This window comes from Kushneria indalinina DSM 14324 (assembly GCF_003385845.1).
Taxonomy (GTDB): Bacteria; Pseudomonadota; Gammaproteobacteria; order Pseudomonadales; family Halomonadaceae; genus Kushneria; species Kushneria indalinina.
The window spans coordinates 1-55,610 of sequence record NZ_QRDJ01000012.1; the positions used below are offsets into that span (position 1 = coordinate 1).

At 54.2% G+C, this 55,610-nt stretch carries 63 protein-coding genes (1 of these 63 running past the window's edge); 57 read left to right on the forward strand and 6 right to left on the reverse strand.

Going from position 1 to position 55,610, the window contains the following annotated elements; genetic code table 11:
* The first annotated feature begins 220 nt into the window (after window positions 1-220).
* The 16 genes from C8D72_RS16700 to C8D72_RS16770 all read left to right on the forward strand — a co-directional run bounded on the left by C8D72_RS16700 (window position 221) and on the right by C8D72_RS16770 (window position 14,332).
* The gene (locus C8D72_RS16700; RefSeq protein WP_245955322.1) at window positions 221-670 is read left to right on the forward strand and encodes a DUF3158 family protein; all 450 of its coding nucleotides are present in this window, start codon (window positions 221-223) and stop codon (window positions 668-670) included.
* 71 nt (window positions 671-741) lie between these two features.
* Window positions 742-1,215: a single-stranded DNA-binding protein gene (locus C8D72_RS16705; RefSeq protein WP_115855600.1), complete on the forward strand. Its 474-nt coding sequence runs from the start codon at window positions 742-744 to the stop codon at window positions 1,213-1,215.
* 55 nt (window positions 1,216-1,270) lie between these two features.
* Window positions 1,271-1,846, forward strand: a complete 576-nt coding sequence (locus C8D72_RS16710; protein WP_115855601.1) for a hypothetical protein — start codon at window positions 1,271-1,273, stop codon at window positions 1,844-1,846.
* A gap of 126 nt (window positions 1,847-1,972) precedes the next feature.
* Entirely contained in the window at window positions 1,973-4,018 is a 2,046-nt protein-coding gene (locus tag C8D72_RS16715) for a DNA topoisomerase III (protein WP_115855602.1), read from the forward strand.
* 964 nt (window positions 4,019-4,982) lie between these two features.
* Window positions 4,983-5,525 (forward strand): STY4534 family ICE replication protein, encoded by a 543-nt coding sequence (locus tag C8D72_RS16720; protein ID WP_115855603.1) that lies wholly within the window; start codon window positions 4,983-4,985, stop codon window positions 5,523-5,525.
* Between the two features lie 111 nt (window positions 5,526-5,636).
* Window positions 5,637-5,879, forward strand: a complete 243-nt coding sequence (locus tag C8D72_RS16725; RefSeq protein ID WP_115855604.1) for a hypothetical protein — start codon at window positions 5,637-5,639, stop codon at window positions 5,877-5,879.
* Window positions 5,880-6,116: 237 nt separating this feature from the next.
* Window positions 6,117-6,701: a hypothetical protein gene (locus C8D72_RS17405; protein ID WP_147301559.1), complete on the forward strand. Its 585-nt coding sequence runs from the start codon at window positions 6,117-6,119 to the stop codon at window positions 6,699-6,701.
* A 74-nt stretch (window positions 6,702-6,775) separates the two neighbouring features.
* Window positions 6,776-7,324 carry a hypothetical protein gene (locus tag C8D72_RS16730; protein ID WP_147301560.1) on the forward strand — a complete coding sequence of 183 codons (549 nt, stop codon included), beginning with the start codon at window positions 6,776-6,778 and terminating at the stop codon, window positions 7,322-7,324.
* 158 nt (window positions 7,325-7,482) lie between these two features.
* Complete coding sequence (pilL2, locus tag C8D72_RS16735; RefSeq protein ID WP_115855606.1) at window positions 7,483-8,103, forward strand: PFGI-1 class ICE element type IV pilus protein PilL2; 621 nt, start codon at window positions 7,483-7,485, stop codon at window positions 8,101-8,103.
* Window positions 8,096-8,911, forward strand: a complete 816-nt coding sequence (locus C8D72_RS16740) for a hypothetical protein (RefSeq protein WP_115855607.1) — start codon at window positions 8,096-8,098, stop codon at window positions 8,909-8,911. Before pilL2 ends, C8D72_RS16740 begins: the two co-directional genes overlap by 8 nt.
* 10 nt (window positions 8,912-8,921) lie before the next feature.
* Entirely contained in the window at window positions 8,922-9,626 is a 705-nt protein-coding gene (locus C8D72_RS16745; RefSeq protein ID WP_115855608.1) for a TIGR03759 family integrating conjugative element protein, read from the forward strand.
* 3 nt (window positions 9,627-9,629) lie between these two features.
* The gene (locus C8D72_RS16750; RefSeq protein WP_115855609.1) at window positions 9,630-10,394 is read left to right on the forward strand and encodes a lysozyme family protein; all 765 of its coding nucleotides are present in this window, start codon (window positions 9,630-9,632) and stop codon (window positions 10,392-10,394) included.
* A gap of 15 nt (window positions 10,395-10,409) precedes the next feature.
* Window positions 10,410-10,982: an integrating conjugative element protein gene (locus C8D72_RS16755; protein ID WP_211308882.1), complete on the forward strand. Its 573-nt coding sequence runs from the start codon at window positions 10,410-10,412 to the stop codon at window positions 10,980-10,982.
* A 23-nt stretch (window positions 10,983-11,005) separates the two neighbouring features.
* Complete coding sequence (locus C8D72_RS16760; RefSeq protein ID WP_115855610.1) at window positions 11,006-11,464, forward strand: hypothetical protein; 459 nt, start codon at window positions 11,006-11,008, stop codon at window positions 11,462-11,464.
* A complete protein-coding gene (gene traD / locus C8D72_RS16765; RefSeq protein ID WP_115855611.1) occupies window positions 11,461-13,641 on the forward strand; it encodes a type IV conjugative transfer system coupling protein TraD in 2,181 nt (726 codons plus the stop codon). Before C8D72_RS16760 ends, traD begins: the two co-directional genes overlap by 4 nt.
* Window positions 13,628-14,332, forward strand: coding sequence for a TIGR03747 family integrating conjugative element membrane protein (locus tag C8D72_RS16770; protein WP_115855612.1), 705 nt, complete (start codon window positions 13,628-13,630; stop codon window positions 14,330-14,332). The genes traD and C8D72_RS16770 overlap by 14 nt, the downstream gene beginning before the upstream one ends.
* A gap of 32 nt (window positions 14,333-14,364) precedes the next feature.
* On the opposite strand, the gene C8D72_RS16775 is transcribed toward C8D72_RS16770, so the two are convergent.
* Window positions 14,365-14,814 (reverse strand): DUF6166 domain-containing protein, encoded by a 450-nt coding sequence (locus tag C8D72_RS16775; protein WP_211308883.1) that lies wholly within the window; start codon window positions 14,812-14,814, stop codon window positions 14,365-14,367.
* 144 nt (window positions 14,815-14,958) lie between these two features.
* Between C8D72_RS16775 and C8D72_RS16780 the strand changes: the two genes are divergently transcribed.
* The 18 genes from C8D72_RS16780 to C8D72_RS16865 all read left to right on the forward strand — a co-directional run bounded on the left by C8D72_RS16780 (window position 14,959) and on the right by C8D72_RS16865 (window position 29,773).
* Window positions 14,959-15,306 carry an integrative conjugative element protein, RAQPRD family gene (locus C8D72_RS16780; RefSeq protein ID WP_170140638.1) on the forward strand — a complete coding sequence of 116 codons (348 nt, stop codon included), beginning with the start codon at window positions 14,959-14,961 and terminating at the stop codon, window positions 15,304-15,306.
* A complete protein-coding gene (locus tag C8D72_RS17870) occupies window positions 15,306-15,524 on the forward strand; it encodes a TIGR03758 family integrating conjugative element protein (protein ID WP_115855614.1) in 219 nt (72 codons plus the stop codon). The genes C8D72_RS16780 and C8D72_RS17870 overlap by 1 nt, the downstream gene beginning before the upstream one ends.
* 92 nt (window positions 15,525-15,616) lie before the next feature.
* The gene (locus tag C8D72_RS16790) at window positions 15,617-15,991 is read left to right on the forward strand and encodes a TIGR03745 family integrating conjugative element membrane protein (RefSeq protein ID WP_245955319.1); all 375 of its coding nucleotides are present in this window, start codon (window positions 15,617-15,619) and stop codon (window positions 15,989-15,991) included.
* Between the two features lie 11 nt (window positions 15,992-16,002).
* Window positions 16,003-16,380, forward strand: coding sequence for a TIGR03750 family conjugal transfer protein (locus C8D72_RS16795; RefSeq protein ID WP_115855615.1), 378 nt, complete (start codon window positions 16,003-16,005; stop codon window positions 16,378-16,380).
* Window positions 16,377-17,030, forward strand: coding sequence for a PFL_4703 family integrating conjugative element protein (locus C8D72_RS16800; RefSeq protein ID WP_115855616.1), 654 nt, complete (start codon window positions 16,377-16,379; stop codon window positions 17,028-17,030). Before C8D72_RS16795 ends, C8D72_RS16800 begins: the two co-directional genes overlap by 4 nt.
* Entirely contained in the window at window positions 17,027-17,893 is an 867-nt protein-coding gene (locus C8D72_RS16805) for a TIGR03749 family integrating conjugative element protein (RefSeq protein WP_115855617.1), read from the forward strand. The genes C8D72_RS16800 and C8D72_RS16805 overlap by 4 nt, the downstream gene beginning before the upstream one ends.
* On the forward strand, window positions 17,890-19,395 hold the full coding sequence (locus tag C8D72_RS16810) for a TIGR03752 family integrating conjugative element protein (protein WP_115855618.1): 1,506 nt from the start codon (window positions 17,890-17,892) through the stop codon (window positions 19,393-19,395). Before C8D72_RS16805 ends, C8D72_RS16810 begins: the two co-directional genes overlap by 4 nt.
* A gap of 13 nt (window positions 19,396-19,408) precedes the next feature.
* On the forward strand, window positions 19,409-19,843 hold the full coding sequence (locus C8D72_RS16815; protein WP_425453304.1) for a TIGR03751 family conjugal transfer lipoprotein: 435 nt from the start codon (window positions 19,409-19,411) through the stop codon (window positions 19,841-19,843).
* On the forward strand, window positions 19,843-22,809 hold the full coding sequence (locus tag C8D72_RS16820; protein ID WP_115855620.1) for a conjugative transfer ATPase: 2,967 nt from the start codon (window positions 19,843-19,845) through the stop codon (window positions 22,807-22,809). Before C8D72_RS16815 ends, C8D72_RS16820 begins: the two co-directional genes overlap by 1 nt.
* Complete coding sequence (locus tag C8D72_RS16825) at window positions 22,799-23,347, forward strand: DUF2726 domain-containing protein (RefSeq protein ID WP_115855621.1); 549 nt, start codon at window positions 22,799-22,801, stop codon at window positions 23,345-23,347. Before C8D72_RS16820 ends, C8D72_RS16825 begins: the two co-directional genes overlap by 11 nt.
* Window position 23,348: 1 nt before the next feature.
* A complete protein-coding gene (locus tag C8D72_RS16830) occupies window positions 23,349-24,002 on the forward strand; it encodes a hypothetical protein (protein ID WP_115855622.1) in 654 nt (217 codons plus the stop codon).
* Window positions 23,999-24,766 (forward strand): DsbC family protein, encoded by a 768-nt coding sequence (locus C8D72_RS16835; RefSeq protein ID WP_115855623.1) that lies wholly within the window; start codon window positions 23,999-24,001, stop codon window positions 24,764-24,766. The genes C8D72_RS16830 and C8D72_RS16835 overlap by 4 nt, the downstream gene beginning before the upstream one ends.
* Window positions 24,763-24,942 (forward strand): hypothetical protein, encoded by a 180-nt coding sequence (locus C8D72_RS16840; RefSeq protein ID WP_115855624.1) that lies wholly within the window; start codon window positions 24,763-24,765, stop codon window positions 24,940-24,942. Before C8D72_RS16835 ends, C8D72_RS16840 begins: the two co-directional genes overlap by 4 nt.
* Window positions 24,943-25,057: 115 nt before the next feature.
* On the forward strand, window positions 25,058-25,495 hold the full coding sequence (locus C8D72_RS16845; RefSeq protein WP_245955320.1) for a TIGR03757 family integrating conjugative element protein: 438 nt from the start codon (window positions 25,058-25,060) through the stop codon (window positions 25,493-25,495).
* The gene (locus C8D72_RS16850; protein WP_115855625.1) at window positions 25,492-26,445 is read left to right on the forward strand and encodes a TIGR03756 family integrating conjugative element protein; all 954 of its coding nucleotides are present in this window, start codon (window positions 25,492-25,494) and stop codon (window positions 26,443-26,445) included. The genes C8D72_RS16845 and C8D72_RS16850 overlap by 4 nt, the downstream gene beginning before the upstream one ends.
* 3 nt (window positions 26,446-26,448) lie before the next feature.
* Window positions 26,449-27,879, forward strand: a complete 1,431-nt coding sequence (locus tag C8D72_RS16855; RefSeq protein ID WP_115855626.1) for a hypothetical protein — start codon at window positions 26,449-26,451, stop codon at window positions 27,877-27,879.
* Window positions 27,879-28,256 carry a hypothetical protein gene (locus tag C8D72_RS16860; RefSeq protein ID WP_115855627.1) on the forward strand — a complete coding sequence of 126 codons (378 nt, stop codon included), beginning with the start codon at window positions 27,879-27,881 and terminating at the stop codon, window positions 28,254-28,256. The genes C8D72_RS16855 and C8D72_RS16860 overlap by 1 nt, the downstream gene beginning before the upstream one ends.
* Window positions 28,253-29,773, forward strand: coding sequence for a conjugal transfer protein TraG N-terminal domain-containing protein (locus C8D72_RS16865; RefSeq protein WP_115855628.1), 1,521 nt, complete (start codon window positions 28,253-28,255; stop codon window positions 29,771-29,773). Before C8D72_RS16860 ends, C8D72_RS16865 begins: the two co-directional genes overlap by 4 nt.
* A 36-nt stretch (window positions 29,774-29,809) precedes the next feature.
* Here C8D72_RS16865 and C8D72_RS17410 read toward each other — a convergent pair whose 3' ends face one another.
* Window positions 29,810-30,046, reverse strand: a complete 237-nt coding sequence (locus C8D72_RS17410) for a hypothetical protein (protein WP_147301561.1) — start codon at window positions 30,044-30,046, stop codon at window positions 29,810-29,812.
* A gap of 480 nt (window positions 30,047-30,526) precedes the next feature.
* Here C8D72_RS17410 and C8D72_RS16870 point away from each other — a divergent pair, with 480 nt between their 5' ends.
* The 15 genes from C8D72_RS16870 (at window position 30,527) to C8D72_RS16940 (ending at window position 42,598) form a co-directional block, all read left to right on the forward strand.
* Window positions 30,527-31,045, forward strand: a complete 519-nt coding sequence (locus tag C8D72_RS16870) for a hypothetical protein (protein ID WP_147301562.1) — start codon at window positions 30,527-30,529, stop codon at window positions 31,043-31,045.
* 283 nt (window positions 31,046-31,328) lie between these two features.
* On the forward strand, window positions 31,329-31,898 hold the full coding sequence (locus C8D72_RS16875) for a hypothetical protein (RefSeq protein ID WP_115855630.1): 570 nt from the start codon (window positions 31,329-31,331) through the stop codon (window positions 31,896-31,898).
* Window positions 31,899-32,195: 297 nt separating this feature from the next.
* Window positions 32,196-32,723 carry a hypothetical protein gene (locus C8D72_RS16880; RefSeq protein WP_115855631.1) on the forward strand — a complete coding sequence of 176 codons (528 nt, stop codon included), beginning with the start codon at window positions 32,196-32,198 and terminating at the stop codon, window positions 32,721-32,723.
* Window positions 32,724-32,804: 81 nt separating this feature from the next.
* Complete coding sequence (locus C8D72_RS16885; protein WP_115855632.1) at window positions 32,805-33,203, forward strand: hypothetical protein; 399 nt, start codon at window positions 32,805-32,807, stop codon at window positions 33,201-33,203.
* A gap of 65 nt (window positions 33,204-33,268) precedes the next feature.
* Window positions 33,269-33,511, forward strand: coding sequence for a hypothetical protein (locus C8D72_RS16890; protein ID WP_115855633.1), 243 nt, complete (start codon window positions 33,269-33,271; stop codon window positions 33,509-33,511).
* A gap of 173 nt (window positions 33,512-33,684) precedes the next feature.
* Window positions 33,685-34,836, forward strand: a complete 1,152-nt coding sequence (locus C8D72_RS16895) for a DUF3275 family protein (RefSeq protein ID WP_115855634.1) — start codon at window positions 33,685-33,687, stop codon at window positions 34,834-34,836.
* A 21-nt stretch (window positions 34,837-34,857) separates the two neighbouring features.
* On the forward strand, window positions 34,858-35,085 hold the full coding sequence (locus C8D72_RS16900; RefSeq protein WP_115855635.1) for a hypothetical protein: 228 nt from the start codon (window positions 34,858-34,860) through the stop codon (window positions 35,083-35,085).
* A 15-nt stretch (window positions 35,086-35,100) separates the two neighbouring features.
* Complete coding sequence (locus tag C8D72_RS16905) at window positions 35,101-35,337, forward strand: hypothetical protein (protein WP_115855636.1); 237 nt, start codon at window positions 35,101-35,103, stop codon at window positions 35,335-35,337.
* 105 nt (window positions 35,338-35,442) lie between these two features.
* The gene (locus C8D72_RS16910; RefSeq protein ID WP_245955321.1) at window positions 35,443-35,724 is read left to right on the forward strand and encodes a hypothetical protein; all 282 of its coding nucleotides are present in this window, start codon (window positions 35,443-35,445) and stop codon (window positions 35,722-35,724) included.
* A 73-nt stretch (window positions 35,725-35,797) separates the two neighbouring features.
* Window positions 35,798-36,394, forward strand: coding sequence for a hypothetical protein (locus C8D72_RS16915; protein ID WP_115855637.1), 597 nt, complete (start codon window positions 35,798-35,800; stop codon window positions 36,392-36,394).
* A 15-nt stretch (window positions 36,395-36,409) separates the two neighbouring features.
* Window positions 36,410-37,588 carry a DUF6094 domain-containing protein gene (locus tag C8D72_RS16920; protein ID WP_115855638.1) on the forward strand — a complete coding sequence of 393 codons (1,179 nt, stop codon included), beginning with the start codon at window positions 36,410-36,412 and terminating at the stop codon, window positions 37,586-37,588.
* A 92-nt stretch (window positions 37,589-37,680) separates the two neighbouring features.
* Entirely contained in the window at window positions 37,681-39,909 is a 2,229-nt protein-coding gene (locus C8D72_RS16925; RefSeq protein WP_342768082.1) for a DEAD/DEAH box helicase, read from the forward strand.
* 108 nt (window positions 39,910-40,017) lie between these two features.
* Window positions 40,018-40,545, forward strand: coding sequence for a TIR domain-containing protein (locus C8D72_RS16930; RefSeq protein WP_115855640.1), 528 nt, complete (start codon window positions 40,018-40,020; stop codon window positions 40,543-40,545).
* Complete coding sequence (locus C8D72_RS16935; protein WP_115855641.1) at window positions 40,542-41,720, forward strand: toll/interleukin-1 receptor domain-containing protein; 1,179 nt, start codon at window positions 40,542-40,544, stop codon at window positions 41,718-41,720. Before C8D72_RS16930 ends, C8D72_RS16935 begins: the two co-directional genes overlap by 4 nt.
* Window positions 41,717-42,598: a hypothetical protein gene (locus tag C8D72_RS16940; RefSeq protein ID WP_115855642.1), complete on the forward strand. Its 882-nt coding sequence runs from the start codon at window positions 41,717-41,719 to the stop codon at window positions 42,596-42,598. The genes C8D72_RS16935 and C8D72_RS16940 overlap by 4 nt, the downstream gene beginning before the upstream one ends.
* A gap of 931 nt (window positions 42,599-43,529) precedes the next feature.
* Here C8D72_RS16940 and C8D72_RS16950 read toward each other — a convergent pair.
* Together C8D72_RS16950 and C8D72_RS17415 are read right to left on the reverse strand one after the other, a co-directional pair.
* Complete coding sequence (locus C8D72_RS16950; protein ID WP_115855644.1) at window positions 43,530-43,862, reverse strand: hypothetical protein; 333 nt, start codon at window positions 43,860-43,862, stop codon at window positions 43,530-43,532.
* A 44-nt stretch (window positions 43,863-43,906) separates the two neighbouring features.
* Window positions 43,907-44,611 carry a hypothetical protein gene (locus C8D72_RS17415; RefSeq protein WP_147301563.1) on the reverse strand — a complete coding sequence of 235 codons (705 nt, stop codon included), beginning with the start codon at window positions 44,609-44,611 and terminating at the stop codon, window positions 43,907-43,909.
* A gap of 617 nt (window positions 44,612-45,228) precedes the next feature.
* On the opposite strand from C8D72_RS17415, the gene C8D72_RS16965 reads away from it, so the two are divergent.
* A complete protein-coding gene (locus tag C8D72_RS16965; RefSeq protein WP_115855647.1) occupies window positions 45,229-45,867 on the forward strand; it encodes a recombinase family protein in 639 nt (212 codons plus the stop codon).
* Between the two features lie 348 nt (window positions 45,868-46,215).
* Here the strand turns inward: C8D72_RS16965 and C8D72_RS16970 are convergent, their stop codons facing one another.
* Entirely contained in the window at window positions 46,216-47,493 is a 1,278-nt protein-coding gene (locus C8D72_RS16970; protein ID WP_115855648.1) for a Y-family DNA polymerase, read from the reverse strand.
* Entirely contained in the window at window positions 47,490-47,933 is a 444-nt protein-coding gene (locus tag C8D72_RS16975; RefSeq protein ID WP_115855649.1) for a LexA family protein, read from the reverse strand. The genes C8D72_RS16970 and C8D72_RS16975 overlap by 4 nt, the downstream gene beginning before the upstream one ends.
* 178 nt (window positions 47,934-48,111) lie before the next feature.
* Between C8D72_RS16975 and mobH the strand changes: the two genes are divergently transcribed.
* From mobH to C8D72_RS17010, 7 genes are all read left to right on the forward strand, one after another.
* Window positions 48,112-49,965: a MobH family relaxase gene (gene mobH, locus C8D72_RS16980; RefSeq protein ID WP_115855650.1), complete on the forward strand. Its 1,854-nt coding sequence runs from the start codon at window positions 48,112-48,114 to the stop codon at window positions 49,963-49,965.
* Between the two features lie 55 nt (window positions 49,966-50,020).
* A complete protein-coding gene (locus tag C8D72_RS17420; protein ID WP_147301564.1) occupies window positions 50,021-50,230 on the forward strand; it encodes a hypothetical protein in 210 nt (69 codons plus the stop codon).
* A 68-nt stretch (window positions 50,231-50,298) separates the two neighbouring features.
* Window positions 50,299-51,177 carry a ParA family protein gene (locus C8D72_RS16985; protein WP_115855651.1) on the forward strand — a complete coding sequence of 293 codons (879 nt, stop codon included), beginning with the start codon at window positions 50,299-50,301 and terminating at the stop codon, window positions 51,175-51,177.
* A 3-nt stretch (window positions 51,178-51,180) separates the two neighbouring features.
* Entirely contained in the window at window positions 51,181-52,596 is a 1,416-nt protein-coding gene (dnaB, locus tag C8D72_RS16990; RefSeq protein ID WP_115855652.1) for a replicative DNA helicase, read from the forward strand.
* Window positions 52,597-52,815: 219 nt separating this feature from the next.
* The gene (locus tag C8D72_RS17000; RefSeq protein WP_115855654.1) at window positions 52,816-53,505 is read left to right on the forward strand and encodes a DUF2786 domain-containing protein; all 690 of its coding nucleotides are present in this window, start codon (window positions 52,816-52,818) and stop codon (window positions 53,503-53,505) included.
* Window positions 53,498-53,998, forward strand: a complete 501-nt coding sequence (locus tag C8D72_RS17005; RefSeq protein WP_115855655.1) for a hypothetical protein — start codon at window positions 53,498-53,500, stop codon at window positions 53,996-53,998. Before C8D72_RS17000 ends, C8D72_RS17005 begins: the two co-directional genes overlap by 8 nt.
* Window positions 53,995-55,610, forward strand: the 5' portion of a protein-coding gene (locus C8D72_RS17010) for a ParB family protein (RefSeq protein WP_115855656.1). It continues 400 nt past the right edge of the window; 1,616 of the gene's 2,016 nt are visible here — the first part of the coding sequence; it begins with the start codon at window positions 53,995-53,997; the stop codon falls past the right edge of the window. Before C8D72_RS17005 ends, C8D72_RS17010 begins: the two co-directional genes overlap by 4 nt.

A 55,610-nucleotide genomic window follows, 5' to 3' on the forward strand; every position in this document is an offset into this window, starting at 1 on the left:
CTGTTGCCACTGGCAACACTCCGGGAGGGATGAGGTTACTGTTGCCACTGGCAACACCCCGGGAGGGATGAGGTCACTGTTGCCACTGGCAACACTCCGGGAGGCTCGGGGTACTGGCAATATGAGAAGGTTTGAATAGTAGGCAGCCTTTAGCGACAAGTATTGGAATGCTGGCACAACCAAATTTAAGAAGTATCTACAGGATTAAACTGTGAACACCATGCCTGCACTGGAACAGCGTCATAGCTCTGCACTGAATCAGTACGCAAAGGGCCTTTTAAAACCCTTTAAGGGTAAGGGGGAGATTCTGCGGTTTAGAGATGAACTCGAAGATGAATGCCGTCGGATGTGGCAGGAGGCAGCTGACTTTGCCAATCAATATAACCGTATCGTTGTGCAAGCTGATCTCTGGCTCAAACCACACAATAATAGCGGCGGCCGAGTCAGAGCCGTGCAGTGGCGAGATAAAGCACAAAAGCAGATGGGAAGAAGGCTGCTTGAAGATGCTTTGAAATCTGACGCAGTGCCCACTGGTTTAAAAAAGCAGCTGGTAGAAATCGAAACCGAGCGAGCAATCTTCAATGCAAAAATTGCAGCAGCTACCCGCCAAGTGGATCGGCTAAGCCGGCTGCTCAATGATCTGGAAGAAATCGAAACACTGTCACCTTAATATTTTCCGCTGACTTCGATTGCCATGTGCGGCCACTGTAGACGGGTATTCATTCCGGTCAGGAGCTACAGATGAGCACGCGTTTTTTTGGCGAAGGCAATATTGGGTCAGACCCGGAAGTGAAAATGTTCCCTTCCAACGGTAATCAACCACCGCGCGGTGTAATGCGGTTGAATGTTCGTTTCGACAATCCAGTGCCTAGCGACAATGGCAATGTCGATAAAGGTGGTTTCTGGGCAAACGTTGAGATATGGCATCGCGACGTTGAGCAATGGGCTCAGCTGTACCAGAAAGGGATGCGGGTGTTAGTGCCTGGAAGAATGGTGTTTTCCGAGTGGCAGGATAGTGAGCGCAACAACCGCTCAGAGTACAAGGTTCAGGCAGATCGTATCGGGATCCTCCCTTTCAGGATCTCGCAGGTCATTCAAGAGTCGGCACAGAACAGTCAGCAGAACCAACAGAGCCAACAGCGTGGTGCTCCCCCGAAGTCAGCGGGACCGGATGGTGAATGGAGCAACCCAGTAGGCTCGAATACTTACCAATAATGACTTATCCCGACGAGTATTTTCGTCGGGAATTTTTTAGGAGAGGGATAGAGTGATGGGATGGAAAACAGTCATTGCCGGAGTTGGGTCGCTGATCGCGCTTTCGGGATGTGCAGGACAACAGTATTACCATGGTGACACGTGCGTCACTTGTTTTGATAACCCGGTTACAGGTGAGCCGCTGAATTACGATCCCGAGGAAACACCACAGAAGGTGGCCACCAATGCTCAGGGCGAGTCGGTCGATTCGAGAAATATAGGAAGCCAGAGCGGGTCGATAGATATCAGCTCAAATGTCGACGTTGATACAGCCTATGCTCGGATCAAGTCCTCAATGGGTTTCCGAGCCCCGAACGATTTCGAGGAAGGAAATACCATGTCGGATTGGCAGAAAGGCGATTCAGCTTGGAAACATCAAGTGACTCCTGGCGCCCATTACGACCTTGGTGACTATGGTCGGCAAACTGTAGGAGGGAAGCAGTATCATCTAGTACAGCGGGTTCAAATCGAAAAGAGTGGCGCGGGATCCCGCATCCACTATAGCTGGGCGCCGGCTGATCAACGCATTGCCTACGACGGTAAGGCAATGGAATCTGCACTGACACAGCGTCTTGAATCGGCTCTAAGGTGATCAGGCGTACAATAATTTCGAAGGCAATGCCGAATTTCCACCCGGCACAACCTATTAACATTTTCAGCTGACTCTCCCTCTCTCCCCCGTCACGCTGGGCCTAAATCATCTGGAAGGCCCAGTGTCATGTCTCGATTATTCATTTGTGAAAAACCCTCCCAAGCAAAAGACATCGGGAAAGTGCTTGGTGCTACACGTAAAGGTGAAGGGTGCATGCATGGTGATGGCGTTGTCGTCACTTGGGCCTTTGGTCATCTGCTCCAGCAAGCTCCACCCGATGCCTATGATCCAGAACTTAAGCGTTGGTCTTTGGAAACGTTACCGATCCGCCCGACTCAGTGGAAAAACACAGTACGCAAGGATGCGAGTAAACAGTTCAAAGTGATCAAGGGATTGCTGAAGCAGTGCAGTGAGGTTGTGGTCTCTACCGACGCCGATCGCGAAGGGGAAACCATCGGGCGTGAAATTCTTGACGCTTGTAACTATCGGGGACCTGTGTCGCGACTTTGGCTATCGGCCCTCGATGAGGCATCAATTCGCAAGGCATTGGACAATATCCGGCCCGGGGAAACGACATACCCGCTATATCAGGCAGGGTTGGGGCGATCACGAGCGGATTGGCTTGTCGGCATGAATCTGACACGCGCCTTTTCGGTGCTTGCCAAACAGCAAGGATACGATGGCGTGTTGTCGGTAGGCCGGGTCCAGACACCGACACTGGCTCTGGTGGTCAGACGCGACCAAGAGATCGCGAACTTCGTGCCCAAATCATTCTGGGATGTGGTGGCGAATTTTCAGGCTCAGGGCGGTACGCTACAAGCGAAGTGGTTGCCGGCAAAAGACGAGTGGCTCGACGAAGAAGGCCGGTGCGTCAATCAGGAGGCGGCCCAAGCTATCGCCGGTAAGTGTCAGGGGGAATCGGCCAAGGTGGCGTCCGTCGAGACGGTTAGCAAGCGTGAAGGAGCCCCGCTGGTGATGGACCTCGGGACGTTGCAGCAGGAGTGTTCAAAGCGCTTCGGTTTCGGTGCTCAGCAGGTGCTCGACATTGCTCAGTCACTCTACGAGACCCACAAGGCCACAAGCTATCCGCGTACGGACTGCCGGTATCTGCCGACATCGATGCTGGCAGAGGTCAAGTTAGTCGTGACGGCGCTCCTGCATTCAGATGAGAAGATTTCCTCAGTCATCGATCGTCTGGATCAGAATCTCAAAAGCCGCGTCTGGAACGATAGCAAGATCACGGCTCACCACGGGATCATTCCCACTACGGTTCCCTGCCGCATCGATCGTATGAGCGAAGAAGAGTTTCGGGTCTACGATCTCATTCGTCGACACTATCTGGCGCAGTTCCTGCCCGCCCACGAATACGATCAGACCGATGCGCATCTGGATCTCGCCGGCGAGACGTTTGTGGCCTCGGGTCGCCAGGTCAGAATCGAGGGATGGAAAGTGCTATTCCCCCGAGGGAAGGGCAAAGGGCAGAACGGTGACGATGATGAACAAGAAGCCTCTAGCGTGCAGGCGCTCCCGCCTTTGCATCAGGGGGAAAAATGCACGGTTCTGGAACTCGCGGTGAAGGATCGCCAGACCCAGCCACCGAAGTCGTTTGCCGAAGGCACATTGATTTCGGCAATGAAAAACGCTGCACGGTTTGTTACCGACGAGCGGTTGCGGGCGCGGCTGCGAGAGAGCGCCGGCATCGGTACCGAGGCGACTCGCGCCGGCATCATCGAGACACTGCTCGCGCGAGGTTTCATCTGCAAGAAAGGGCGCACTATCGTTTCGACCCCGGTGGGGCAGGGATTGATTGAGGCACTCCCCCCACAGATCAGCAACCCAGGCATGACTGCACTGTGGGAACAGGCGCTGGATCAAGTGGCCGAAGGCTCAATGACGCTTGATGACTTCATGGAGCGCCAAGGTGTACTGCTGGACAAGCTGGTCGGAATCGCGCTTCAGCGCCCTCATTTGAACCTCCCTGAATCACCCAGCGAAACCTGTCCAAAGTGCCAATCCAAGATGCGCAAGCGCAATGGGTCAAACGGCCAGTTCTGGTCATGCACACGCTATCCCGATTGCGATGGCACCAAGCAGATCGGGAAGAGCACCAGCCGCAAGAGTAGCGGCAAAACTGGCAAATCAAATTCTGCGAAGGCAAGGCAACAAGGCTAAGGGGTCGGTCATTCAGGGATAGTCGTAAGACGGCTATGGGGGTAGTGCTGCATCAGTAATTAAGGCTATAGATCACATTTATCTGGTATTAAATTTCATGATCCTCTGAAATTAGTATTAATGGATGATTGCGGTTCTGTACGATCCTTGCCAGACAAGCTGCCTTACTTGATAATTGCAAGCACACCCCGTTTCCAACTGACGGTTATCAGTTGGTCCCTTTGGACTCTCCTAGAGTCCGATCCCTAAGCGCAAACACCTGGCGAGAATGCGTACCCACCGCAAAGTTATCTTTGCACTGCATTGGCATGCTTGGGTTCCAGGTATCCTGTTTTTCAGGTCGACCGGTCGTCGACCACCCTCCAAACCCATCACGACCGGCCAGCCAGTCACCCCATGGGATGACTGGCTGGCCGGTTGGACTTACCTTTTCCGTGGCGGCGCCTACCGCCTGAATCCCAGGCTCCCTTTGTGCGGGGATCCGCGCACAATCATATTGGTCCATTGCCATGATTTACGGGACCGAGTGCAACGACTGAATCGAACGCATGACTACGAGGGGCATGACGATCGATGGTCTGCATAGTGGCAACCTTATCGCGCTATCCGTTACCGGTATTGATAGCTGGCTGGACTCGCAATATTGGTCCTCAATCCCAAGGCGAGGCAGCGGGGTAACTCGCAGCCCCGGCTTGAGATTGGTGATCACTGTTTCAGGGTTGACGAAGCAGTGCAGTAGAGTAATTCTAAAGGTGTGAGACGTCTGCTGTTGACGACACAACAGCGCCCTTTGCCTTCGGGCAACTCCCAAAGCCGTAACGCATCCCGAAAGACGGTGCTCATTGTGAGCTGGATGCAGTTTTCAAATTTCGGTCTCGAGCCGAACCACCCATCCGGGGGAACACTTTCCTCGGTTGGGGAGGGTGTATCTCCTGGAGTCATTTGACTATCAAGGAGCAACACCATGTCCAACTCGACTGATAACCAGTTCTTCGATCTTCATGTCACTGGCGTTGGCTACGTCAACCGTATCCGCAAGGTCACGCCCAAGCGTGGCGAAGCCTTCTGGGCTTGCGACATATCTGCGTTGAATGGACCTGCCAATGATGTTGAATATCGCCGTTTCGATTGCCGCGTCAGTGGCGCCGATGCGGAGAGGCTGGTCAAGAAGTTCGCTGCGACAGTGTCAGATCGTAAGAATAGAGGCGTCGCTGAGCCGAAAATCCTGATTGGGTTCAAGCTCGGCGATCTTTATCCCGATCTGTACACGAAAACGAGAGGTGAAAAAGCTGGTGAAACAGCTGTAAGCCTCAAGGCGCGTCTACTGTTCATTAATTGGGCCAAGGTGGATGGCGACAAGGTTTATGAAACGCCTCGGCGTGATGAAACCCCGTCAACCGCTGATGATGCCCAGGCTGATGATTCAGGGTCACAGGCGCAAGCCTCCGTTCCTAAATCAGCGTACGTCGGCGGATCAGCCTCAGCTGCTGAAGCCGCTACAGCTTAACCTCACCATGCTGCCGAGAAATTTTTTCTCGGTAGTGGTGTTTTGAACCTATTTGACCCGCAGGGGAGACGACCCTGTGGGGCGTCTCCATGCGGATAAACCGGAGACGTCATGTCAGATAAAATTGGGCTACGTATAGTACGTTCGTTTGCAGATTCGTCGGAGCGCCTTGGAAATAGCGTTGGCGCAGGCTGCATCATTGCGGCTTTGCTAGGTACTGCGCTCGAAAATGCTGCTTTGGGAGATGCCTATAGGGGGGCTATTGCCTTCTTGGGAATGTCTTTTGCAGCTAATGCCTTCAAAACTATACTGGATACACTAATTGCGAATGCCGATGAGGCAAAGGAGCAATGATGGAACCGATTACGCTCTTGCTTGGAGGGTTGTTCTCGTTCTGTACAGCGGGGCTCGTCGCATCAGGGATTTATGCTTACAACGTTCACCGTCGTCAGGTGAAACGTAAGCAGAATCAGTCGTAACAGAGCACCCATGATTGCCTCTCGAATGAGAGGCAATCTTTTTAATACCCCACCGGGAGAAACCTCCCGGCAGGGGGGCGTTTCTCCCGATCCTTCGACAAGGAGAAACGCCATGGGATGGAGCCTTCCCTACCATACTCACACACGCGATCAACTTGTGAGCTGGTTGCTTGAAAATCAGAGCGAACCAGGCCGCTGTGAGATCATTGATCATTCGTGCCGAGGCAATGTGCTGTACACCGTGTTCCACAACATATCGAAGCAGTATCGCTTCATTGTTGTGTTCCTGCTTGAAGGCCCGACGTCGAGTCAGCGCAAGGCAGGTGAGCAGTCGTGGGCTTACAAGGATATCGCCGAGTCGCAGGGTCCAAGAGTCTACGGGTGCCCTGAGCGTTTGTTGCGACAGTCTGATACCCAGTACACCAATGCTGTTGAGTGGCGCGAAGAATGCCGAAGAAGGCGTCGTGAAAGTTCGCAACGTCGTAAGCAGGCACTGACTTGCCAGTATGGAGATCGACTTGAAGTCGTTACTCGGATCGGCTGGAACGGTGAATTCGATGAGACGAAAACCGTTGTATTTCAGCGAGCATATACGGCGACTTTTTTTATTGGCAGGGATACTGATGGAAAGGATTGGCGCTGTCGTTGGGACAGAGTAGTTATCCGAGATATCTCTACTGATACAGCTATAGCTTAATACACAACAGTTCATTCCACCCATCGGGGCCACTCCCGATGGGAATGGCTCCGATAAATTTTTTGGAGTCCACCATGGAACACTATTCAACTGCCCATCGATTGAACGATCACGAGATCGATGTCGTACTGGCTGCACTTCGGCTGCTACAGCAAATGCCTCACGATCAAATACCAGCAGGCATACTGGATATCGCCGGCGAAAGCCTCGGGCATATCGATATATCGGAGCTTTGCGAGCGTCTAAATATGGGCTGCGTGGATGATCAGGAGAACGATCACCTCATGCTGCTGCGGCGCATACGTGCAGAAATGTCACGGCCTGACTGGAATTCCGATCTGCTGGATCGAGTTGAGACAGCGCTGGAGCAAGGCGGCTGGCCAATCTTTGTTACTGATCATGAGGGTTGGTATTTGGACGAGCATGATGGCAGGTATACCGTTACCTCTGAAGATGGCGGCCCTTACGCGAGCAATGATGAAGCCATCGCTGCTATTGGTAAGCGGTTTGCGGCTGGTAGCCATTGGCATGGGGAAGTGTTGGATGCCATCGGCATGACTGCCTGTGGCTATGTTCTTGCAATGCCTGACGCCCCTGTGCCTCTGGCAGGTTCTTATAGCTAGTTGATTATTCACTTCAAAAGACGCTCCTTCGGGAGCGTTTTTTCGTTTTGCCAAATGCGGGCAGGGTGCATTTAACATTTCCCGTCGCAGCACGCCCCAGCCTTCGGCACGGTGAGCCCGATCAAGATCATTCAGGTTCCCGCGCGAGGCCACTCTCGATGTCCCCATTCCAGTGCCAGAAAAATTATATTGTTCCCTTAGCATTCCTCGTTGCCCTTACTGCCGGGTGTGCCCAGCAGCAACAGAAGGGGGCAAGCGAAAGTGAACGGCTTGCTGCCGAGTATCCGGATTCCGGAAAAATGACGGTAGGCCATGCCAATCAGCCAACTACCAAAATTATTGCAACCGGGATGGATCAGCCCACCCATGACGTTGGTCCGGACATTTACCGAACTCATGACGAGGAAAGCGTCGAGGTCGTGAGAGGCGGGCGTTACTCACTGGTTGCGGCAGATGCCACGAAACAGCAGCGCAACCTTCTTGAGCAAACGATCAATGTATCGATCCCTGCTTCCATGAACCCATCCGTTGAAGATGGACTTCGCTATACGCTTCAACACACCGGTTACAGCCTATGCGCTCCGCAAGGGAGGCCACAGGAACTCCTTTACAGTCGCTCCCTGCCGGCAGCTCATTTTCAACTAGGCCCCATGCCTCTGCGCGAGGCGCTTCAGGTACTTGCCGGCAGCGCTTTCGAACTGCAAGCCGATCCCATAGCTCGCACCATTTGCTATCAGGTGCGCGATCAGCGTGTGGTTAAGGGGGCAGACCATGGCTGATGAAAAGGATCAGGACCAAAGCTCTGAATATCATGATCCAGTCGTCTCTCATCATGACGAAGGCGCTGAGGAAGCATCGAGTGCCAAACCTTACACGATCAAGAAAATAACTTGGAGCAAGCCTCGACTTATCCTGGTTGGTGTCGTAACGGCTGTGGTTTTGCTCGTCCTTTTTATTGCCATCAGAGCGTTGAGCGGACCAGACGGCCCCACACTGGAATCTCGTGTTCAAGACCAGCATCAGGTAATAAATCAACTTTTAAAGCAGGTCAATGAGTTAAAGAGCGATCTGGATGAGCGCAACAGTCAGGCTCAAGGCACGAGCAACCGATTGGGTGAGTTGACGTCTCGTATAGACGATCTGGAACAAAACCACATCACCCCCGAGCTTGAAAAATTGCCTGCTCAAGTTGGCTCCTTATCCGATCGTCTGGATGAACTGTCGAGCTCTGTTGATGTGCGCTTCAACGCTGCGCAAGAGAAACAACAGTCGATCGAATCCTCGATTGAGGGCCTGCGCCAGCAGCAAGCCAGCCAGAAGAAGTCCGCGGCCCAAGTGAGCCAACCAAAGACCCAGCCCCAAAAGCAGCATGAGCCAGAACCTCCGACACCTCCGTTTTCGGTGTCGGGTATCGAAATGCGTGGGGGACGAAGTTATCTCGCGATCGATTCTGGTACCGGGCGATTGAGTGGTCTGCGTCTGGTCAGCGAGGGACAAAACATTGGTCAGTGGCATCTGACGTCGATAGATGGTCGCTCTGCAAAATTTACCGTCAACGATCAGGCCGTGACCGTTCCGGTTCCGTAAGGAGAGAGTCATGACAATGAATCGTACCCCGGGGCTGGGAATCATGGTGACACTGCTTTTGGCAGCGCCGGCATGGGGACAGGAAAGCCAGACAACGAGAGTCGATCAAACACAAGTCGAGCAAAGCAGTCAGCGGGCTGCTGAGGCATGGGGGCTGAATCGGCAGGAATACGATCGCTATGAGTCGATCATGGAAGGACCGCGCGGTAAATGGTCCCCCAATCTCGACCCTTTAACAGCCCTTGGCCTGGAAGCGCGCTCTGATGCCGAACGCCAGAAATACGCCGAGAAACTGGTAGAGACTGAACGTGCTCGAGTTGAAGGTGAGCTCGCATTTCAGCGGGCCTATGATGCCGCGTGGAAGCGCCTTTATCCCAACGACATGCCGGTTGAATCGTTCAGTACCAAAGGCGGGGAGGATGCGACGCAATCCGTTTTTGGCAGTAACCCAGCAGCTTCAGACCAGCGTCTGACAGTGGTCGTGGCTACTGAGGGGTGTGACCAGTGTGTGGCCAGAGTGAAACAGCTGATGAATAACGGTGCGTCGATGGACATCTTTGTTATGGATGCCGAAGGCAACGACGATCTTATTCGCCGCTGGGCGACAAAGGTTGGCATCCCACCATCGAAGGTTCGTGATCGCGTTATCACGCTCAATCATGGCGGTTCGCGGGATCTGCCGCGCACTGACCTTCCGCGCGTTGTGAGGAATTGATCAATGCAGCGAGCGATGGTGGCAATAGCTGCGGTGGGAACAGCTCTTACGGCTGCCATGGCCCATGGTGGTCAGCCCGATATCCCGTCAGCCTACGTATCCATTGCGAAGGATCATGGAGTACCTCCCAAGGTGCTTTATGCGGTGGCAAGTCAGGAATCGAAGCAGGCCATTAATAACGGGCACAGGCCATGGCCGTGGACACTGAATGTAGCCGGGAAGTCGATGTACTTTGGCGATCGGGAATCAGCATGCTTGGCGCTGACCGACGCGCTCAATAAGACACAAATCGTCGATGTTGGAATAACTCAGCTTAATGTGCGTTGGCAGCCACAACTTTTCGGCGCTGGCCGGCGTTTCAGTGATCCCTGCTCCGCTCTTGATCCTTACGCCAACCTCGAAGAAGCCGCTGTTCTGATACGTGGCCATTATGACGCCGCCGGTGACTGGCTCATCGCCGTTGGTCGTTATCATCGTCCAGCCGGCGGCAAGCCCGCGGAGCGATACCGCGCCTCAGTGAGTCGTGAGTTGGCAAAGCTCGGTGCTACGCCGTCGATGGGCACAGCGTCCCCAACGATGATGGCCGCACGTGACACATCTACTCAGGCATCGAGCTCAAAAACAATCCCAACGAAGTTGCCTACCGAAAGCGCACCTGCCGAAGACCAGCTGACTTGGGTTACGCCTGCCCCTCGACCCCATGAGTCCGACATCGCCTGGGTGACGCCAGAACAGCGTCGCTGGATGGCCGAAGTCGCAAGTCGCTGATACAGGAGAATACCCATGACCTCAAATTACTGCTTCAGCATGACTGTGGGGTGTCTCATGGCAGTCATGACATCGACTGCTCAAGCTCAGGCTCCTGCCGAGAGACCTCCAGGGCTGCCGCAGCTAACTGTTGTTGAAGATCACGGTGGCGAGTCCGCGCGCCCTTATTTCGTGGCAATCAAGGGTGCCGGAGTTGATGAGAACGAAGGCTACTCCTCTCAGCCGGGAAGAATGTCACGTTCGTCTCAACCTTATGGCGAGCACGACATGCTGCCGCTTGAGAGCGAGAGCCTCACGCCCGGTACTGTGACCTCGCGGCAGTTGGATCTGCCAGGGGGGTTCACGCCGATATTCCTGATTGGAGATGACGATCTTTCCCGGCAGTGGCTGGCTCAGCGTGGCGATATTCTGCGTGACATGAATGCGGTTGGTCTGGTCGTTCAAGTCGAGGATGAGGCTTCCTTGGAAGCGCTTCGTACCACCGCGCATGGGCTTGAATTGCGGCCTGTATCTGGCGACGGCCTCGCTAAACGGCTGGGACTCAAACATTACCCCGCTCTGATCAGCCCTCGCGGTGTGGAGCAATGAAAAAACCAAAAGAGGAGCGATCAATGCCGACCGCCCACTGTTTTGTCTGGGATCGTTGGAAAGAGGTCGAGTCGAGTGATTTGCGCGCGGGGGATCTGATACACCGCGCCGGTGAGCTTTTTGAAGTCATCGCACCGGCTTACATGAAGGATGGCAAGCCACACCTGCCAGCCAATCGCGTTGAACAGGGACCGATAAAGCTGATGGTAGGTGAGTTTGCCGAAGGGCTTGATCATGTCTGTATAGCGATGGATCTGACCGGCGCCGAACTCAGGGAATACGACGATGGTGATGCTCAGCTGGTCGATCTCGAGGCTGGCCCGGGCCACATTTTTTCCCCTCGGCTACCCAGAGCTGAGCTTGAAGATTTTTGCAGGACCAATATCGAGCGTTATCAGGTCTTTTTTGACCAGCATGAGGCTCGACTGGACCGAGGCCAACAGATCCAGCTGGAGCCATGGTGGGAGGGGCAGGAGTCATGAGCAGTAATCATCCCCTTGAGTCTCTTCTTCGCCCCGCCGTCGAGCTTTATACCGTCTGGGTCTGTGCCGGCTGCGTGGTGCTTTGCATCTGGGCGCCCTGGTCGCTGGCTCTCGCGCCAAGTGTCGGATATACCACGGCGGCTGGTTTTGCAGCCTTTGGCATATGGCGTTTTCGCCAGGCATGGGTGGTGCTTCGGTATCGTCGCAATATGAGGCGATTGCCACGCTTTGCTCTGCCGGCGCGCAAGGTTCCTGTCAGTAATCGCAGTCTGTGGCTGGGTAAGGGCTTCAAGTGGGACGCTCAGCACACGCAGCGATTACATGAATCGGGTCAGCCCGGGGCCAAAATTTATGTGCAGCCGAACGTCTGGTACCAGCGAGCACGACGTCTTGAACAGTCACTTGAGAGAGGAGGTCTGGGGCAACACATTGCGTCTCTATTGCGCACGGATTCGTTCCTTAACCCGGTACGGCCGCTGCCACCAGTGGGAGGGCGTCCAGCCCTGCACGCTGTTGAGTGGAAAGAGCACGACGTCTGGATGCCCCTTGGAGAGCGCGTGGGTCACACGCTCGTCGAAGGTACAACGCGTGTTGGTAAGACACGCTTGGCCGAAATCCTTATCACACAGGACATTCGCCGCGGCGATATCACCATCTGTTTTGATCCCAAGGGTGATGCAGACCTGATGATGCGCATGTACGCGGAAGCGCAGAAGGCCGGGCGTGGTGATGAATTTTACATTTTTCATCTGGGCTGGCCGGATGTGTCTTGCCGATACAACGCCGTAGGCCGTTTCTCGCGGCTCTCCGAGGTTTCGACTCGAGTTACGGGACAACTTTCAGGAGAGGGTAACAGCGCTGCATTCCGTCAATTCGCATGGCGCTTCGTCAACATTGTGGCACGTGCCCGTCATGCTCTTGGTGAGCGGCCCAGCTATAACCAGATTTTGAACGATGTGGTGAACATTGATGCGCTTCTGATGCAGTACGTCCAGCAGATGCTGGAACAGCAGTTGCCAGGATCGAATCAGCAGATCACCGATATCGAGGGGAAAATCACCGACAAGAACACGCCTCGTAATCTTCAAGGACGTCATAAGCGGGTGGTGGCAATCGTTCAGTATCTGCAACAGCCCGAAGTCATCGAATCGCTGAGCGATCCCGTGCTGGATGGCCTGCTATCTGCGGTGCGTTACGACAAAACCTATTTCGACAAGATCGTGGCAAGCCTTTTGCCGCTGCTCGAGAAGCTGACCAGTGGCAAGATCGCAGAGTTGCTTTCACCAGACTATGACGACATCGAGGATGATCGCCCGATCATCGACTGGCAGCAGATCTTCCGTAAGAAAGGCATCGTTTACGTGGGACTGGATGCGCTTTCTGATTTTGAGGTTGCGCAGGCCGTGGGTAATTCCATGTTCGCGGACATCGTGTCGGTGGCCGGTCATATCTACAAATTTGGTTCCGAAGATGGCCTGCCCGGGCAGGGCGGCAGCCAGAAGCTGCCTATCAATCTCCACTGCGATGAGTTCAACGAACTCATGGGTGATGAGTTCATCCCGCTGATCAACAAGGGCGGTGGTGCCGGCATTCAGGTAACGGCGTATACCCAGACGCTTTCAGATATCGAGGCTCGCATCGGCTCGACGGCGAAGGCAGGTCAGGTCGTGGGCAACTTCAACAACCTGATCATGCTGCGAGTCAGGGAAGAGCGTACGGCTCGTTTGTTGACCGATCAGCTGGCCAAGGTCAACGTTTCGACACGTCTTATGGTGTCCATGGCCAGTGACAGCGCAGATGTCCAAAACGATCAGGATTTCAGTTCGTCGGCGGGTGATCGTATCGGAACCGAGTCGGTAGAAATGTTGACGCCGAACGATGTGATCAATCTTCCCAAGGGGCAGGCATTTGCGCTTCTTGAAGGTGGCCAGCTCTGGAAGCTTCGTATGCCGCTACCCCTATCAGATAAAACCGAGGACGTACCGAAGGATGTGGCAGACATCGCGCAACGAATGCGTTCTCAATACAGCACTGGGGAGCAGTGGTGGCAAGGGGTGATGCCGGCGCCGATCCATATGGACTTCAGCAATCCCCCAAATGCACATGAGCAGGCCATCCCCGCGGATAATAACCATGCTGGCGATTCAGGCGTGGAGGTGAACCATGGCCAGGGATGAAGCGCCGGCACAACGTGCCGAGAAAAAACGCGGCGGCCTTGTTGGCACTCTGTTCAAACTGCCATTTACTCTGATGTGGATTGTTATTATCTCGATCTTTTGCAGTGTTCTGATCGAGTGGGTGGGGATCTATTTCGACTGGTTCAGTCAGACAGGTTCAGATCATGCCCATCAGACCATGCTGTCCGAGATGGGATATCTCGACAGTCAGTTCACACAATCGCTATTGGTGTCCTCTCCGGTCGAGTTCGCGACGATGATCGTTGATACTTGTTATGAATGGCTTTTCGCGAAATCAGGCATTGCGGGCTGGGTCGAGCAGGGAGCGGGTGCCGTGGGCTGGGCCGGCACGCTTAAGACCTATCTTCAGGCAGCCATGTTCGTAACGCTGATGACGCTTACACGCTGTGTCATCCTGGTATTGACGTCTCCGCTTTTCATTCTGGCCGCAATCGTTGGATTTACGGATGGTCTGGTGAGTCGAGACCTTAGACGCTTCGGTGCAGGGCGAGAATCGGCGTTTATCTATCACCATGCGAAGCGCATGGTTACGCCGATCTTTCTCACCGGCTGGTTGATCTATTTGTCACTACCCTTTTCGATCCATCCGAACCTGTTCCTGTTGCCTTGCGCGTTGTTGTTCGGACTGATGATCGCGATCGCGACGGCTAGCTTCAAAAAGTACCTATAAATCACACGGGCAATGCCCGGGTTGATGCGATATCACTCTATCAGCTCGGGTTCACCGCAGGACTTGTAAATCTGATCCACCGCAAGATCCATTTCGACGCCACGGGGAAGTCGAGAGACAACCTCATCCAGAATTAGCTGTGCCTTTTCGGCCTGCGCTCCAGGAACAAATACAGCCGGATAAACCAAGGCAGCAATTGCATGACTGAGGCTCTGCGGCCCGGTTCCTCCATATCCCCACTCGAAGCCGCCCTCATATTGAAACCGATCATAGCGGGGGATGAGCAGTTCGGCACTGCCATTCTCGTCGTGGCGATAAAGCGCAACCGGAGCACCCTCCACGATACGCAGCAGGATGGTGCCCTTCACCCCATGTTCGGGCCTGTCGAGCGCTTCATGTGTGACGTCTCTTACGTTTCTGAAATCGTAATCTTCCAGTTTCTTTCTGGTTTCCATCTGGTTCACCTGCTTTGTTGCTTTCAAGTGTTTGTGTCCGGGCCAGTTTCTCATGGCGGGTATTCATCGCAAAGAATACCCGGCTGTTTCGCTTAACGTTTACGGCTGATACGAGCTGGCGTTGCCATGACCATGGGGCCATGTCGTTACCACTCACGACGGGACTCAATCATGAAGGTGCGCAAGTACATTTCCTCTTTATTTCTGCTTTCGAGCGCCTCGCTGATCAGTGCTCTGTCGCCCAGCGCACAGGCAGACAACATCGATGAAATACAGCGTCGCGATCTTGCGCTGATACAGACGCAGATCGAGCAGATTCGGGTCGTGGTAGATCGCATCGATGCTCGCCAGCAGCAGGCTGATCCCGCGACCACGCGGGTTTTCTTCGACATTCCTCGTCTCCGTGGCGATCTCCAGTCCATCACCCAAGGTATCGATACCTATCTCGAACCAGATCGTCTGTTGCCCCGTCAGCCGAGGCCACTGGATGGCGACTATCTCGATGATCGGGGGCAGTAGTGGAAGCGTTCAAAGCTGGTTCTGGCATGGAAGGTTCGGAGCTTTCTTTGCTCGTTGCCGGGGCAGGATGTGTGGCCATCCTTCTTTGTGCGGCTTGGGTGCTGACGTCGGCATATCGGGGTTGGGCAAAGGGACGCGTGGGCGGAGACACCCTTTCTATCGTCGCCATAAAAGTAGTGCTGCTGATAGTGCTTTTTTTCTGGGTATTTCTGTCATGACAGAAACCGCCCGAAGGTTCCCATCAGGGAAAACGGAAGTTTCAGGAACTTCCAGATGTAACGAGCAACATTCAATCCAAGAGGACGTAACAATGTCGATGCAATCACTGTTTCAACGTATCTCGAGCGGCTTCACTCGCTCCTGCCAGAAGCTGGTTGTCTTGGCCAGCGCGGCTGTTCCGGGGTTGGCGTTGGCTGATCTTCCCGAGCTCGAGGAGCCGACACAGGGCAGTGACGGAATTCGCTCTCAGGCCCAGGGCTATCTCTACGACTTCGGTGTTCTCGGTGGTTTGATCATTTGTGTCGTGGCTTTTCTGTTTGTGGCCATGTCTGCCATCTCGTCTTTCCGGGAAGCTCAGGCTCGGGGTGAGTGGAGCAAGTTCGGGATCACATTTGTGGCCGGCGTCATTCTGGTCTTGGCCGTTATCTGGCTGGCGACCGAAGCCGCGCCCATCTTGGCTCAATAAAGGGCGGGATCATGGCAAGCATCGACTTTCTCCCGAAGAGACTTAACGATCCCCCGGTAGTGTTCCGGGGGATGACGACTCGCGAAGTCGGGATGATGGCTGGAGCGGGATTTGTGGCATTCCTTTTGCCAGGTATCGTTGCTGCGTTCGTCTTCGGAATGCCTGCCATGGCACCCACCATCGCCTTTATGGGTATGGGGGGCTTTCTCGTAGCCGGTGGCAACATCATGCGACGCCTCCGCCGAGGTCGCCCCTCCTCCATGTTGTACCGTCAGCTTAACTATAAGCTCGCTGCCGCAGGGATCAGCGTCGGCGACGAGCGCCTCATTACCCACTCCAGTGTCTATCGCATCGGCCGCGAGACTCATGGACAAGGAGATTTGCGATGAGCCGTACGCGTAATGCACTTGGGGCGCGAGATTCGCACATCACCACACTCAGGATTCTCATTGCCGTTCTGGTTATCGGGTGCATCGGGTTGGGATATGGCTGGTACAGCGCTCCGAAGGATTTGACGATTTCCATCCCCCCAGACCTGCGATCCGGGTCGACTCAAAAGTGGTGGGAGAAACCACCCTCCGCTGTTTATGCCTTTACCACCTATGTCTGGCAGCAGATCAATCGCTGGCCTGCCAATGGTGAAGAAGATTACAAGCGCAATCTCTATGCCTACTCACCGTTTCTCACCCAGTCCTGCCAGGCCGAGCTGGAAGAAGACTATCGCTACCGCAAGAAGCGGAACGAGTTGAGTCAGCGTGAGCGAAGCGTATTTGAAATTCCTGGGCGGGGATTCAGCAATGATCAGTCAGGCCCGGGTTCAGTAGAAGTCGTGTCACGTGATCAGTGGGTCGTCAATCTTGATCTTGCCGTGAAAGAAACCTACTCCGGCACGCCTATTCGTGATGTCTTCATGCGCTTCCCGATTCGAGTTGTACGCGCTGAGGGCGATCCGCAGAACAATAAATGGGGCATGCAAATCGACTGTCTGGCACGGCCTGCTCAGCGATTGGAAGTTCCGCGACTGGAGGAAGACTCATGAATCGCCTCAAGACGTCATTGGTGAAAGGCGGGCTGTGTGTCTCGCTACTGGGAGCTGCACTCCAGGCGCATGCCGTGGAAATTCTTCATTGGGATCGCCGGCCGCTCGACATTGATCTACCGGTAGGTACCGAACGGGTCATCATGCTCGATCGTAATGTACGCGTAGGCTTGCCACGTGAAATTGCGGATTCGGGTGTTCTTCGAGTGCAAAGCGCCGGTGGCGCAATCTACCTGAAGGCCGATCAGCCTTTCGATACTCAGCGGGTTCGTATTCAGGACGTCGAGACCAACGAGGTTGTCCTTTTCGATCTGACCGCCAAGGAAAACGGTGCAAGCGACGAGGAGATCAAGGTAGTGATCTCGGAGGAAGACGGGAAAAAATCCTCGGATAGCACCTCACAGGATGGCCAGAGCGATAAGGGCCGAGACACTGGCAATCAGGAAAGCAAAAAGTCATCAGTAGGAACGCCTGTACCGGTGGTCCTGACACGATTTGCAGCACAGTCACTGTATGCGCCCAGTCGAACAATAGAGCCGGTTCAGGGACTCAGTCGGGTGGCGATGCGTTTGCCTGACACTATGCCATCGCTGCTGCCTTCATTGCCGGTAGCGGCAACGCCGGTGGCCGCCTGGAAGCTCGATGGTTGGACTGTCACAGCGGTAAAGCTCTCCAACCGGGATCCGTCACGCACGTTCGAACTCGATCCGCGCTGGCTTCAGGGTGATCTCTACAGCGCCACTTTCATGCATTCCACGCTTGGACGGCGCGGTAGCGTTGAGGACACCACCACCGTTTTTATCGTCACAAATGGTCAGTCTCTTGCCAAGGCACTTCCGCTGTCGCAGGGAGATAACTCATGAAACTCCAAGGGAACGCACTACTCAAGTTCGGGGTGCCTGTACTGGTGCTCATCATGATTATGATCGTGGTCAAGGGTTGCAGTGGTGGTAGCGACGATGACGCCGACCAGAGCCGTCAACAACAGGAAGAACAGGACGAAACCCGGTCGCTGTCGCAGGAAGAGATGGATGCTCTCGGTATCCAGGGTGATTCCTCACAGGACACCGTTGCCACTCTGGTAGGCCAGATAAACTCCTGGGATCGTAAGCGTGACCGAGATCTGGAACGCATGGAGGAATTGCTTGAGGAGAACAGGCGCCTCTCCGACCGCGTATCCAATGTGGATCGTGCTGTCGACCAGGCAATAGAGCAGGAACGCGAGCGCCAACAAGAAGCTCGCGAGGAGAGTGAAGAGTCTCTGATATCAAACTTTGAGCAGCGTCTGAACCGTCTAACAGGAAGCAAAAAAGACGAGGGCGACGGATCTCAGAGTGATGACGATATGCCAGTTGGGTTGGGACTCGAGGGAGGCGGTGGCGCTTCGGGCAATGGCTCGAGCGGTGGCAATCTCGCATGGGTCGAACCCATGGATCAGCGTCAGGGAGAAGATCGCTCAAGTGGTAGCCAGGGCGACGGAGGCTCAGCCTTTCCAACCTCATTCAAGGCAGCTGCCGATACGGCAGGTGATATGGCCTCTCAGACCTCCAGTGCCGTAGAGTCAAAAGTGACGGGTGAGCCGGATGCTTCCAAGGTCGATCCGGTTTATACCATTCCCGAAAATTCGACCCTCATGGGGTCGTTGGCGATGACCGCACTACTGGGTCGGGTGCCTGTCGACGGCACAGTGAATGACCCATATCCCTTCAAGGTGATGATCGGAAAAGACAACCTTACCGCGAACGGAATTGAGTTGCCGGAGGTAAAAGCGGCGGTGGCCAGCGGTACCGCGACCGGTGACTGGACGCTTTCATGTGTGCGCGGAAACATTACCAGCCTCACATTCGTTTTTGAGGACGGCACGATCCGCACCGTTCCCACACCCGATGACGTCAATAAGGGCAACAGCAATAGCAACGACAATAACCGCAATCAGACCATCGGTGGGGGCGATTCCATCGGCTGGCTCAGTGATCAGTCCGGTATCCCCTGCATCAGTGGTGTACGGCGCAGCAATGCCCAGCAATACCTCGGCACTCAGAGCCTGCTGACTGCCGCTGGCGCTGGTGCAGCCACCATGCTCTCTGACGATGACTCTACCTCGATCACCTCAATGAATGGCAATGGGTCCATCTCGCAGGCCATGACTGGTAATCAGGCCGTTGGACAGATTCTGAGTCAGGGCGTCAACGACATGAGTGAGTGGGTCAACAAGCTCTATGGGGAAGCGTTCGCAGCCATCTATGTACCACCGGGAAAAAACGTGGCCATCCATATCAACAAGCAGCTGCCGATCGATTACGAGAACGAGGGGAGGAAGGTGCGCTATGACACGTCACACGCAACCACAGTCGGGCTCGACTGATCGGCGGGCACCAGTGTTTGCCACTCTCGCATTGATTGGACTGGGGCTTCTATCGGGCTGCGCAACTTCGAAGGATGAGTTGATGCCGACCAATGGCATGACCATGCAGGAACTCTGGGAGCAGGGATCCAGCGAAGACAGTGGCAAGGCGTCAATGGGTAGTACAGGCCAGCAGGCGGTAAAAGCGGCGCGAGGCTCCTTGCGCCGGCCGATCAGCGCCAGCGAGATGGTTGACGAACGAACCCGTTATACCCGTGACGCTGCGAACGAGATTCAAAGTCAATTCTCGCGCCTGCCCAATCCGGATCTGGTGATCTACATCTATCCCCATATGGCTGGTGATCAAAGCGTCCCAGTGCCGGGGTACTCGACAGTGTTCCCGCTTTACCAGAAGCCGCAATATGCGATGCCGGGAGAAGGTGCACGTCCAGTAGGGAGGACACGTTAATGTCGGCATTCAATGCGTTCATGAATCGAATGTTTGCTCCCAAGAGTGTACAGGCTCAGAGCGGTGCTGAAGAGCAGATCAGTCAGGAGAATGAGCGACAGGAAGCGCTGAATGAGCGAGAACTCCTGACTGATGAAACCGGACGTCCACTGTCATTGCCTCGCGGCAAAAAGCCGACCGTCAGCGATATCAAGCGCGAATATCAGCGAGCGCCCTCATTTGCCAGTCGCTTGCCATGGACCGAGTATCTCCCTGAGTCCGGCTGTTTTCTGCTTGAGGATGGTGTGTCGCTGGGTGTCGTGGCCGAGATTACGCCGGCTCCCTCTGAGGGACGTTCTCTTGAGGCGCTTGAGGCAGTGCGCGATCAAATTGAAGCGGCACTTCAGGACAGTCTGCCTGAACTGGATGCCAACCAGTGGGTCGTTCAGCTTTACACCAAGGACGACACTGATCCTCGAGAGGATATCGAGCGTATCCGTGAGTCGATCCCGGAACATTTGAGAGAGACGAAATATACAAAGGCATGGCTAGCCAGTATGGAGGCGCATTTCAAAGCGATCTCCCGACCAGATGGCATGTTTGAGGATGACGCCATCACCCAAACCACCTGGAGGGGCCAGACCCGGCGTACACGCTTGGTGATTTATCGCTGGGCGGGGCAGAAAAACAAGTCAAAGCTCGGGGAGCGGCGCTCGCGCTTATCTCCCGAGGCGCTGTTGAACCACGTTTTCGGTAAGCTGGAAGCCAAGCTCGCAAGCGCTGGCCTTCCGGTACGTCGTTATGATGGGCGTGATTTCCATCGCTGGATGATGCCTCGCTTCAACCCCCGTCCGAAGTTTTCACCAGACGATCCGCAGCGTTTCTACGATATCTTCGACTATCCGGGCGATGATCCGGACGTCAGGCTCTGGTCATACGATCTAGCCGAGGGAATGCTGGCCAGCTCGCCACGAGCGGATGCGGAGTCCGGACTATGGTACTTCGACGGCGAGCCACAACGAGTTATCCCTGTCGAAGAGTTTCGAAAGGTGCCCCAGGTAGGGCATTTGACTGCCGAGATTTCACGTGGCCAGACGTCAGTGCGTAATGCAACTTTCGATGTTCTTCCGCTCGGGGTTGAAGCCTGCCTGACAATTGTCGCTATCCCCCAAGAACCGCTTGAAAGCCACATTGATCAGTTGAGCAAGAAGGCCGTAGGTGACAGCGTCCTCGCCGGCAACGTTCGGCGTGACTGTGCTCAGGCCAGAGAGTTTCTGGGCAAAGATCACAAGATGTACCAGTCTGCGCTGGCCTTTTTCGTCAGCGGCCGCGATGAGGCCGAACTCGATCGTCGTGTCATGGACCTTACGACGCAACTCAGCACCGCCGATCTCAAGCCGGTTGAACCGGAAAATGAGGTGGCGGCACTGAATACCTATTTGCGCTGGCTGCCGATGAATTTCGATCCAGAGATTGATCGCAGCAATCGCTGGTATACCCGTTTCAATTTCGTTCAGCATCTGGCCAATCTGGCTCCCGTTTACGGACGGGCTCGAGGTACTGGCCACCCCGGTATCAGTTTCTTCAATCGAGGCGGTGAGTCGCTGACCTTTGATCCACTCAACAAGCATGACCGCAAACAGAACGCCCACATGTTCGTGTTTGGTCCTACCGGTGCGGGTAAGTCAGCCACACTCAACTCGATGCTGGCACAGATGGTGGCCATGCGCCGGCCGCGTCTATTCATCATCGAAAAGGGCAACTCCTTCGGACTATTGGCTGATTATTTCGAGCGTATGGGGCTATCCGTCAACAAGGTAAAACTCGCCCCGGGGGCAAAAGCCAAGCTGCCACCTTTTGCTGACGCTCACCGCCTGATGGACCCCGAAGTACGTGAGCGCCGCGTGGTGCGCGATCGGCAGGACTACAGCGAGTCACCTGATGATCTCGCAGCCTCACCAGAGGACTTGCTCGAAGCGATCGGTACAGATGACACCGATGATGAAGATGTTGAGCGTGATCTGCTCGGCGAGATGGAAATGATGGCTCGCCTGATGATCACCGGCGGTGATCCCAAGGAGGAAGGCGATTATCGACGAGCCGACAATCGCATGGTACGCGATGCGGTAATGATTGCTGCCGAGAGTTCACACGCTGAGGACCGGCAGTGTCTGACAGGGGACGTGCGTCAGGCGTTCTATACCCTGTCACGTGATGAAAACCTTCCCGAAAGCCGTCGAAATCGTGCGTACATGATGGGCGAGGCTATTGGCATGTTCTGCGATGGCTTCGATGGACAGGTATTCAACCAGCCAGGTGAAGCCTGGAAAGAGTGCGACGTTACCATTATCGATCTAGCGCACTATGCCAATCCTGGCTACGAGGCTCAGCTGGCGCTGTCGGTGATGTCGATCACCAACATGATTACCACCATGGCCGAGCGTGATCAGTACAGTGGACGGCCGATTATTCAGGTCATTGATGAGTGCCACCTTTTGACGGCCAACCCACTCCTCGCACCGTTCATGGTCGGAGTGGCCAAAATGGGCCGTAAGCTCAATCACTGGCTGTGGCTGGCGACCCAGAACGTCAAGGATTTTCCTGACGTTTCGGCCAAGATGCTCAACATGATGGAGTGGTGGCTGTTGCTCAACATGCCACCAAACGAGATTGCCGAGGTCAGCCGTTTCAAAACGTTGACTGAAGACCAGCGGTTGCTGGTTGAATCCGCGACCAAGGCTTCAGGCAAGTACACCGAGGGTGTGGTTCTGGGTGGCCGACTGCAATCGCTCTTTCGTGTTGTCCCGCCAAGTCTTTACCTGTCGCTTGCTGGAACCGAGCCGGAGGAAAAAGCCGAGCGAGCTGAAATCATGCGTGAGCTGGGCTGCTCTGAACTTGATGCGGCCATCAAGGTAGCCGAAAAACTGGATCAGCTGCGTGGGCTGAAAATCGAAGCGGCAGGTGCGGAGTCAGATCATGAGCGTTGACCCCTTAATTTTGAAAGTCGCCATCCTGATTCTTGTTGCGGCGCTGGCTCTGGTTGTCATCGGCATCTTGTTTCGACTGGTCAAGGGCTTTCGTTCTGGCAAAGGACAACTTCCCTATGCCGCGCAAAAGCAACTCAACACCCCTGCCGAACAGGCTTTTTTCGCTGCCGTGGATCGCGCCGTAGAAGGTCGGGCGATGATCGCCTGCAAGGTGCGGATTGCCGATGTACTTCAGGTGAGCTTTCGCAAACGCAATAACCAAGACCAGCGTTGGTGGCGATTTTTTCGCCTTATCAGTTCCAAACACGTGGATCTGGTTATCTGTGAATCGCGTGGGGGGCGCTTTCTTGCAGCGATCGAGCTCGATGATCGTAGCCACAATCGCAGTGACCGCAAGCGACGTGATCGCTTTGTGGACCAGGCGTTTGCTTCGGCAGGATTACCACTTCTGAGATTTGCGGCCAGTGGCAGCTATGATGTCCGGGAAATACAGCAGAGACTTGAACCTCATCTCTCTACTCCGGGAAAGGATCACTAGCATGTCACCGCTCCATATCAACAACACAATGAGCCTCAACGTAAGCCGGCATCTATTTCATCTGCTACCAGTTTTGCAGGTAGACCCCTTTGATCGGGTCGCACCAGAAAACATCAAGCTGACCGTAACAGTCAGCTGGCGCAATCAGCCTGTCGAGCCTGATGAGGGATGGATCATCCATCAGCCGTATCCCAACAAGCTCTATTTTGTTGCAGGCTCGCAACTCTGTTCGCTGGGCCGCTTTATACAGTTACCGGATGACCAGCATAGCGGCACGATCACGTTTCAATGGCTTGTCGAAGCTCCTGAAGTTCCTCCTGGATACTTTCGTGTCGATCATCAGCTGGATATCGCGTTCGCCGAGGGCCGGGGAAATACCTGGTCTATGGACGTTGCCAATTGGTGGGCCTTGAGCGAATACGCAACAGAGGGCCACTCCAAACCCGAGATCGGCCGTAACCGTTTTTCCCGGATCAAGCGTCAGGGGATCTCACCATCACGGCGAGCGAGCGTTTCTGAGGCAACGCAGAATGGCTGCCGTCATATCTCCATTCATGAATCCCTGACATTGCCGGCAATCGCGCTGAGCAGCTGCTGGACCGTCGCAACATATGGCGGCGAAGACATATCGAATTGCCTGGAGACTATACCGTGAAGAAATTGTCCATCGGCCTCGCTGTTGCAGCTGCCTCGATGTTTTCCTCACTCGCGTGTGCTGACACTGATGATGTTGGTTTGAATGGCTCATCTCCGGAAGCGCTCAAAGACCTCACCATCAATGGTCAGGAAGTGACGCCGGAATCGGTCCGTCGAGTGAAACTGGAAGGGCCAATATACGAAGTACGGCTGCGCAATGGTGATACGTTTTACAGCGATGCCCAAGGCCGTTACATGGTAGTGGGCAATCTGTATGACAACTCGCCCGATGGACTCATCGATGTCACCGAGCAAAACAACCGACAAAAACGGCTGGACCAGCTGAATGCTCTTCCAGCTGGGGAGACAGTCGATTATCCGGCTCAGGGTGAAGAAATCGGGCAAATTACGGTATTTACCGACACAACCTGCCCCTATTGCAAAAAGCTGCATCAGGAAATCGATCAACTGACACAAGCGGGCGTCACCGTGCGCTACGTTCCATTCCCTCGCGCGGGCAGCAACTCCTCCTCAGCGCATCAATTGTCCAGGGTCATGTGCTCAAAGAAGCCAGAGGATGCGATGACAAAAGCGTTCGCTGGCCAGCGCCTCGACATTACTCCAGTCGATAGCTGTGACGATGCCGTACATAAAGGATTTCAGCTGGGACAGCGTTTTGGGGTGCAGGGTACGCCATCCATTGTGCTTCCCGATGGAGAGATGGGAGAAGGCTATGTGCCATCCCAAGAGCTGATTCAGGCGATCAAAAGGAGCGATGTATGAGCCCGCTGCGACAGCGACAAATCTTTAGCGAGGCCATCCAGTTCGCAATCAACGATGACGAGCCGTCTACATTCCTGCGTTTGTGGCTCGAGGGCGACTGGCTCGCCCTCGAGCGTGAGTGGCCAAACTATGTGGTTCCTGAAGAGCTGAAACGCCACGAGCCAGTAGATGGCTGAGCGTTTCAACGCTCGTAACATGAAACATCGCGAACGTATTTAACGTTCTCCGGCGCGTCCTGCCGGCCTGCCTGTCAGTCTGTCCCCTCGATCGATTCATACATGGGAGCCGCTCATGTCCCCCGCTTGTCTATTGCGGCCGCGCGCCGCAACGCTTTTCTTGTGTCTCCTTGCCACGGCCACGATGAGCCACTGTGTTCTTGCTGGCGTCGAGGTTTTCACTGTTGCTGGCCAGCCGGTCATCAACGTTCCTGATTCAGCAGCCGTGGTGGAGCTGGACGCCCCTGGGCGACTGGATGCACGTATTTCGCAGGATCTGCCGTCCGATCCCGCACGGGCCAAGCAGGTATTGCAATCACGCATGAACGGTCCCGAATGGCAGCAGACCCTCCAGCGGTACGGCCAGCTTTATCAGGGTGTGGCCAGAGCTTGGATGCTGGGTGTAGAGAAAGTGCCAGCAGTTGTCGTTGACAGTAGCTACGTGGTGTATGGCGAACCTGACGTTGCCCGGGCTCTCGATGCGATTGAGCAAGCCAAGGGGAGCAACCCATGAATCGGCTCTTTGTTCAGTTGCCGATGGCTCTTGCTTTTGCGGTGCTTTTTGGCTTAGCCAGTATGGTCAGTTCCCCAAGAGCGTATGCCATTACAACGCCTGAGATTCTGCAATCGTCGTTGAGCCCTCAATGCCTCGACTATCAAGTCATTGGCGTTTGTGCCTGGCTCTATTGCACGCCGTGGGGCTGCACCGTACGCACCTCGATTCGAGTAAAACACTATATACCTGAGCTGGTTGTAAGTGCCTACGAGAACACAGGTGATAATCCCTGGACTGAAATCGCGATGCTCTCGCCTCCTACTGGCGATGCCATCGGAGGTGGCTCGTCCCGCGAATCCGTTCCTGAGCAGCACACAAACACGCATTTCAAGAATGTAGATGCGATCGGGCATCCCTCTGAATTGTTCTATAACTTCGCCGGTGGTTTTGGCTGGTTCTGCGAAAGCAATTCAAAGCCTTTCAATCCGTATTTTATTTCTACGCTCGATGCTTTGGCCTGGCGCTCCGGCGTCCCGGAGATGGCGTATCCCGAAGCCCTGACACCCGGTATGCGAGAGATGGGCGAAGTGGGCGATCTATGGAGCCCGATCTATCCCCGCAGTGGTTTCGTTTCACAAACGCATGACTACAAGGTCGCCGCGACGGCAGCGCAGCGCGCGGCCGACGTAGTGACACGCCGCGGCGAACCTCACGTCTACCAGCCCCTGATTGCTCGCAACTCATCAAGCAGCGGCATCTGGGGTCCGGATCCTGTCGAGGAAGGGGATTCCGAGACCCACGAATGGCAGCAGCTGGCCCCCAACATGCGCATGTCCTGCTCCACATTCCCCGATGGTGGCGAAAACGACCAGTTACAGGATCCCGGTGATTATGCCTGGACGCTGTGGCGTCCCTATCGCTGCTGCAAAAAACGGGGCCAAGAATTGCTGTATTTCACCGGAGAGTAAGCCATGAAACGAATCCTTTTTCCTCTGACCCTCTCGGTGGCGTTGGCAACACCGTTACTGGCTCAGGCTGGATCAGCAGACACGCTCTATTACGATATCGGGGGCGCTTCCCCTTTCGGCGCTTCGGCAAGTCTCGGTCATGGGCCACGCGCGCAGCGGCTGGGTGTCAGCTGGGACGTCAATGCGACTTGCGGTAATTTTGATGTGGGCTCAACCGTGAGCAACCAGCTTAACGGCGTTACCAACGGCTTCCAGAACATGATGGGCAATGTGGTCTCAAATGCCACTGGAGCGGTGGCCAGCCTTCCCGCCATGATCATTCAACGCTCAAACCCGGCGCTATATGACCTGATCACCAACGGTGTCATGCAGGGGCGTCTCGATTTCGATAAATCCAAGCTTAGTTGCCAGCGTATGTCCGAGCAGCTGGCCGACGCCACGCTGGGCGGCAAGATGCAACAGGGAGCCATGGCCGAAAATTGGCAGGACATCGCGTCCAGCAATCCTGACGCCGTATCTGCTCAAAAAACTGCCGAGGCGCAGGCAGGGAATGGCGGTCGTACCTGGGTTGGTGGCCAGAAACGCGGTGGCCGTGGCCAGCAGCCTATACGTGTGGTCGAGGATACTGCCAAGGCAGGCTACAACCTGCTGCATGGTCGCAATGATCCCACTACCGATGAATCGGTTTCCGGCGGCGGCGGCGGCTGGGGGTCAGTAGCTACTTCAAATGGTGATTGGGTTGGTGGGGGTGGTATCGCCGGCGGAAACGGCAGCAACAACGGCAGTGGTAGCAACGACTGCATGGGTGGCATGTGTACGGTCTGGGGCTCGCCCGAAGACGCAGCCGAGTGGACCAAAAAGGTTGTTGGTGATACCGAGCTACAAACCTGCGATGGCTGCGAGAAGGCGCAGAGCATTGCGGGCACTGGACTGATCCGCGAGCTTGAGGAGGAACAAGACACTATTCATGACAATCTGATTGGAATGCTCAACGGCGGCGAGATCACCCAGTCCAAATTGAATGATGTCTCCGCAGGTAATGGTTTGGCCGTCTCGCGCGCCGTTATTGAATCCATGCGGTCGGACCCCCAGGGCCAGCTGCTTGCCCAGCGATTGGCGAGTGAAATGGCGCTGGCCAGAACGCTTACTAAAGCCATGTGGGCACGCCGTGCACTGGTGGCTGGTACAAGCGACCCCGGGGTCGAGAACAATCAGGAAGGCATGTCAGCTCTGGATCGCAAGATCGAGGCGTTCAACCGTGATATTCAGCTGCTTCAGAGTGAGATGGATATTCGTCGCTCACTGTCGAGCAATGCGGCATCACAAGCCCTTCGTCGAGCATCCAATCGTGCTGCTGCTTCCAGCCAGAATGAAACCACGCTGCCGAAGCCGGTGCTGGATGAGCGCGGCCGTCCGATCCAGGGAGGTGACTGATGTTCATCAAACGTCTGCTCAATCCCAAACGGTGGCCATCTATCGTGGTGTTCGGGATGGTTTTGATTGGTGTGTTTTTTCTGAGCGGAGTGATTGTGTCGCTGGTTACCCATCTCATGGGTAGCCGCGAGGTTTTCGCTGCTGCAAAGCAGGCAGCTCTGCCATGGCTATTTCTTTGGCGTTGGGCCTGCTATGCAGGGCTAATTGTTGCCTGGTTGCGTGTCTGGAAGCCACGTGTGCTCAAGCATCTCGCAAAAGACCGGGACGGTGGTGAGGCAGCACGAGGCAGGCTCAAGCGCCTCGAAATCCTGACGCTGATCGCCATGGCCGGCATCGAGCTATTCAATACAATTGACTGGCTCGGGGGTGATACATGAATGCTGACCTGAATGTTACTGATTACTTTGAGCAGGTCATGCTGATGGTCGGCTGGGTAGTGAACAATGGTATCTGGTCAGCTCTGATGCAGTCAGGGCTTGCGCTGGTGCCCTTCGTTGCCTTGATCATTTCGGAGTGGTTCAAAGTCCGACAAGAAGGCGAGGACGAGGGCAACAAAGGGGTGCTGTTGATCGCCCGTTTAGAGGCGAAGCTCTATGCCATGGTGATCTGTTATGCGTTCACCTGTGTGCCGATGATGAGCCTATCCTTTAACCCGGTGAATACCATCGAACGCACAAATGCCGATGGACAACAGTGCAGCGTGGCCGTTATCGGACAGGGGGAGTGGGGCAGCAGCACCCTCAACTCGATCGATGGCCAGACTGCTCAAATTCCGCTTTGGTGGGCGATGGTGCATGCCGTTTCCAAGGGGATGACCAATGTGGCTGTTTCCAGTATTCCGTGCACTACAGACTTCCAGGCCATCACTTCGGAAATTGATGCCCAGTCGATCACTGATCCGGGGCTCAAGCGTGAGGTAGGAGAGTTTCAGCGTCAATGCTATGGGGCAGCCCGTAATCGCCTGTTCCAGCAGGGTGGAACCATAGATGCACTGGAAGCGCAGGACGTTGACTGGCTTGGCAGCGACTTCTTCGTGACCACGCCTGGCTACTACGATTCTTTCTACGCCGGCAGACCAATCGAAGGATTCTCCTATCGCGAAAGTCGGGATCAGGCCCGCCCCAACACTGGCGCCGGTCGCCCCGGCTATCCCAGCTGTCGAGAGTGGTGGACTGATAGCGAAAACGGACTGTATTCACGACTGCACGACGAGGTTCAACCGGGCTTCTGGGACAACTTCCGGTCGGTTTTCGCCATGGAAAGTGCTGAAGACCAGGTTGTTCGGCGCCTGATCAGTCAGCGAACCGGTTCAGCGAATGGCAACCAGGATATAGCCGTCACCGGCTACGGCAATCTCAGTGGTGGCGACGACATCGAAGATACTCTCTCGATGGCAGTGGGAGGAGTAGGCGGTGCCATAGGTGGGGTTATGGGCAAAGCTGGGATGGACATGCTCAAACGCGCCTTGCCGATGGTGCAGTATGTATTGATCATGGCCATTGTGATCTGCCTCCCGTTCATCATGACGGTTTCAGGTTATTCCGTAAAAGTTGCTGGTACAGCAAGTTTCGGGCTTTTCGCGCTGATGTTTCTGACTTTTTGGTGGGAGCTTGCACGCTGGATCAACTCGAATTTGATTGACCTTCTCTACAGTTCTGATGCTGCCAAGATGAGCATCATCGCTGTCGCACAGAATGGGTATGATCGAATGGTTCTGACATTCGTGGAGTGGGCCACATTCCTGATATTGCCAGGCATATGGGTTGCTGCTCTTGGTTGGTCAGGGATGAAAGTGGGAGCCGCTGTTTCGCAGAGTCTTGGTGAAGGTACCAAGGGAGCTAAAGGCGCTGGCGATCAAGGCAGTAAAGCAGCGTCAAAAGCCGCAACGAAATAAAAGCAGGAGAGAGCCGGCCCGGGCATCGGGCCGGCTTCACACGTTACGGTCAGTCATATCACCAAAACCATCCGAACTTTTCCCGTAGCTGAACATATGCGAGTCATTCGAAGCATCGTCGTTATTGGCACTGCCTGATGCTGCACTAGCAGCTGCTCCGAATAGCCCCGATGCGCCTGCTGCGGCTGCTTTACCGGTAATTCTGGATAGATCCATGGCCAGCTGGGCGGTTGCCTTGCGGCCTTTGGGACTCAGCAAATCTGAGAGCTTCATAGAAACCTCCCTTGGGTTTATGAGCATCTACTTCAGACTAACCCTGAAGCCGTTCCAGTGCAAATCGTAACCTCTATCTGACAAAGCCTCTGAAAAGGGCCAAAAGGGCCAACAAAAGGCTGGAAGGGAAGGGGTGATAAGGGGAAGGGGGGTATCCGGTTTTACAGGCCAACCCCAAAAGGCCAACCCCAAAGGGAAAGATCAAAACCGAAAGGGAAAAAGCCACCCCACCAGCAGCAGCCCTTGTTGACGTTGATCACCACCAATCAGATACTCAAGCTGCACCACGTCAGCTGTTAACGGCAATAGCAGCGCCCTTTGCCTCCGGGCAAATCCCGAAGCCGTAACGTATCCTGGGAGTCGGCGCCCTTTCATCGGGGCTGGATACAGCTATCAAATTCTCGGCCCTGAGCCGAACCACCCACCGGGGAAACACTTTCCCCGGTGGGGATGGTGTTTCCTCCGTTTTGGAGATACACCATGAGCTCACGAATCGTTGCCACAGACAATGTGATTGCCCAACTGATCGGCAAGATCGCTCTGTATAGACATTTTCATGAACCCGACAACCCCGATGATGAAGAGCTGCTTCAGTTCCAGAAAGATAACGACAAACTTCTCTGGATCGCACGCACAGATGCTTTCTCGTTAGGTGAGCGATGCGCTTTCTTTGACGAGTATTATGAAGAGGGCGATCTTTGGGAGCTGGAGGCATTCGGTCTTGAAGATTGGTTCTTGGACGGGCATCGCCTTGCCAAAGCCCAGGTAATATTCGAGATCTATTACCGTAATCGAGCTGGTGAGAGAGAACGGGCGTTAACGACAGGGGCAAACTCTAGCCAAGCCACAAACGTGTTGATTGAAGACAACCGTCTAAACACCTTTTTGGAGATAGAGCGCGTCCTACCTGTCACTCGCTCCTTGTTTCGGCCATACCAGACTCGATTCCAGAGCCTGCTCAAAATCCAACCCAGAAGCTCTATTCTACGCTTCTACTGAAATTTCAAACCCGGCTATCGCCGGGTTTTTTGTGGGTGGCCACCTGCCTTGTGGCCGTTGGCAGAGATCGCCATAATCGACCCTGCAAGCGTTTGCTGTTGACGTTACAACAGCGCCCTTTGCCTCCGGGCAAATCCCGAAGCCGTAACGTATCCTGGGAGTCGGCGCCCTTTCATCGGGGCTGGATACAGCTATCAAATTCTCGGCCCTGAGCCGAACCACCCACCGGGGGAAATACTTCCCCTGATGGGGATGGTGTTTCCCCCGTTTTTGGAGATTCACCATGACTTTCAATCAGCAATCCCAGCAGGAATTTGTCACTGTCGGCGTCGGCAACAATACGGCGTTTCGTGGTATTTACAGCGTCCACTACAGCGAACAGGAAGCCCGCGATAACCTCCCAAGGGTTGAAGCCTACTACCGGGAGCGCGAACCTGAGCGCCTGCCAGTGCAGGTTATGACCTTTGACGAGTTTTTTGCTCTCCAAAAAAGTGCGCTGTCAGCAAGACCTGCTGACCGCATCGACAGCGAAAAATTTCGAGAAATGCTCGAGGTACTGCCACCCAAGCATTGGTACATAGGCAAGCATTCCAAGCAGTTTTGCATGAGTGTGCATTTCGAGCGGTTTTGCATGATCGAGCATTTCTACAACAGCTGGACGTCGCAGTATGTCCAGAAAGGCTATCGGTTCATGTGCAAGTTGGTGGATGTTACCGATAAGGCGACCTGGGTCACGCAAAACAACTTTGATGAGCTGTATGCGGCTGCCCCACTCTCTTTTTGGCCATGCCAGGCTCGACCCCTGAACTTGCTCAAAATCCAACCCAGAAGCTCTATCCTGCGCTTCTGCTGAAATTTCAAACCCGGCTATTGCCGGGTTTTTTCATTCGTGGCCACCTGTCTTGCAGCATCATGTGCTGATCGCCATAATCGACCCTGCAAGCGTTTGCTGTTGACGTTACAACAGCGCCCTTTGCCTCCGGGCAAATCCCGAAGCCGTAACGTATCCTGGGAGTCGGCGCCCTTTCATCGGGGCTGGATACAGCTATCAAATTCTCGGCCCTGAGCCGAAACACCCACCGGGGGAACACTTTCCCCGATGGGATGGTGTGTCTCCTGGATCTACCCACTGATCTACTGGAGCATCACCATGAATCCATTCAAAGGCTCTCGAGCCCTGCTGTTCTCTGTCCTGATACCGATCATGTTGCCTCAGCTTATGCCTGAGTCGGTTCGTCTGATCTGGCTATTGCTTGTTGCCCTCGTTGTGCTCAAGCGCATGGGACTCATCAACTTCGATCTCGGTCGTGCCTCTTCTGGCGATGATGAATCGGTTTCTTCGAAGCCATCCGATTCGTCGCGTCAGAACCACGCCAAAAATCAAGGTGAGATCGTTGCCATGGGCAGCGCTCCTTATCAGTTCAACGAGGCCAACCGCCTCAATTACTACATCACACTGCGTTCAAAGCGCGGTGACAGGACCATCTGGGGAATTGATCTCAAGCGCGTCGCGCATGAGACCCCATTGGCCGTTGGCGACAACGTGGCGCTCGAGTTTCTCGGTCGCCAGTCCGTTGTTGTCAATCAGCCGGTTCGCAATGACCAGGGAGAGATCGTGAGTCACCGAGAGGTGAACACGCATCGGCATTCCTGGGCGGCGCAGGTTCTGCCGGCATAAACCAAGCGGTATTCCACCCCAAGGGGAAGTTTTCTTCCCCTTGGGGGAAGTGCTTCCCCTTTTTCTCGAGGAGAAGCACTCATGAATCGCAACACTCAAAACGCCATGATCCGTATCGATCTCACTCTCAAGGCGCAGCGCATCGGGCTTTGCCCTAATCGTCGCGACGTGATGGTGATGATGGAGCAGCCCCTCATAAACGAGGTGGCCATGCTTTATGAGACGGCAGGCATATCGCATCCGGTTCTCGACGACCTGCACTGGACTGAACGCCTGGATGCGTTCATGGAACAGGCTTATCAGGAACTGGAGAAAGCACCGAACGGTAGTCGATCGTTCGATTTCGACATTGCTGCACCGCATCGCACCGGAGCATTGCTGCTTCCGTTGCATGTCGGCGTTCACGTAGAGATCGAGCATCACTTCGGTAAACAGGCGTTGGTATTTTCGCTCTCCGGTCGTGACCGGTTAGCCGCCTGAATATGCGATGATACTCATCAAGGAGCCCGGCAAGCCGGGCTTTCTTCTAATCAAGGAACAAAACCATGACCTTTATCAAAGCCTTTCGAGTCTGCCTGTTGGCTGTATTCACGGCTCTACTATTCAAGTCATCTACGCCGATCATGAGCCTGCTGGTGATCTGGTTCTGGGTGGCCATCATGTGCCTGGTGGTTAAAGACTTCGTCCGCATCCGATTCCGCGATCGAACGCTGACTTTATCGATAGGTCTTCAAAGGCAGGGCAATACTCAGTCATTGCCCTCCAGAGACGTACCAGAAAGCACCTGACCTGCTGACAAGCCATTCCTATGGCTTTTACTCAATGCTGATCCGGCCACTCGGCTGACTCAGCAATAGGCTTTAAACGCCCTTCACATAGCCGATTTTTCGGCACCCTCCACCCCGACCGGGATCTACTCCCGGTTGGGGGAGCTCCCGGTCGTCATTATGAGATTTTGACGATGGCCGACATCTACCAAGCGATCACTGATCGGATTCTGGAAAGTCTCGAGCAAGGGCATCTGCCTGGTATCGGGAAACCCTGGGATCCATCGAGTCGAATGCCATTCATACCCTGCAACGCTGTCTCCGGTCGCCAGTACAGCGGCATTAACGTGCCTCTGCTTTGGGACATGGCTGACAAGTGTGGCTTTTCACAGGACCGCTGGCTGACCTTTCGCCAGGCGAAAGAGGCCGGTGGCACAGTACGCAAGGGTGAGAAAAGCACGCTTGCATGCTTCTACAAGCCCATGAAGCGCGAGATCGTCGATAACGCCGGAGAGCCCGTACTGGACGACGAGGGCAATCCCAAGGAGAAGCATTTCGCGATTCTGCGGGGTTTCAATCTTTTCAACGTTGACCAGTGTGACGGCCTTCCCGATGAGATAACGAATCCGCCGCCGGCTTCGGTTGAGGGGTTCGACAGCGTTGATGCGCTGGATGACTTCATCGACGGCTGTGGCATCAAGGTTACGCATTCGCTGGATCGCGAACACGCGGCGTATTACCCCCGGCAGGATCGGGTACTGCTGCCCGCGAAGGAGCGGTTTCACGATGCGGACAGCTACTACAGCGTTGCACTGCATGAATTGACCCATGCGACCGGACACGAATCACGTCTGGCACGCATAGGAATTACCGATCCCGAGCCATTCGGTTCCGACCGATACGCGCTCGAGGAGCTGGTCGCGCAGCTGGGCAGTGCCTTCCTGTGCGGGCATTTCGGGATTCGCAATGAGGCATTTGACGCCGCCTACATCGCCAGCTGGATCAGCGTGATGAAAGCGGACAAGAAAGCCATTTTCCGTGCCACTGGCGCGGCGCGTCTGGCAGCGGATTTTCTGAAGCAGTCTCATCAGGAGAACCGTGCACCGGCATCGACCGATCAAGCACCGAAGGAAAGCGCAAAGGCTACGCCGACGCGCCGCCCCCAGGTAAACGATCAGGACATCGAGCTATTCGGGCATCTATGGCCATTGGGCAACAGCGTCAAGCTGGACTCGACGGTCGATCGCGGCACATTGCGCGCCCAGATCACACGCCTGAAGCAGATGGGCTACGTCCTCGATGCCGCAACACAGACATGGAACCTCTCGGCTGCCGCAGCGGCCTGATCTTTTAACAAGGAGCACGACATGACTTCCACCTTTACTACTGCTGTTGGTCTTCTGGCACATCGCGATATGGGTTTGCAATTGCCTCTCTGCGCCTTGAAAAGCGCAGCAGGCTATTACATTGGCACTGTTCATGATGAGCATGGCCCCGTATCACGAGAGTCCGTGGAATACTTCGGGACGCAGCAACAGGCCGAAGAAGCACTGGCCAGCGGTCGCTGGACTCAGCGTTTATCATCGGGACTTTAACCAAGGAGAGTTTCCATGAAAGTAAACGTCAATCAGCTGGTCTACGACGATGCTCATCCACAGTGCACATGCCGTGTTGTTCAAAGCCAAGGGCAGCTTTACGCCATGGTTCAGTGTTTGGACATGGGCATGGACGGAGAAGAAGTTGTAGGTACCAAGCGATATTGGGGCACTTTTGAATGGGATAGTGAGGACCACATGCGAGCCATTTTGAAAAATGGCGGCAAGTGGGACGATCACGGACCCATTTAACGCTTCAAAATAAGCTCATACGCGGGATCAACCGATCCATTCCTCCTGGGACGATTTCAGTCCCTCGGGGCTGTATCGTCCATCATTTCACTGATGGAGCTCCATATGGCTATGAATGATCAACTCATGGAGCCGGCGTTCTCGGCACTGACCGAGAGCCAGCTCCACACGATTGAGGATCTGCTTTCCAATGACGAATCCTCGTCGGATGAGGAACTGATCGAGTTCTTCATCTCGGAGGGCATACCCGAGGCTTCGGCGCGACAGGCTCTGGCTTGGCGTGATCGATACCTCACGACGATCTACCTCAACGGGCACACCCCGATTCATCTCGAGCGTGACGCTTGGCGTTACGACCCGCAGGCGCATCAATTCGTGCCTGTCTGACTGATACCCAACCCCCGGGGGCGAACACTGCCCTTGGGGGTAGCTCGCCCCCTTCTTTAATGATGGAGGCAGCATGTCGACTTCTACCCCACTCTGGCGTCTCGAAGAGGCGCCGGAGCTTTTCCTGGATGGCTATGTCGCCGATGGCGACCGCGCGGTCTTTTTGTCTCTGTGGGGGCGGGATACCGCCATTCACGAACTGATGGCCAAACTGACTTTGCCCGTCGCCGAAGGTGGATGGACCGGGATCACGCTTCAGCAGGATGGCAAGCAGGTTGCCTTACAGCTGGATCGTGAACGTTTGGCAAAACGCACAACACGGACCTATCGACAGACGCGGTTCGGCAGCCTGTTGAATCTTTGGCTGTACGATGCTCGCTGTCAGGATCCGGATCGGGCCAACCGTCAGTGTTACGCCATCTTCAACGAACGAGACCCACATCAGGACAAGAGCGCGATGCTCTGGTCGCGTCTGTGTGATCTCGCCGCGTTTCCACTGCTCGACCATTGGCAACCTACGATCGTCCAGCTGCTCCTCGAGCACGGAGCAATACGCATGCTCGATCAGGCTTCCGAGCGTCTCTCTGGCGTCTGGATCGATCTTTCGCTGGCCAGCGTTCAGGACGCCATCGGTCAGCTCATTCACTCCGGCAATCTCGCCACGCAATGAACCCGGGAGGCCATCATGGCTCTGATGTTTCCACGCCTGGCGCGTAACTTCGCCAAGAACGGCTACTACCCGACCGACGAGGACACGATTGATCGAGCTCTTCAGGCTTTGGGCACCTCGCATGACCAGCGGGTGCGTATTCTGGATCCGTGTGCCGGCGAAGGCCACGCGATTCTGGAAAGCGCTCACCGGCTGGGCCGGGAACGAATCGACGCCTATGGCATCGAGTACGATCTCGAGCGAGCGCGCCACATGCAAAGTCTGGTCGATGTCGGTATCCAGGCAGATCTGATGGATACCGTCATCTCACCTCGCTCGTTCGGAATGATGTTCTTCAATCCACCCTACGGCGATCTCGTCAGCGAGACCGGCGGCAGCAAAGGATATGCCGGCAAGGGCCGGCGGCGGCTGGAAAAGTTGTTCTACCAGCGCTGTGTCCATTTGCTTCAGTACGGCGGGGTCATGGTGATGATCGTGCCGCACTACGTCTTCGACGATGAACTATCGAGCTGGGTCAGCCAGCACTTCGATCGCGTTACCGCTTTCGAAGCCTCAGTCGATACCTTCAAACAGGTCGTGGTCTTTGGTGTTCGCACGAAGCGCAATGCACTACTGGCCAACGACAGGACCAAACCGAATAGGGAGATGTTGCAGCAAATCGGACTGGGAGAGCTCAAACCCGAACCGCTGCCTTCGACCTGGTGTGATGATCTTTATGACGTGCCGCCGGCCGCGGGCAGCGCGCCACATTGCTACCGCATGTCGATGGAGCCCGAGCAGCTGGAGCAGGAAATCGATCAGCTGGACGGTCTTTGGTCCGACTTCAACCTTGCGTTTTGGACCGATGGGGTCACACAGCGCCGGCCACTGCGCCGGCTCTCGAGCTGGCACCTTGCGCTGTCACTGGCAGCTGGAGGTGTCTCGGGCATTGTGACCTCGAGATCGGGACGTCAGCTGGTCGTCAAGGGTGATACCTTCAAGGAAAAATCCTCGAAGATGGAGTTCAGTGAGGACGCCGATGGCAACATCACAGAGCGTCGCATCCTGACCGATCGCTTTGTGCCAGCAATCATGGCATGGGACATGACGCCGGACTCACCTGATAAAGGTCAGCTGTTCAAGATCACATCAACGCCGACGCTGGATGCGCCGGCACAACCTGAACCTGCCGACTCGGACGCCGAGACGGCATAACCAACAAGCTCGCCTTCTGGGCGAGCCAACCCCCTACGGGCAGAACATCGCCCGTAGGGGCGTGTTCTGCCCGTTTTCTTTTGGAGATGGACATGAACATGCCTTGCAAGACATCAGATAACGTCATCGCGCTCAACGATTTCATCGACGAGTTCGGCGATGGCCTTCTGGATACGCTCAACCAAACCCATCCCCCCGTCTATGACGGTCGAGGGGATCCGGCGCGACAGGCGGTGATGAACGCTCTGGCACGCCAGCCGTTTCCAGCACAGGCGGATGTCGTTCACGCGATCTGCGCACTGCTCCTGGATCAAAACGAGCGTGCCGGCGTGATCAACGCCGAGATGGGAACCGGCAAGACGATGATGGCGATTGCTGTCGCCGCCGTAATGGCGACCGAAGGCTATCGCCGGTCATTGATCGTCTCGCCGCCGCACCTGGTTTACAAGTGGCGGCGCGAGATCCTCGAGACGGTGCCCGAAGCTCGGGTCTGGGTGCTCAACGGCCCGGATACACTGGCGAAACTGCTCAAGCTGCGCGAGCAGCTGGGGCAGCCGGATGATGATGGCCGGCCCGAATTTTTCATAATGGGCCGTGTACGAATGCGGATGGGGTTTCACTGGATCCCGGTGGCCACCCCAAAACGCACGCTTTCCGGTCGCTTCGCGGCGTGCCCGGATTGTGGTCGGATAATCCAAGACAATGACAATGAACCCATCCGGTTCGAGTTGTTTCAGCAGACTGAACGTCAGCAGCGATGTGCGGGATGTGATGGCCAGCTCTGGACGCTCATACGACAGCGGCCGCCCAAAGGGGATGCCCGCCGTCGTTCGGTGCTCAAAGCTTTGCAGCGCATTCCAACCATCGGAAAGGTGACGTCCGAGAAGCTGGTCAGTCAGTTCGGGGAGGAATTTCTCTCTTCGATGCTGGCCGATAACGTGCACGAGTTCATCAATCTGATGGACGAAAACGGCGATCTGGTATTCAACGATCGGCAAGCCAATCGAATGGAACGGGCGATGGCCAACATCGAGTTCGGCTTCGGCGAGGGAGGTTTCCAGCCGAGCGAGTTCATCAAGCGCTATCTACCCGATCATTACTTTGACCTGCTGATTCCTGATGAGGGGCATGAGTACAAGAACGCTGGGTCGGCTCAGGGCCAGGCCATGGGCGTACTGGCAGCGAAGGCACGCAAGACGCTGTTGCTGACCGGTACGCTGATGGGCGGCTACGCCGACGACCTATTCTATCTGCTCTTCCGGATCCTGACGCCGGTGATGATCGAGGACGGCTACCGTCCCCAGCGCAATTCTCTGGGCGCGGCGTCCATGGCCTTCATGCGCGAGCACGGTGTTCTCAAGGACATTTACTCGGAGCGCGAGGGTGCTGGACACAAGACGGCGAAAGGTCGGAAAACCTCGGTGCGCACGGTAAAGGCACCGGGTTTCGGTCCCAAGGGCATACTGCGCTACGTGTTGCCCTTCACGGTCTTTCTCAAGCTCAAGGACATCGGTGGCGATGTACTGCCATCGTATGACGAGGAGTTCGTGGAAGTACCCATGTCGTCTGATCAGGCCAATGCCTATAACAAGCTCTCTGGAGAGCTGACGAAGGCGCTCAAGGAAGCGCTTGCACGCAAGGACACTACCCTGCTGGGTGTGGTGCTCAATGTGCTGCTGGCGTGGCCTGATTGCTGTTTTCGGCCCGAAACGGTCAAGCACCCGCGTTCACGGAAGTTGATCAGTTTCGCGAAGTCGATCTTCGACGAAGCCGAAACGATGCCGAAGGAAGACGAAGTGGTCGAGCTATGCCGGTCGGAGAAGTCCCAAGGCCGCAAGGTGCTGGTCTACTCCACCTACACTGGCAAGCGCGACACAACAAGTCGCCTGAAGCGTGTACTTGAGCAATCGGGGCTGAAAGTGGCCGTGCTGCGCTCAAGCGTCGACACCAGCCGGCGTGAAGACTGGATCGCGGATCAGGTCGAAAAGGGGATCGATGTGCTGATCACCAATCCGGAGCTGGTAAAGACCGGGCTGGACCTTCTCGACTTCCCGACGATCGCGTTCATGCAGACCGGCTGGAATGTCTACACGCTCCAGCAGGCTGCGCGAAGGTCTTGGCGTATCGGTCAGCACCAAGCGGTGCGAGTGAAGTTTTTCGGCTATGCCGAGACCTCACAGATCGCCTGCCTGAGACTGATGGCCAGCAAGATAGCTGTGGCGCAGAGCACGTCCGGGGACATCCCCGAGTCGGGGCTGGATGCGCTTAACAGCGATGGCGAGTCAGTCGAAATGGAGCTGGCTCGCCAGCTGGTTGCCTGATGCTCACATTCACTTCAAACAAACCCCTCTTCGGAGGGGTTTTTTATTGATGCATGAAGCGTTCTAATCGGAAGATGCATAATCCTTAATCTACTGGGTGATTAAAAAGTGAACAGCAACCAGCTCAATCGACCAAAACCTGTACGACGTAAAGTTTTTGTCAGTTATCACCATGGAAACGATCAGGACTACTACGACACCTTGTCAGAGAATATGGATGATCGTTTGGAGCTATTCACTGATAACTCGCTGGAAAGGGAAGTCGACAGCGCTGACCACTCATACATCATGCGACGGATCCGAGAGAACCATCTTCATGGCAGCTCCTGCACTTTGGTTCTTTGCGGCGCGGATACGTGGCAGAGAAAGTATGTTGATTGGGAAATCGAGGCTTCACTCGTCCAAGAAATGGGATTGGTCGGTATTTGGCTTCCGTCACTTCCTCTTGAATTAAATGGAGGGACAGCAAAGCCCGCCCGTCTTCAGGACAACATTGATAGTGGATATGCTGTCTGGGTGAACTGGCATGATATCGAACAGGACCCAAGCGCTTTAAGGGATGCTATAGAAAGAGCAAACAATGCGCCGCAAAAACTGATCGATAATTCTCGCAAGCGACAAGGCCGTAACTTATGAGCTCAGTAGCTGCCACAACCTGTCGCTCCCCAATCAGGGATATTCTTCGTATACACGTTGTGTGGGCAAACGGATCCGAAAATGGCGAACACATTGCGGAGTTAATATCGAAGCATTTCGATGGCATCGGCATGGAGCGGGACGGCGTTGCCTACAGGGTGCCAGTACGTTTTGCCAGCGCCCCATGGGATGAGACATCGCCGCTACCTGCCGATATCGATCTTGGCCGTGCTGTGCATAATGCAATTGTCCTTCTACATGACGATGTCATGAATGACGAGGCTGACGCTTGGGACGGCTATATTCAGCGAACAAGACAGGCCATTGCCAAGCGTGAAAATGCCGATTTCGTGATCCCATTCGGAAGTCCTGCCGGCGATCCGCCACTTCCATCTGACGCGGCAGCCAGCATTCAGTACACGTATAGAAAAGGCTGGAAGAAAAAAATATCAAGCGATGCTCAAGACAGTCGGCTACTTCTTCATACGCTTTATCAGATCCGCCGCCAACTGGCATTAATTGAAGGCAGGGATGGACAGGAAAAAATTTTTGTCAGCCATGCCAAGGTTGATGGAGATGCAACGGCTACGTCGATCGTGGATTTTGTGAACGACAGAAACCAGGACGTCCCCCTTCACACTTTTTATGATGCCAAGGAGCTAAATCCCGGGGAAGACTACAGCGAGCGCTTTTCCAGAGAGATTGAAACCGGCACTCTGCTCGCGGTGGTCTCAGACGCTTACGATTCCAGACCCTGGTGTGTCTTCGAACTTACGGCAGCCAAACGCCAGTTACGCCCCATCGTTCTCGCTGACGTTGGTCAACGCCGGACCAGCCGCACGTATCCATACGGTGCAAATTTGCCAAAGGTCAGGATTTTTCCGGAACCGGGCAAAACTCATTGGGTCGAGCCGCTATTGGTTGAAGCGCTATCAGAAGGGTTGCGATGCGATCTTTTTGAGCGGCAGGCCGCTCGCATTGTTGATGGTCATACCGAGGCGCTTATGCTCCCCAGACCACCGGAACTCTTCGACGTCATCGATGCTGAAACACTACCGGCTTTGATTGTCTATCCTGATCCGCCTCTCGGTGCAATCGAAGAAGAACTGCTATTGAAAGCCCTTAAAGGGGTGTCACCTGAAACAAGGGTATCGACACTTGGTGAGCAGTCATGACCGCGCTTAAAGGTAAATCAGTGGCTCTTTCAGTGAGCGATGCACCTGATCGAGCTCGCCTCGGGTTGCCGGCGCGCGAGGTAGATCGGGCCTTGTTCTCGATATGCACAGTGTTGGTCCGAGCTGGTGCAAAAATTGTTTACGGTGGCAATTTGGACCCGGATGGGCTCACTTTTGGCATGTTCAGGCATCTAGCAGGTGCCTATGTGGCAGATGGTACGGTTCCTTTCGTACACATAATCCCGGAGCCGGTTCTTCGGAAGGCATCTTTTGACGAACTCATTTCTGCCTTGCGTGAAGGTGCATCAGTTGTTGAAACACAGGCACACATTGATGGCGCCCTTGTTCCTTTACGATCCGTAGAGGATGGCTTGCGCGCAGGAAAGGGCGCTACGAGCATCAGAATACAGAGCGAGGGAGAGTTCAATAGTTGGCTCGATACCAAACCCAGACTCGATGACCCATCAGCTTTTTCCGCCGCCAGAAAAGCGATGACGGATATCTCGGATGCCCGTGTTGTACTCGGAGGAAAAATGGGGCTACTTGATGACCCCAACGACATGTATCAGGGCGACATGCCAGGTATTGTTGAGGAAGCCCTTTTGGCGCTGAAAGCTTACCAGCCATGTGTGCCGTTGGGCGCGTTTGGCGGCTCAGCTCGGGATGTAGCCATTGCACTGAATCTTCTCGACCCGGCAAAGCGCGTGCCGCGAGGGGAACAGTCGCCGACCTACAGTCCGTCTCTTGATCAGATCGCAGCATGGCAAAGTACAATTTCTGACGATCTTCGTCCCGATTTGGTATCTCTGGCTGATGACGATCGTGGTGAACCCATGGCGTACGATATTGCTGATCTCCTAAGGCGCTGGGTTTCCTAAAGAAATTACAGGCCGCCCTTGTTTGAGATTGATGGTCAGCGATATTGCCGTTGCGCATGGCACGTCCGAGGGCAACCCTGGTTCCGCTCCCTTTCGGCGAGGTTTATTACTATGGTAATAGAAAAATGCAATTAGTGTTGTAATAGCCCAGCACCGACAATCGTTCATGTCGGAGCGACAAACCAGATGAGATAGAGCGCTCCCCAGCCGTATACACGGTGCAACGCGCAATGCGTGCCGAGGCTTATAGCCGAAGTGGTGTCTGGATCTGCTGTATCAGCATTGTGAAAAGGACGCGATTAGCGTCCTTTTTGCATTTCTGCATTCTACCTTTTCCCACCCGTCTGTGTAGCTACAGGCTCTCCCTTGTAAATCTTTCCACACAGTATGTCGAAACGCATTTTACCCCGAAGCGCTGGTTCTTCCTTTTCTGGATCCTGGTGGTATGCGCTTTCAATCGTTAGGTCGAGATCCTGCTTGACTCGTTGGCCACGCTTAGCAGCACGGCGCAGTTCAAAAAAGATGTAGTAAGGACCCTGCGGGTCTTCAATTTTAACTGTGTGTGCCCAATTCCTTAGCGCAGAGGTTTGTCGAACGTTTGTTTGGCCATCGCTCAAAGCAGCGATAATCGCAGGCAACCCATGGGACAAACGGTATCGAGTAGAGCAAAAAAGCCTATCTCTGCCACCCTGGTCCTTCAGGATCGGATGCCCTGTTTGATGAAGAGCTGTGTCATATCCCATTGTGAAGCAATGGCAAGTGAATCGGATCCTCACGTTGAGCACCTTTCCTGCCTTGCGGCTGTCGATGTAAATCGAAAACGGATCCAAGTGTCCGAGATCGTACGTTTGGCCGGCTATTTCCAAGGGATCAAAAAATGGGGTACTCAACGAAGGGACCCTTATCGTATGTGAAGCAATTTAGGGTGCCATTATAAAGGAAGCGCTACCCAAAAAACGGCTTCGACATATTGAACATCCAGCAGACCTGTCTCTACTGACCATTCTTCCCTATCGGCAAATTCAGAGTCCTGTGCGACCGCAAAAGTAACACCCACCCCCCTCCAGATCGGGACTTCCAGAACACCACTACCATTAACCTCAGGTCCAGTAGCCGCTGAATAGTTTCTTGTGAAGAGTTCCACTGCCTTTTCTTTCATGTACTGAACCGCTTCGCTCTCTGAGGGGTATCGTTCCCGAAAGTCAGCCGACGATTTGTGCAGTGCCTGGGCGGTCACTTCGACATTTTCAAACTCGAAACGCATTCGTATATTCCTCACGTGATGGTGGGTCAATTTAAGTATGGTACTCATCCAAGCGCGTATCTTTCATTTAGCACGGAGTCTAAGATGAATATCTTATAATCTACTTTTTTTGTAAGCATATATTCTGAGAGAATAGCTACTAGCAAACCGATCGATAGAGCCGAAGCGACGAAAGCCGTCATGATAACTGAAGCGTTAATTTCAAAGTTGTGCAATAAATCTTCGAAAGAATAGCCAAATATATCTAGCAGTTTTGCAACTGCGCTAAAAAAACCCACCCAAGCTCCGAGTTTAAATATTTTTTTGACAAAAGAATCAACTTTACTTTTCTTTCTGCCTAACCAGTTTTTAGCTTCAACAATTTGAACGTCGCTAAAATCTTTTAATCTATCCATGTTTTTACGGTCTCTTTGGTAGGCCATTATTAATTGGCTGAAGGCAAACCTGGTTTCTAGGTAGAACTCCCTCATTCCGATTGATAAAAAACCTAGTGAGCCAATCAAGCAGCCGCTCACGATAACCTTAAAAATGATGCGTGCTGTGTTATTACTTGCTATAAAAACATCTAAATCTAAATCGTAAAAAAATGACCACACGACAAAAGAAAGTAAAGCGAGTGCTGATGCCATCCAAATAACGATAAAAAATTTTCTTGCAAGTACAGTTCTTTTGCCAAGAGCATGTTTTTCCCTTACGGGCACCTTTTTTTCAAAAGTATCTAACGTCTCTAAAAGATTTGATATGTTCAAGAGACTACCCCTCACACAAGGATATTTTTTATACGTAAGATGCTATGCAAAGCATCTTACTTGCTTCAGCATTTAAACGCGATCAGTCTTTGACAAGACGTGCTTAACATACACTATTGCAATAGCGTATGTCACGCTCAAGTAAATTTAAATAGAGAACCGTTATAGAAACGGTCCCGATAAACGAGCGTTAACGGAACAACCAGATTTTTCCTGCCCAATAGAAAACCATCAATAATAATAAAATTAATAAAAACTTTGTGACAGGCAATGCTATAAGTGCGGAAAGGAATTGAAACTTTCCAAGTAGATAGAGTGCCGTCCCGATGATCGTATAGATAAGCTGATAAGTACTTTGAATAGATGCGAGATTGTGAATAATTTTCATAGCTGTCTCCTTATGTTTATTATATTTATAAAAATTTATTATTTTTTATAAATTTTTAAAGAAAACAATGCTTTTATAAGAATAGAGGCACAGCAGATAGGGTGGTATTTTATAGGTATGCCCCAATCGCTACAGGGTCCATAATGCTTTACTGTATCGTTTTAGAGGTCAAAATGACTCTAATCGACACGCTTTATTTTCGCTACATCTAATTGCTACAGAGGTCGCTATGTTCGTCCGCGCATATCTTAGAGGCAGCACTGATGAACAAGACGCCAACCGGGCACGTGGCCAGCTCCAAAATTTTTCCACGCAGCATGGCGTACAGATCGCCAGCTGGTACGTCGAAAATGCGTCTGGTGCGTCTATAGCTAGACCTGAGCTTTCACGATTGCTGAACGATGCCCATGATGGCGATGTGATACTCATTGAGGCGATCGACAGGCTTTCTCGATTGAACCACGACGATTGGAGACACTTACGGGGTGAGCTCAATAATAAGGGGCTGCGAGTAGTGGCACTGGATCTCCCTACCAGTTACCTCGCCCTGTCCCTGTCGGGCCAAGCAGCAGATGATTTTACCGCCCGGATTCTTGATGCAGTGAATGGCATGATGCTCGATACGCTGGCAGCAGTTGCTCGCAAGGACTATGAAGATCGGCGATATCGTCAACAGCAGGGTATTGAAAAAGCCCGAGCCGAAGGGAAGTTCAAGGGCCGACAAAAAAACCTCAAGCTGCGCCAGCAGATCGATCAACTGCTGAAGTCTCGCCATGCTGACGGCAGTGGCTACTCGATCAGGGAAGTGGCCAAGGTGTTGAAATGCAGCACCAACACGGTCATGTCAGTGAAATCAGATGGCGTTTAAGGATCGTCATGCGTCAGCGTGAACTTGTTCCCCTGCGTTTCGCTACAACGATAACGGCAGCTAGAACCATGGCTGGTAGCACGTAATACAGGGTGATGGCTGAACCGTAATATATTGCTGAGCCCAACATATATCGGATCCTGTCGACACCTATCCCATGAGTAGTGGCCATCACTGGATATTGCATGCCCAGAGGATGAGGCACGAAACTCAGGACGGTCCCGATCGTTAGATAAACAACGCCGGCAATGCTGAAACAGAACAGCGCAAAAGCAGCCATATCCGGCCTCCAAAATCTGAAGTGGAGACCTTGTAAACGGCTGAAACATCAAGACCTTGAGGCGGCGTCTACAGCTTTGCCATTGGTATTTCATCCCAGCGTGTCGTGAAACGCGGTGATCGATTCGCACAGCGCAATTGCCAGGCAGCACCGGTAGCGGCTGAACCGAGCCGGACGGTGTTTCTGCCCATTTTTTCATTCAGTTCATCCATGACGCCCATCAACCGCCCGCTGCGCGCTCTCTCAATATCGCTACGTGCAGAGTCAAGCAGCGACAGCTGTTCGACACTGCGATCGCCTATATCCATCAGCATCACTCCGGCTTTCTTGTACTGAAACCCGGTCGTGTAAATCCGTTCCAGCACTCGCATTGACGCAGCAACTATGTCGCGGCTGTCATCAGTGGCGTGATCCAGTTCAATGATCTGGCTGGGGTTGTACTGGTCAAGGTCATGGCGGTGAGGATTCGTGCGTAAAAAAACGAGCACAGCGCGACACAAAGAGCCCTGCTTTCGTAGTTTCTCGGCACTACGTTGGGCATGTTGTCGTATTGCACCACGAACCTCGCTTTTATCTTCAGTCAGCTGACCGAACGATCGACTAGTCATGATGCGCTCTCGAGCGAAATCCATACCCATCATCTCGATCGCCGGCGTCTCCTGTAGCTCCAGAACGGTGCGTTCAAGAGTGACGGAAAAGCGCCGGCGGAGCTCCTTTGCATTCTGCCGGCGCAGATCCCAGGCCGTGTTGATTCCGAGCTGCCGTAGCTTCTCGTCGAGGCGACGACCGATACCCCAGATATCCCCCAGATCAAAATGCTGGAGCAACTCAACGGCCCGTGGACTATTGGGATATAGCACGCAGACCCCTTCATAACTGGCGTTTTTTTTGGCTGCTCGATTTGCGACTTTTGCCAACGTCCTCGTGGGCGCCACGCCGATCGATACCGGGATCCCCGTATACTGTTTTACCCGCCTGCGCAGCTCATGAGCGTGTTGCTCCAGCTGATCGGCAGAGAAACCCGAAAAATCAACCCAGCACTCATCGATCGAATAGGGATCTATGCCCGCGCTGAACTCTTCAAGCACTGCCTGAACACGCTGGCTGATGTCGCCGTACAGTTCGTAGTTACTGCTGAAAAGCGTGACACCTTCGTGCATGACCTGATCGCGCAAAAAATGAGCGGGTGTGCCCATGGTGATACCCAACGCTTTCAATTCATTGCTCAACGCTATGACGCAGCCATCGTTGTTGCTGAGCACGCCTACAGGACGATCATTTAGATCAGGCCGAAACAGCCTCTCACAGCTGACATAGAACGAGTTGCAGTCAACGATACCGATCATATCTGGAACTCAACGTGGCCAGAGCGAACAACACCCCAGATTTGAACTTCAACATCAGTCATTGATATCGGCGGGTAACGGTTTCCACCTGAACAGAGCAGCTGGCGATTGCCACGCTCGAGCCACTTTTTGACAGTCAGCTCGCCTTCGACCAAGGCCACGACAACATGCCCGGGGCGTGGGGTGACAGATCGATCAACAATGAGATGATCGCCCTCAAAAATTCTATACTCTTCCATCGAGTCGCCCTGGACCCTGAATATGAAGGTCGCTGCGGGGTGCTTTATATAGCGCTCGTTCATATCCAGTGATGTCGCTGCGTAGTCCTCGGCCGGACTAGCAAAACCGGCAATTCCGGCACGTACCATTACCTCGGCACAAGGGATCTCCATGCTTGTTGGAGCCGACTGGAAAGTGCCGGCAAGGATGACATGAGACATGGTGCATTCAACCTCCTTTAACTGTATTTATATACAGTATCCCGGCTAACGCCATTCAGGGCAATTCCCCTTTATGGCAACCAGGAACGTTTCAAGCCGGGCTTAATCTTTATGCTGGCCCGAACCCATTGATTCCGGCCTCATCTGTTACTCTTGAGCAAATTTTCAGAGACCAGCAATGCTACGACGTCTATTCACGCGCTCCGCTCCTGCAAGCCGTGGCAAGGAAGGCTTTCACAGCCCTGTCACCGGCAAGGAGCTTCTGGCAAAACCGCGTCGTCAGCAGATGATCAAAACACTGTGGGATACAACGTCTCTCACGCAGGATGTTTTCAACGAGTACCTGTTGGGGCCAATTCATCGATACGCCGAACTGGTTCAATTACTACCGGCTTCTGAATCCCATCATCATGCCTATGCAGGGGGAATGCTCGATCACGCGCTCGAGATGTCCTGCTACGGGCTACGATTGCGTCAACGTCATCTTCTGCCGCCGGGCGCCAGGCCTGAAGATCAGAGCTCGGCAGGCGAATTGTGGAGCGCCGCCGTAATCTACGGATCACTCATGCACGACGTGGCCAAGACCTTGGTCGACGTTGAAATTCATCTCGACGATGGCAGGGAATGGCGCCTGTGGCATGGAGTGATCCCCGGCCCTTACCGGGTTCGCTATCGCGCCGGGAGGGAATATCACCTGCACAGCGCGGTCAATCCGCTGCTTGCCCAGCAGGTGCTTGGGCCGAAAATCCTCGATTGGCTCATGACTCAGCCGAAACTTTTTTCCGTCCTCATGTACACGATCTCCGGACACACCGAGCGTGGTGGGATTATCGCTGAGTTGATCCATCAGGCTGACCGCGCCAGTGTGGCGAAAGCGCTGGGTGGCAATCCTGTGCAAGCACTGTCGGCGCCTGTTGAATCCATCCAGCGTAAATTGGCTGAGGGTTTGAGATATCTGGTCAGAGAGCAATTCAAGCTGAATCAGAAAGGCGGGATGGGTTGGCTGACGGATGAGGCGCTATGGCTTATGTCCCCGAAAGCCGTCAATGAGCTCAAGGCTCATTTGTACGCTCAAGGCATAAAAAGCATTCCAGCCGACCTTAATCGACTCTATGGCGAGCTACAGGCACATGGCTTGATCGAGGAAGTCAGCGATGGGAAATCGGTCTGGAAATGCGATATCACTGATGGGGAATGGAAACAGACATTCAATATGATTCGGGTGCCACCAACGCTGATCTGGGGAGTCGAGGGCAAACCTGCAACTTTCAGTGGAACGGTAACTGTTCAAGGTGCTGGAGCGGCTGAAGAGGAGAAAGCGACAGATGCACCTTCAGCTCCCCAGAACAATAGCCCGGCAGAGCAGAAAGCACCGAAGCCTACATCTGAAACAACATCTACTTCGACATCGCACCCACAACCCGAGAAAGCACCTTCTGACCCGGCCCCAAGCGACGACGGCATCGACGACGATATTCTTGCATTGTTCCCGGAAGGAAATTCCGGTTCAGAAAAGACGCAAGAGCCAGAAATGATAGAGGGGCGCAGTACCGCAGGAGAACCAGCGACCCAGGCGACCCAGGCGACCCAGGCGACCTCAAGCACACCACAGAAGAAAGAAACCTCAACCACTGTCCAGACTAGCGAGTATAAGAACAGCTCCGATTTGGGAGTGCGTTTCTGGCAGTGGCTGAAAGATGGTTTGGCGAACCACACCATCATTTTCAATGACACCAACGCCCCGGTGCATGTCGTCGCCGGCACCTACTTTCTGGTCAGCCCGGGTATCTTCAAGCGATTCAGTCGAGAGATGCTCAATAAGGAGAGCGAATGGCAGGCAGTGCAGAAGCGGTTTCAGAAATTAGGCGTCCACGCCCGGTACAAAGGTGAGAACTTTCACAGAGTGACAGTGCAAGGCATGAATAAAAACGGGCTGCTAAAAGGATACTTGATCAAGGATCCGCATGAGCTGAGCCAAAAGATCCCCTCCGATAACTGGGTGCTGGCATTGCACTCCTCCGACTCTGAATAGATACCTTTAAAAACATACGGTTACACGGCAATAACATTAACGATAGATTTCTATCGTGCAGGAAAATTTCATTGAGGAACTGCTACAGGACGTGTTGACAACCCCATACGGCCTGGCCATCATCGTCGATGCCAATGCAGTGCAGAGTGTGAGCATTTCTGCTCAAGTATCAATTTCTGTGAAATCTCAAATTCATGATTTATATGGTTTTTCAACTTATATTGCGTCAACACAAGTAATAACAGCAGAATTTCTGCTGCGTTGAATGCCGTATGTTGTTTTTTCATAGGAACTCTGCGCTCGATCCATAGACGACTGGACGAGGTGCAGCAAATGCGCGTTCTATCAACGGTTTGTACCAAAGGCGGTGTCGGCAAAACGACATTGACGGCGAATATCGGCGGTCTGCTGGCTGATGCCGGTTTCCGCGTTCTGCTAGTAGACCTGGATTCCCAGCCTACTCTTTCCTCTTACTATGAGTTGTCCCAGCCGGCCCCGGGCGGTGTTTATGAGCTGCTCGCTACAGACGTGAGCGATCTGAACCAGATCATATCCCGGACGGTCATCCCCAATCTCGATGTCATCGTTTCGAACGACTCTCAAAACCAGCTGCATCAACTATTGTTGAATGCGCCCAACGGGCGTTTTCGCATGATAGATCTGCTTGGGCGTTTTGAACCCCATTACGATGTGATTCTCATAGACACACAGGGGGCTCGCTCCGTGGTTTTGGAGATGGCTGTTCTAGCCTCCGACCACGTAATATCGCCCATCGTGCCCGAGCTACTCACAGCGCGCGAATTTGTTCGTGGCACACAAGGGATGTTCAACGACCTGCGTGAACTGGCTCGCTATACCCGATTCGAAGTTCCCCCCGTTTCTATCGTGCTCAATAAAATGGCTGATCAATTTCGTGACGCCAGAGATGTCTCCCAAAGCGTCAGGGAAATGTACGCCAAGGTAGAGGACCACGGTATCGGCGTACTGGAAACGCCACTGGTCAGTCTGGCTGCATTCGGCTCGGCGGCAATGCATGGTCTGCCTGCTCACCGTGTAGAGACTCGAAAGCCTTCTGGCCGCAAGGCACCAGCCTGCGCCGATCAGCTCAAGAGTCTGGGATGCGAGCTTTTCCCAGAGTGGAAAGAAGCCATCCATGGCGTCGGCATCAACGGCGTCAAGAAGACTAGCGACACCCCAGAAGACAGGGGGTGAGCCATGTCTACCGACCAATTTTCAGCTCCGGTGCCAACCGGAGACGAGATAGCTGCGTCTGTACCACCCCACAGCGTCGAGGCCGAAGAGTCCACTCTTGGCGCCTTGATGCTCGACAATGACAAATGGGATGACGTTTGCGAAATCGTCGATGCGCACTCTTTTTATCGTCACCAGAGCAGGCTGATTTTCAAAGCAATGCAGGAGCTTTCGCGGGATGAGAAGCCTCTCGACCTCGTGACTATTTCTGAGTTGCTTGAGCGCGATGGTCATCTCGAGACGGTCGGCGGTATGGCCTATATGTCTGATCTGGTGCGCGGCACACCCTCGGCAGTCAATATCGTCGCCTATGCGGAAATCGTGCGTGAGCACCAGCGTCGTCGGCAGCTGATCAACATGGGCCGTGACCTCTCTCAACATGCACTGGATGGTAAGCAGCTTAGCCAGGCACTGATCGAAGCTACTGAACGCCAACTGTTTGAACTGGCCGAGAACAAACAGGCCGATGATAACGGTATACGATCAGCCGTATCAGCAGCGATTGATACCATCGATCGCGCCTTTAACGCGAAGGACGGCATTACTGGTACGCCGACCGGTTATGCGGATCTCGACAACCTCACAAGCGGTTTGCAGGATGCCGACCTAGTTGTTATCGCGGCCCGCCCTTCGATGGGCAAAACGACCTTTGGCATGAATCTGGTCGAAAATGCGCTGATCGAAACAGCTAAAAATGAAGACAAGCAAAACGCTCCAATCTTCGTTTTTTCGCTGGAAATGCCTCGCGAAGCACTGATGCTTCGTCTCATGGCCAGCATGGGGCGAATTGACCTGAGTCAGCTGCGCTCGGGCAAACTCGATGACGAGGGTTGGACCAAACTATCTGCCGCTACAAGCCGCATCATTTCTTTTGAAGAACGCCTGTTCATTGATGATTCAAGCGGCCTATCAGCGACGGCTCTCAAATCGCGTGCAAGACGTTTGATGCGCCGCCATGGCAAGCCTGCTTTGGTCCTGATCGACTACATCCAGCTGCTTGAGGAGCCTGGTTGCGAGAACCGTAACAACGAGGTTTCCGCGATCTCACGTATTCTCAAGGGTACAGCCAAGGATCTGAACTGTCCGGTCGTGGCGCTATCACAGCTCAACCGCGGGCTTGAGCAGCGCCCCAACAAGCGCCCTGTCATGGCCGATCTTCGCGATTCAGGCGCCATCGAACAGGACGCCGATGTTATTGGCTTCCTTTATCGTGATGAGGTCTATAACAAGGACAATCCGGACAACAAGGGTCTGGCCGAGCTCATTCTTGGCAAACAGCGTAATGGCCCGATAGAAACCGTCCACCTTGCATTCATCGGGGCGCACACACGCTTCGAGTCGCTGGAATACAAACAGATGCAGGAGGTGCCTCATGGCTGATGCACTTCCTATCCGTTGCCCTAGCCGCGCACTCCGCCGAGTGGTTCGTTATGCGGTTGATCATGGCTGGTTTGTCGAACGAACGCGCGGCGGCCATGTCCGCTTTATTAAGCCGGGTTGCCCTCCGGTATTTACCGGCTTCTCACCCAGTGACACTCGAGCCGAGCGAAATGTGTTGGCGCGACTACGTCGGATCCAACAACAAAAGGAGGGCGAGGCATGATTCCCGATCGCATCCTTCGCAAGATTGAGCGCTGTCTGGCGCTGTCACAATCTGCCAACAAACATGAGGCCGGCACCGCTTTGCGTCATGCGCAGCGGATGATGGATGAGTACGGTGTTAAAGAAGTGGATATAGCGGCATCGGCCATCGACCGAATCGCCGTCAAGTCCTCCTCCGGCCTCAATCCGCCGGCTTGGCTCGACCGTCTCGCGTCGCTTATCAACGCCGCCTTTGGCACGGCCACTGTTTATGAACCCTCCCCTACCCTGAACGGCTGGCAGGGCCGATTCGCATTTTTGGGCGAATCCAGTCAGGCGACTATTGCCGCATACGCATTTGAGGTGTTGCAGCGCCAGCTGGTCAATGACCGCAAGTCGTTCATGGCCGGCATGAATCAACGGGCAAAACGAGTCACCAAGATTCGTCGCGCCGATGCCTATGCCATGGCGTGGGTCTCGGGAGCGTACGAGCACATTTTACCGGTCAAGAAAACAGATGAAGCGGTTGCCGCGATCGAACGTTTCCAGGCCCGTTTTTATAACAAGATGGAGTCGATGAACGCCATCAACCGCGGCCAGAAGCGTGACGATCACAAAGCGATGGCACGAGGCTACGAAGCAGGGCGCCAAGCCCAGCTGCATCATGGAGTCGACAAAGAGCGTCGTCAGGAGCTGCCCCATGGCTGAGATCTTCTTTTTTCCCACATGCGAAGGAAGCGACCAAGGTATGGAGCGCTATCTGACGACACAGGAATGCTTGGCACTGGGTCTGGCAGACCCATTTGAAAGCTGGACCGAGCATCTTGAGGCTTGGCTGAGCACAAATCCTCATGCCGGCAACCAGCGATACCAGATCGTTTGTTCTCTGCTTGCAGACACGTGGCTCGTTTTTCATCTCGCTTGTGATCAAACAGGTCAACTAGTGATGCAGCGACATCACAGGCTGCGTTGGACACAGCTGCAATATTCAAAACTTAGCGATCTCGAGTTGCTGGTAATCGTCAAAGACAACCTGAGCAAACTTCGCTCGGCCCTGCGAGATATCAATCAGCTGCACCAGCCTCAAGTTGGCATGACCCTGCACGATCTTGATAAGGGCATTGACCAGCTGAACCAGCAACTCAACAACATTTTCGATTACGGCGGCTGCACCGAAGGGCAGCTGGAGTGGACAGCATGAGCAGAAAAACCGATAACTCAAATTCAATCACTGCGAAACTGAGCCAGCCCGGCCCCGCGCTGAATACTCAGCGTGCTGATCGTCTGCCGGCACCTACGACCGAGCAGTCAATGTCGCTGACACTGGATCAGCTGCGACCCTACGATCGTAACCCGCGCACCCACCAGAATCCGAAATACGACGAGATCAAGGAGTCCATTCGGGCTATCGGTCTGCGCCAGAAACTTACCGTCACCCAGCGCCCTGGCGACGATCGCTACATGATCTCCGATGGTGGCAATACTCGTCTCACGATTCTCAACGAGCTCTATCAGGAGACAGGCGACAAGCGCTTTTATCATCAGGACTGCCATTTCGTACCCTGGCAGGGTGAGATCAACGTTCTGACCGGCCATCTTGCAGAGAACGACAACCGTGGCCAGTTGAGCTGGGTCGAACGCTCACGTGGCATTGTCGAGGCCAAACGTCTGATTGAAGAAGACGCCGGCGAAACGATTTCCCAGCGCGAGTTAACCAAGCGGCTGCGTACCTTGGGCTACACGATCAATCACGGCCACGTCAGCCGTATGATCTACACCGTCGAAAATTTTCTGCCCACGATTCCTCTATCGCTCGAGAGCGGGATGGGCCGCCCCCAAGTTGAAAAGCTGATCTCCTTTCGACAGTTCTGCGAAGAGTGCTGGCGACGCTGTGAATCTTATTGGGAAGAACACGCCGACGATTTCGGCGAGGGTGAACAGTGGGCACTCAGTGTGGTTGACGGGAATTTCGATCAAGCCTGGCACGATGAAATGACTGAGCTCGATTATGAGGGGCAGACCGAGTTCAAGTGGAACGTTGTTGAAGATCGCCTGAAAGGGATGCTCCATGAGCACACCGGCCTCCATTTCAATCCGATCGATATGGCTTGGAAGAACTGGTTTACCGTGCGTAAGCATTCAAAGTCAGCGACGGAAGAAGAGCGAGCTGACATCTGGACAACGGTCGATAGCGAGCTCGAGAGGCTGCGTAATCCGGACCAGCCTGATCTGTATCCCCCAAAAGAGAAGGAAACCGGCAGCTCACTTACAAGCGGCGCCGGTGTCAGCAAAGAAAACAAGAAGCTGGCTTCTCCAGATTCTTCAGCACCTGAGAAAGTCGGCACCACCAGCGATAGTGATACCTCCGGTGAAGGCACCGAAAAGAAGGTAGAGACTGAACAAGAAGAAAGCGGTTCATTCTCTCCGAGCGAACAGACTCAGGTCAGTAGCACTTCAGAAACTTCTGAAGTTCTGCGTATGCGTCAACAGCTTGAGGAGCTTGAAGCACGCAATGCCGAGCTTGAGGCCCAAACACAGCAGACTCCTGTCGCTCCGCAAGGTGTCAATTCCAACGACAGCGATGACGCCATCGGGCTGCTCGATGCCGAGCCAACCCGTACCTCTGCTGAGCAGTCGACCATCGTTGATGATCTGACACTGTCCCCCTACAACGAGAGTGATGGCCACCGTCAGCTGCGACATTGGCAGGCAAAAGAGCACGGAGAAGAAGCGTTCGATTTTGAAGCTTCAGCACTTAAAAGCGTCCCGCTCCAAGACGGGGAAAGCATCGCTCCAATTACCGATCTCTGGCA

Excerpts from the sequence above, each read along its gene's own strand:
- C8D72_RS16805 (WP_115855617.1), top strand. The coding sequence starts at position 17,027 with ATGAATCGCCTCAAGACGTCATTGGTGAAAGGCGGGCTGTGTGTCTCG.
- traD (WP_115855611.1), top strand. The coding sequence starts at position 11,461 with ATGAGCAGTAATCATCCCCTTGAGTCTCTTCTTCGCCCCGCCGTCGAG.
- C8D72_RS16705 (WP_115855600.1), top strand. The coding sequence starts at position 742 with ATGAGCACGCGTTTTTTTGGCGAAGGCAATATTGGGTCAGACCCGGAA.
- C8D72_RS16755 (WP_211308882.1), top strand. The coding sequence starts at position 10,410 with ATGACCTCAAATTACTGCTTCAGCATGACTGTGGGGTGTCTCATGGCA.
- C8D72_RS16800 (WP_115855616.1), top strand. The coding sequence starts at position 16,377 with ATGAGCCGTACGCGTAATGCACTTGGGGCGCGAGATTCGCACATCACC.
- C8D72_RS16940 (WP_115855642.1), top strand. The coding sequence starts at position 41,717 with ATGACCGCGCTTAAAGGTAAATCAGTGGCTCTTTCAGTGAGCGATGCA.
- C8D72_RS16745 (WP_115855608.1), top strand. The coding sequence starts at position 8,922 with ATGACAATGAATCGTACCCCGGGGCTGGGAATCATGGTGACACTGCTT.
- C8D72_RS16985 (WP_115855651.1), top strand. The coding sequence starts at position 50,299 with ATGCGCGTTCTATCAACGGTTTGTACCAAAGGCGGTGTCGGCAAAACG.
- C8D72_RS16935 (WP_115855641.1), top strand. The coding sequence starts at position 40,542 with ATGAGCTCAGTAGCTGCCACAACCTGTCGCTCCCCAATCAGGGATATT.
- C8D72_RS16865 (WP_115855628.1), top strand. The coding sequence starts at position 28,253 with ATGAATGCTGACCTGAATGTTACTGATTACTTTGAGCAGGTCATGCTG.
- C8D72_RS16870 (WP_147301562.1), top strand. The coding sequence starts at position 30,527 with ATGAGCTCACGAATCGTTGCCACAGACAATGTGATTGCCCAACTGATC.
- C8D72_RS16965 (WP_115855647.1), top strand. The coding sequence starts at position 45,229 with ATGTTCGTCCGCGCATATCTTAGAGGCAGCACTGATGAACAAGACGCC.
- C8D72_RS16720 (WP_115855603.1), top strand. The coding sequence starts at position 4,983 with ATGTCCAACTCGACTGATAACCAGTTCTTCGATCTTCATGTCACTGGC.
- C8D72_RS16885 (WP_115855632.1), top strand. The coding sequence starts at position 32,805 with ATGAATCGCAACACTCAAAACGCCATGATCCGTATCGATCTCACTCTC.
- C8D72_RS16790 (WP_245955319.1), top strand. The coding sequence starts at position 15,617 with ATGTCGATGCAATCACTGTTTCAACGTATCTCGAGCGGCTTCACTCGC.
- mobH (WP_115855650.1), top strand. The coding sequence starts at position 48,112 with ATGCTACGACGTCTATTCACGCGCTCCGCTCCTGCAAGCCGTGGCAAG.
- C8D72_RS16700 (WP_245955322.1), top strand. The coding sequence starts at position 221 with ATGCCTGCACTGGAACAGCGTCATAGCTCTGCACTGAATCAGTACGCA.
- C8D72_RS16725 (WP_115855604.1), top strand. The coding sequence starts at position 5,637 with ATGTCAGATAAAATTGGGCTACGTATAGTACGTTCGTTTGCAGATTCG.
- C8D72_RS16915 (WP_115855637.1), top strand. The coding sequence starts at position 35,798 with ATGTCGACTTCTACCCCACTCTGGCGTCTCGAAGAGGCGCCGGAGCTT.
- C8D72_RS16890 (WP_115855633.1), top strand. The coding sequence starts at position 33,269 with ATGACCTTTATCAAAGCCTTTCGAGTCTGCCTGTTGGCTGTATTCACG.
- C8D72_RS16810 (WP_115855618.1), top strand. The coding sequence starts at position 17,890 with ATGAAACTCCAAGGGAACGCACTACTCAAGTTCGGGGTGCCTGTACTG.
- C8D72_RS16780 (WP_170140638.1), top strand. The coding sequence starts at position 14,959 with ATGAAGGTGCGCAAGTACATTTCCTCTTTATTTCTGCTTTCGAGCGCC.
- C8D72_RS16875 (WP_115855630.1), top strand. The coding sequence starts at position 31,329 with ATGACTTTCAATCAGCAATCCCAGCAGGAATTTGTCACTGTCGGCGTC.
- C8D72_RS16855 (WP_115855626.1), top strand. The coding sequence starts at position 26,449 with ATGAAACGAATCCTTTTTCCTCTGACCCTCTCGGTGGCGTTGGCAACA.
- C8D72_RS16845 (WP_245955320.1), top strand. The coding sequence starts at position 25,058 with ATGTCCCCCGCTTGTCTATTGCGGCCGCGCGCCGCAACGCTTTTCTTG.
- C8D72_RS16860 (WP_115855627.1), top strand. The coding sequence starts at position 27,879 with ATGTTCATCAAACGTCTGCTCAATCCCAAACGGTGGCCATCTATCGTG.
- C8D72_RS16825 (WP_115855621.1), top strand. The coding sequence starts at position 22,799 with ATGAGCGTTGACCCCTTAATTTTGAAAGTCGCCATCCTGATTCTTGTT.
- C8D72_RS16820 (WP_115855620.1), top strand. The coding sequence starts at position 19,843 with ATGTCGGCATTCAATGCGTTCATGAATCGAATGTTTGCTCCCAAGAGT.
- C8D72_RS16975 (WP_115855649.1), bottom strand. The coding sequence starts at position 47,933 with ATGTCTCATGTCATCCTTGCCGGCACTTTCCAGTCGGCTCCAACAAGC.
- dnaB (WP_115855652.1), top strand. The coding sequence starts at position 51,181 with ATGTCTACCGACCAATTTTCAGCTCCGGTGCCAACCGGAGACGAGATA.
- C8D72_RS16895 (WP_115855634.1), top strand. The coding sequence starts at position 33,685 with ATGGCCGACATCTACCAAGCGATCACTGATCGGATTCTGGAAAGTCTC.
- C8D72_RS16710 (WP_115855601.1), top strand. The coding sequence starts at position 1,271 with ATGGGATGGAAAACAGTCATTGCCGGAGTTGGGTCGCTGATCGCGCTT.
- C8D72_RS16950 (WP_115855644.1), bottom strand. The coding sequence starts at position 43,862 with ATGCGTTTCGAGTTTGAAAATGTCGAAGTGACCGCCCAGGCACTGCAC.
- C8D72_RS16850 (WP_115855625.1), top strand. The coding sequence starts at position 25,492 with ATGAATCGGCTCTTTGTTCAGTTGCCGATGGCTCTTGCTTTTGCGGTG.
- C8D72_RS16910 (WP_245955321.1), top strand. The coding sequence starts at position 35,443 with ATGGCTATGAATGATCAACTCATGGAGCCGGCGTTCTCGGCACTGACC.
- C8D72_RS17405 (WP_147301559.1), top strand. The coding sequence starts at position 6,117 with ATGGGATGGAGCCTTCCCTACCATACTCACACACGCGATCAACTTGTG.
- C8D72_RS16715 (WP_115855602.1), top strand. The coding sequence starts at position 1,973 with ATGTCTCGATTATTCATTTGTGAAAAACCCTCCCAAGCAAAAGACATC.
- C8D72_RS16770 (WP_115855612.1), top strand. The coding sequence starts at position 13,628 with ATGGCCAGGGATGAAGCGCCGGCACAACGTGCCGAGAAAAAACGCGGC.
- C8D72_RS17410 (WP_147301561.1), bottom strand. The coding sequence starts at position 30,046 with ATGAAGCTCTCAGATTTGCTGAGTCCCAAAGGCCGCAAGGCAACCGCC.
- pilL2 (WP_115855606.1), top strand. The coding sequence starts at position 7,483 with ATGTCCCCATTCCAGTGCCAGAAAAATTATATTGTTCCCTTAGCATTC.
- C8D72_RS16905 (WP_115855636.1), top strand. The coding sequence starts at position 35,101 with ATGAAAGTAAACGTCAATCAGCTGGTCTACGACGATGCTCATCCACAG.
- C8D72_RS16925 (WP_342768082.1), top strand. The coding sequence starts at position 37,681 with ATGAACATGCCTTGCAAGACATCAGATAACGTCATCGCGCTCAACGAT.
- C8D72_RS16750 (WP_115855609.1), top strand. The coding sequence starts at position 9,630 with ATGCAGCGAGCGATGGTGGCAATAGCTGCGGTGGGAACAGCTCTTACG.
- C8D72_RS16840 (WP_115855624.1), top strand. The coding sequence starts at position 24,763 with ATGAGCCCGCTGCGACAGCGACAAATCTTTAGCGAGGCCATCCAGTTC.
- C8D72_RS16900 (WP_115855635.1), top strand. The coding sequence starts at position 34,858 with ATGACTTCCACCTTTACTACTGCTGTTGGTCTTCTGGCACATCGCGAT.
- C8D72_RS17000 (WP_115855654.1), top strand. The coding sequence starts at position 52,816 with ATGATTCCCGATCGCATCCTTCGCAAGATTGAGCGCTGTCTGGCGCTG.
- C8D72_RS16880 (WP_115855631.1), top strand. The coding sequence starts at position 32,196 with ATGAATCCATTCAAAGGCTCTCGAGCCCTGCTGTTCTCTGTCCTGATA.
- C8D72_RS16730 (WP_147301560.1), top strand. The coding sequence starts at position 6,776 with ATGGAACACTATTCAACTGCCCATCGATTGAACGATCACGAGATCGAT.
- C8D72_RS16760 (WP_115855610.1), top strand. The coding sequence starts at position 11,006 with ATGCCGACCGCCCACTGTTTTGTCTGGGATCGTTGGAAAGAGGTCGAG.
- C8D72_RS16970 (WP_115855648.1), bottom strand. The coding sequence starts at position 47,493 with ATGATCGGTATCGTTGACTGCAACTCGTTCTATGTCAGCTGTGAGAGG.
- C8D72_RS16920 (WP_115855638.1), top strand. The coding sequence starts at position 36,410 with ATGGCTCTGATGTTTCCACGCCTGGCGCGTAACTTCGCCAAGAACGGC.
- C8D72_RS16830 (WP_115855622.1), top strand. The coding sequence starts at position 23,349 with ATGTCACCGCTCCATATCAACAACACAATGAGCCTCAACGTAAGCCGG.
- C8D72_RS16740 (WP_115855607.1), top strand. The coding sequence starts at position 8,096 with ATGGCTGATGAAAAGGATCAGGACCAAAGCTCTGAATATCATGATCCA.
- C8D72_RS16795 (WP_115855615.1), top strand. The coding sequence starts at position 16,003 with ATGGCAAGCATCGACTTTCTCCCGAAGAGACTTAACGATCCCCCGGTA.
- C8D72_RS17005 (WP_115855655.1), top strand. The coding sequence starts at position 53,498 with ATGGCTGAGATCTTCTTTTTTCCCACATGCGAAGGAAGCGACCAAGGT.